The sequence below is a fragment of the Amycolatopsis pittospori genome, assembly GCF_013870525.1.
Lineage (GTDB): Bacteria > Actinomycetota > Actinomycetes > Mycobacteriales > Pseudonocardiaceae > Amycolatopsis > Amycolatopsis pittospori.
On record NZ_JACBXD010000039.1, the window covers coordinates 1 to 57,373 of the forward strand.

50 protein-coding genes and 1 pseudogene (1 of these 51 cut by a window edge) are annotated in these 57,373 nt (G+C 68.3%); 31 read left to right on the forward strand and 20 right to left on the reverse strand.

The annotated features are described in order from the left end of the window. From H5J31_RS21785 to H5J31_RS21850, 14 genes and pseudogenes are all read left to right on the forward strand, one after another. A pseudogene (locus tag H5J31_RS21785) lies at positions 1-351 on the forward strand (SCO3242 family prenyltransferase); the annotation flags it as partial. Further along, entirely contained in the window at positions 348-1,772 is a 1,425-nt protein-coding gene (locus tag H5J31_RS21790; RefSeq protein ID WP_181774473.1) for an EboA domain-containing protein, read from the forward strand. The pseudogene H5J31_RS21785 and the gene H5J31_RS21790, both read left to right, overlap by 4 nt. 4 nt (positions 1,773-1,776) lie before the next feature. After that, positions 1,777-2,640, forward strand: coding sequence for a TatD family hydrolase (locus H5J31_RS21795; protein ID WP_181774474.1), 864 nt, complete (start codon positions 1,777-1,779; stop codon positions 2,638-2,640). Beyond that, entirely contained in the window at positions 2,637-3,716 is a 1,080-nt protein-coding gene (eboE, locus tag H5J31_RS21800; RefSeq protein ID WP_181774475.1) for a metabolite traffic protein EboE, read from the forward strand. The genes H5J31_RS21795 and eboE overlap by 4 nt, the downstream gene beginning before the upstream one ends. After that, on the forward strand, positions 3,713-5,086 hold the full coding sequence (locus tag H5J31_RS21805) for an alkaline phosphatase family protein (RefSeq protein WP_181774476.1): 1,374 nt from the start codon (positions 3,713-3,715) through the stop codon (positions 5,084-5,086). Before eboE ends, H5J31_RS21805 begins: the two co-directional genes overlap by 4 nt. Before the next feature lie 319 nt (positions 5,087-5,405). Beyond that, positions 5,406-8,528 (forward strand): ThuA domain-containing protein, encoded by a 3,123-nt coding sequence (locus H5J31_RS21810; protein ID WP_181774531.1) that lies wholly within the window; start codon positions 5,406-5,408, stop codon positions 8,526-8,528. 146 nt (positions 8,529-8,674) lie between these two features. Further along, positions 8,675-9,679, forward strand: a complete 1,005-nt coding sequence (locus H5J31_RS21815; protein WP_181774477.1) for a sugar phosphate isomerase/epimerase family protein — start codon at positions 8,675-8,677, stop codon at positions 9,677-9,679. A gap of 10 nt (positions 9,680-9,689) precedes the next feature. Next, on the forward strand, positions 9,690-10,592 hold the full coding sequence (locus tag H5J31_RS21820) for a sugar phosphate isomerase/epimerase family protein (RefSeq protein ID WP_181774478.1): 903 nt from the start codon (positions 9,690-9,692) through the stop codon (positions 10,590-10,592). 14 nt (positions 10,593-10,606) lie between these two features. Further along, positions 10,607-11,626: a multicopper oxidase domain-containing protein gene (locus H5J31_RS21825; RefSeq protein WP_181774479.1), complete on the forward strand. Its 1,020-nt coding sequence runs from the start codon at positions 10,607-10,609 to the stop codon at positions 11,624-11,626. A gap of 19 nt (positions 11,627-11,645) precedes the next feature. Further along, positions 11,646-15,611: a ThuA domain-containing protein gene (locus H5J31_RS21830; protein ID WP_181774480.1), complete on the forward strand. Its 3,966-nt coding sequence runs from the start codon at positions 11,646-11,648 to the stop codon at positions 15,609-15,611. Between the two features lie 68 nt (positions 15,612-15,679). Beyond that, positions 15,680-17,563, forward strand: a complete 1,884-nt coding sequence (locus H5J31_RS21835) for an OmpL47-type beta-barrel domain-containing protein (protein ID WP_181774481.1) — start codon at positions 15,680-15,682, stop codon at positions 17,561-17,563. Positions 17,564-17,884: 321 nt separating this feature from the next. Beyond that, positions 17,885-18,772 (forward strand): sigma-70 family RNA polymerase sigma factor, encoded by an 888-nt coding sequence (locus tag H5J31_RS21840; RefSeq protein ID WP_181774482.1) that lies wholly within the window; start codon positions 17,885-17,887, stop codon positions 18,770-18,772. A 29-nt stretch (positions 18,773-18,801) separates the two neighbouring features. Further along, complete coding sequence (locus H5J31_RS21845) at positions 18,802-19,278, forward strand: carboxymuconolactone decarboxylase family protein (protein WP_181774483.1); 477 nt, start codon at positions 18,802-18,804, stop codon at positions 19,276-19,278. Then, positions 19,278-19,643: a DoxX family protein gene (locus tag H5J31_RS21850; RefSeq protein ID WP_181774484.1), complete on the forward strand. Its 366-nt coding sequence runs from the start codon at positions 19,278-19,280 to the stop codon at positions 19,641-19,643. Before H5J31_RS21845 ends, H5J31_RS21850 begins: the two co-directional genes overlap by 1 nt. 69 nt (positions 19,644-19,712) lie before the next feature. Here the strand turns inward: H5J31_RS21850 and H5J31_RS21855 are convergent, their stop codons facing one another. Together H5J31_RS21855 and H5J31_RS21860 are read right to left on the reverse strand one after the other, a co-directional pair. Next, a complete protein-coding gene (locus tag H5J31_RS21855; RefSeq protein ID WP_181774532.1) occupies positions 19,713-21,458 on the reverse strand; it encodes a BCCT family transporter in 1,746 nt (581 codons plus the stop codon). Between the two features lie 161 nt (positions 21,459-21,619). After that, the gene (locus H5J31_RS21860) at positions 21,620-21,853 is read right to left on the reverse strand and encodes a hypothetical protein (RefSeq protein WP_181774485.1); all 234 of its coding nucleotides are present in this window, start codon (positions 21,851-21,853) and stop codon (positions 21,620-21,622) included. Positions 21,854-21,939: 86 nt separating this feature from the next. Between H5J31_RS21860 and H5J31_RS21865 the strand changes: the two genes are divergently transcribed. Then, a complete protein-coding gene (locus H5J31_RS21865) occupies positions 21,940-22,902 on the forward strand; it encodes a GlxA family transcriptional regulator (RefSeq protein WP_181774486.1) in 963 nt (320 codons plus the stop codon). Here the strand turns inward: H5J31_RS21865 and H5J31_RS21870 are convergent. The 4 genes from H5J31_RS21870 to H5J31_RS21885 form a co-directional block, all read right to left on the reverse strand. After that, complete coding sequence (locus H5J31_RS21870) at positions 22,892-23,584, reverse strand: hypothetical protein (protein ID WP_181774487.1); 693 nt, start codon at positions 23,582-23,584, stop codon at positions 22,892-22,894. The two genes, H5J31_RS21865 and H5J31_RS21870, sit on opposite strands and share 11 nt — an antisense overlap. 58 nt (positions 23,585-23,642) lie before the next feature. After that, positions 23,643-24,128 carry a hypothetical protein gene (locus tag H5J31_RS21875; protein WP_181774488.1) on the reverse strand — a complete coding sequence of 162 codons (486 nt, stop codon included), beginning with the start codon at positions 24,126-24,128 and terminating at the stop codon, positions 23,643-23,645. 37 nt (positions 24,129-24,165) lie between these two features. Then, the gene (locus H5J31_RS21880) at positions 24,166-24,369 is read right to left on the reverse strand and encodes a hypothetical protein (RefSeq protein ID WP_181774489.1); all 204 of its coding nucleotides are present in this window, start codon (positions 24,367-24,369) and stop codon (positions 24,166-24,168) included. Positions 24,370-24,485: 116 nt separating this feature from the next. Next, a complete protein-coding gene (locus H5J31_RS21885) occupies positions 24,486-24,854 on the reverse strand; it encodes a hypothetical protein (protein ID WP_181774490.1) in 369 nt (122 codons plus the stop codon). Between the two features lie 393 nt (positions 24,855-25,247). On the opposite strand from H5J31_RS21885, the gene H5J31_RS21890 reads away from it, so the two are divergent. From H5J31_RS21890 to H5J31_RS21905, 4 genes are all read left to right on the forward strand, one after another. After that, entirely contained in the window at positions 25,248-25,826 is a 579-nt protein-coding gene (locus H5J31_RS21890; protein ID WP_181774491.1) for a TetR/AcrR family transcriptional regulator, read from the forward strand. After that, positions 25,823-27,019, forward strand: a complete 1,197-nt coding sequence (locus H5J31_RS21895) for an FAD-dependent oxidoreductase (protein ID WP_181774492.1) — start codon at positions 25,823-25,825, stop codon at positions 27,017-27,019. Before H5J31_RS21890 ends, H5J31_RS21895 begins: the two co-directional genes overlap by 4 nt. A gap of 244 nt (positions 27,020-27,263) precedes the next feature. After that, positions 27,264-28,556 carry an HNH endonuclease signature motif containing protein gene (locus tag H5J31_RS21900; RefSeq protein ID WP_181774493.1) on the forward strand — a complete coding sequence of 431 codons (1,293 nt, stop codon included), beginning with the start codon at positions 27,264-27,266 and terminating at the stop codon, positions 28,554-28,556. A gap of 287 nt (positions 28,557-28,843) precedes the next feature. After that, complete coding sequence (locus H5J31_RS21905; protein WP_181774494.1) at positions 28,844-29,176, forward strand: methyltransferase; 333 nt, start codon at positions 28,844-28,846, stop codon at positions 29,174-29,176. Here H5J31_RS21905 and H5J31_RS21910 read toward each other — a convergent pair. The 8 genes from H5J31_RS21910 to H5J31_RS21945 all read right to left on the reverse strand — a co-directional run bounded on the left by H5J31_RS21910 (position 29,166) and on the right by H5J31_RS21945 (position 37,166). Then, entirely contained in the window at positions 29,166-30,152 is a 987-nt protein-coding gene (locus H5J31_RS21910; RefSeq protein WP_181774495.1) for a 3-oxoacyl-ACP synthase III family protein, read from the reverse strand. The genes H5J31_RS21905 and H5J31_RS21910 overlap by 11 nt on opposite strands. Next, positions 30,149-31,954, reverse strand: coding sequence for a ThiF family adenylyltransferase (locus H5J31_RS21915; RefSeq protein WP_181774496.1), 1,806 nt, complete (start codon positions 31,952-31,954; stop codon positions 30,149-30,151). The genes H5J31_RS21910 and H5J31_RS21915 overlap by 4 nt, the downstream gene beginning before the upstream one ends. Positions 31,955-32,388: 434 nt before the next feature. Next, positions 32,389-33,141 carry an SDR family NAD(P)-dependent oxidoreductase gene (locus tag H5J31_RS21920; protein ID WP_181774497.1) on the reverse strand — a complete coding sequence of 251 codons (753 nt, stop codon included), beginning with the start codon at positions 33,139-33,141 and terminating at the stop codon, positions 32,389-32,391. A 10-nt stretch (positions 33,142-33,151) separates the two neighbouring features. Then, positions 33,152-34,198, reverse strand: a complete 1,047-nt coding sequence (locus H5J31_RS21925; protein ID WP_181774498.1) for an ABC-2 transporter permease — start codon at positions 34,196-34,198, stop codon at positions 33,152-33,154. Continuing rightward, positions 34,195-35,082, reverse strand: a complete 888-nt coding sequence (locus H5J31_RS21930) for an ABC transporter ATP-binding protein (RefSeq protein ID WP_181774499.1) — start codon at positions 35,080-35,082, stop codon at positions 34,195-34,197. Before H5J31_RS21930 ends, H5J31_RS21925 begins: the two co-directional genes overlap by 4 nt. Next, complete coding sequence (locus H5J31_RS21935) at positions 35,079-35,471, reverse strand: GntR family transcriptional regulator (protein WP_181774500.1); 393 nt, start codon at positions 35,469-35,471, stop codon at positions 35,079-35,081. Before H5J31_RS21935 ends, H5J31_RS21930 begins: the two co-directional genes overlap by 4 nt. 82 nt (positions 35,472-35,553) lie before the next feature. After that, complete coding sequence (locus H5J31_RS21940) at positions 35,554-36,753, reverse strand: glycosyltransferase 87 family protein (protein WP_181774501.1); 1,200 nt, start codon at positions 36,751-36,753, stop codon at positions 35,554-35,556. A 47-nt stretch (positions 36,754-36,800) separates the two neighbouring features. Beyond that, complete coding sequence (locus H5J31_RS21945) at positions 36,801-37,166, reverse strand: ArsR/SmtB family transcription factor (protein ID WP_181774502.1); 366 nt, start codon at positions 37,164-37,166, stop codon at positions 36,801-36,803. Between the two features lie 100 nt (positions 37,167-37,266). On the opposite strand from H5J31_RS21945, the gene H5J31_RS21950 reads away from it, so the two are divergent. Both H5J31_RS21950 and arsB read left to right on the forward strand, forming a co-directional pair. Then, positions 37,267-37,671 (forward strand): arsenate reductase ArsC, encoded by a 405-nt coding sequence (locus tag H5J31_RS21950; protein WP_181774503.1) that lies wholly within the window; start codon positions 37,267-37,269, stop codon positions 37,669-37,671. Then, entirely contained in the window at positions 37,664-38,779 is a 1,116-nt protein-coding gene (gene arsB / locus H5J31_RS21955; protein ID WP_181774504.1) for an ACR3 family arsenite efflux transporter, read from the forward strand. Before H5J31_RS21950 ends, arsB begins: the two co-directional genes overlap by 8 nt. On the opposite strand, the gene H5J31_RS21960 is transcribed toward arsB, so the two are convergent. Then, positions 38,683-40,014 carry an FAD-dependent oxidoreductase gene (locus H5J31_RS21960; RefSeq protein WP_181774505.1) on the reverse strand — a complete coding sequence of 444 codons (1,332 nt, stop codon included), beginning with the start codon at positions 40,012-40,014 and terminating at the stop codon, positions 38,683-38,685. The two genes, arsB and H5J31_RS21960, sit on opposite strands and share 97 nt — an antisense overlap. Before the next feature lie 103 nt (positions 40,015-40,117). Here H5J31_RS21960 and H5J31_RS21965 point away from each other — a divergent pair, with 103 nt between their 5' ends. The 5 genes from H5J31_RS21965 (at position 40,118) to H5J31_RS21985 (ending at position 45,737) form a co-directional block, all read left to right on the forward strand. Continuing rightward, complete coding sequence (locus tag H5J31_RS21965) at positions 40,118-40,963, forward strand: helix-turn-helix domain-containing GNAT family N-acetyltransferase (RefSeq protein WP_181774506.1); 846 nt, start codon at positions 40,118-40,120, stop codon at positions 40,961-40,963. 101 nt (positions 40,964-41,064) lie between these two features. Beyond that, the gene (locus H5J31_RS21970; protein WP_181774507.1) at positions 41,065-41,970 is read left to right on the forward strand and encodes a helix-turn-helix transcriptional regulator; all 906 of its coding nucleotides are present in this window, start codon (positions 41,065-41,067) and stop codon (positions 41,968-41,970) included. 78 nt (positions 41,971-42,048) lie between these two features. Then, positions 42,049-42,897, forward strand: a complete 849-nt coding sequence (locus H5J31_RS21975) for a dioxygenase family protein (protein ID WP_181774508.1) — start codon at positions 42,049-42,051, stop codon at positions 42,895-42,897. Between the two features lie 192 nt (positions 42,898-43,089). Next, a complete protein-coding gene (locus tag H5J31_RS21980) occupies positions 43,090-44,430 on the forward strand; it encodes an erythromycin esterase family protein (RefSeq protein ID WP_181774509.1) in 1,341 nt (446 codons plus the stop codon). A 329-nt stretch (positions 44,431-44,759) separates the two neighbouring features. After that, positions 44,760-45,737 carry a sporulation protein gene (locus H5J31_RS21985; RefSeq protein ID WP_181774510.1) on the forward strand — a complete coding sequence of 326 codons (978 nt, stop codon included), beginning with the start codon at positions 44,760-44,762 and terminating at the stop codon, positions 45,735-45,737. A gap of 111 nt (positions 45,738-45,848) precedes the next feature. On the opposite strand, the gene H5J31_RS21990 is transcribed toward H5J31_RS21985, so the two are convergent. Beyond that, the gene (locus H5J31_RS21990) at positions 45,849-47,054 is read right to left on the reverse strand and encodes an acyl-CoA dehydrogenase family protein (RefSeq protein WP_181774511.1); all 1,206 of its coding nucleotides are present in this window, start codon (positions 47,052-47,054) and stop codon (positions 45,849-45,851) included. A gap of 83 nt (positions 47,055-47,137) precedes the next feature. Then, positions 47,138-47,212 carry a putative leader peptide gene (locus H5J31_RS40570; RefSeq protein WP_364032489.1) on the reverse strand — a complete coding sequence of 25 codons (75 nt, stop codon included), beginning with the start codon at positions 47,210-47,212 and terminating at the stop codon, positions 47,138-47,140. Between the two features lie 74 nt (positions 47,213-47,286). Here H5J31_RS40570 and H5J31_RS21995 point away from each other — a divergent pair, with 74 nt between their 5' ends. Continuing rightward, complete coding sequence (locus H5J31_RS21995) at positions 47,287-47,778, forward strand: MarR family winged helix-turn-helix transcriptional regulator (RefSeq protein ID WP_181774512.1); 492 nt, start codon at positions 47,287-47,289, stop codon at positions 47,776-47,778. A gap of 380 nt (positions 47,779-48,158) precedes the next feature. Next, the gene (locus tag H5J31_RS22000) at positions 48,159-49,334 is read left to right on the forward strand and encodes an MFS transporter (protein WP_181774513.1); all 1,176 of its coding nucleotides are present in this window, start codon (positions 48,159-48,161) and stop codon (positions 49,332-49,334) included. Between the two features lie 4 nt (positions 49,335-49,338). On the opposite strand, the gene H5J31_RS22005 is transcribed toward H5J31_RS22000, so the two are convergent. The 3 genes from H5J31_RS22005 to H5J31_RS22015 are packed head-to-tail and all read right to left on the reverse strand — an operon-like array spanning position 49,339 to position 53,686. Then, positions 49,339-51,051, reverse strand: a complete 1,713-nt coding sequence (locus H5J31_RS22005; RefSeq protein ID WP_181774514.1) for an ABC transporter ATP-binding protein — start codon at positions 51,049-51,051, stop codon at positions 49,339-49,341. Next, complete coding sequence (locus H5J31_RS22010; RefSeq protein WP_181774515.1) at positions 51,048-52,790, reverse strand: ABC transporter ATP-binding protein; 1,743 nt, start codon at positions 52,788-52,790, stop codon at positions 51,048-51,050. The genes H5J31_RS22005 and H5J31_RS22010 overlap by 4 nt, the downstream gene beginning before the upstream one ends. Then, positions 52,787-53,686, reverse strand: coding sequence for an alpha/beta hydrolase (locus H5J31_RS22015; protein WP_181774516.1), 900 nt, complete (start codon positions 53,684-53,686; stop codon positions 52,787-52,789). The genes H5J31_RS22010 and H5J31_RS22015 overlap by 4 nt, the downstream gene beginning before the upstream one ends. Before the next feature lie 95 nt (positions 53,687-53,781). Between H5J31_RS22015 and H5J31_RS22020 the strand changes: the two genes are divergently transcribed. The 3 genes from H5J31_RS22020 to H5J31_RS39935 form a co-directional block, all read left to right on the forward strand. Beyond that, complete coding sequence (locus tag H5J31_RS22020) at positions 53,782-54,822, forward strand: helix-turn-helix domain-containing protein (protein WP_181774517.1); 1,041 nt, start codon at positions 53,782-53,784, stop codon at positions 54,820-54,822. A 258-nt stretch (positions 54,823-55,080) separates the two neighbouring features. Next, on the forward strand, positions 55,081-55,797 hold the full coding sequence (locus tag H5J31_RS22025; RefSeq protein WP_181774518.1) for a S1 family peptidase: 717 nt from the start codon (positions 55,081-55,083) through the stop codon (positions 55,795-55,797). Positions 55,798-55,991: 194 nt separating this feature from the next. Beyond that, a protein-coding gene (locus H5J31_RS39935) for a VMAP-C domain-containing protein (protein WP_181774519.1) crosses the window boundary here: on the forward strand, positions 55,992-57,373 show its 5' portion. Its footprint extends 430 nt past the window's final position; the window shows 1,382 of its 1,812 coding nt (coding positions 1-1,382); its start codon is at positions 55,992-55,994; the stop codon falls past the right edge of the window.

A 57,373-nucleotide genomic window follows, 5' to 3' on the forward strand; every position in this document is an offset into this window, starting at 1 on the left:
CTCTCGACCGGGGAAGTGCACGGCGCGAACCCGGGTACGGCGCGTGCCGCCCTCGCCACCAGCTGTGCGGCGACAACGTTGGCACTGACCGGTCCGGCCCGCGGTGGCTGGCACCGGATCGCCTCGATGGCCGCCGGTTCCGGATACGCGGGGATGGTCGGCCGGGCGCAGGCGGACGCCGTCCGCGACCCGTCGGCGAAGTCCGTCCGCACCGCCACCAAGACCGGCATCCACGGCATGGTGCCGCTGCAGGCGGCGGTCACGGCCAAGGGTTCGGTGCTCGGGGCCGCGCTGGTCGCCGCCGCGCTGCCGATCGCCCGCAAACTGTCGCGGAAGGTGAGCCCCACATGACGTTTTCCCTGGGATACGGCACCAACGGGTTCTCCAACCACCGCCTCGACGACGCGCTCGCGGTGATCGCCGACCTCGGTTACACCGGGGTGGCGCTGACCCTGGACCACGACCACCTCGACCCGTTCGCCGACGATCTGGCGCACCAGGTCGACCACGTGGCCTCGCGGCTTTCGGCGCTCGGCCTGAACCGCGTCGTGATCGAAACGGGTGCGCGCTACCTGCTCGACCCGTGGCGCAAGCACTCGCCGACACTGCTGTCCGACGATCCCGCGCCCCGGATCGACTTCCTGGCGCGGGCGCTGCGGATCGCGGGCGATCTCGGCGCGGATTGCGTGTCGTTCTGGTCCGGTGTGTCGACTCTTGACAGCACTGTGGACGACGACGTCGCGTGGACCCGGTTGCGCGAGGGCGTCGCGGCGGTCCTGGAACACGCGTCGCGGCTGAACGTCCGACTGGCCATGGAACCCGAACCCGGGCACCTCGTGCAGCATTTGAGCCAGGTCCTCGACCTGCGCAAGGAACTCGGCGAACCGGAACTGTTCGGTGTCACGCTCGACGTCGGGCACTGCGTCGCCGTCGAACCGGCCAACGCGGCCGACTGTGTCCGTCTCGCCGGGCCGCTGCTGTGGAACGTGCAACTGGACGACATGCTGCCGAGGGTCCACGAGCATCTGGAGTTCGGCGACGGGCATCTGGATCTGCCGGGGACGCTCGCCGCGCTGGCGGAGATCGGCTACACGGGACTGGCCGCGGTCGAACTGCCCCGGCACAGCCACGCCGCACCGGACACCGCCCGCCGTGCGTTCGAGGCGCTGACGGCCGCGATGCCGCAGACGTGGCTGAACAAGGCGGAGGGCCGGATCCGGGAGAAGCCGTCGATCGTCGGCGCGCTCTTCCCGGCCGTCGGCCGCGAGGTCGGCCGGGCGGCACTGCGGCCCGAGACCGATCCGCAGGGTCTGGTCCACGGCACTCTCGACGACCGGGCCCGGGTCCGGCTCGTCACCGTGCTGGCGGACGTCCTCGACTCCTCGGCGCTGGCCACGGAGCTGCGGGACCTCTACCGCTACGGGGACGACGCCGAGCGGCGCGGGGTACTGCGCGCGCTCAACTCGTTGGCGTCCCCGGACGGCGAAGTCGTCGACACCGGTGTCCGACTGGTCCAGGACGCGTTGCGGGCCAACGACATCCGCCTGGTCGCCGCCGCGATGGGGGCCTTCGCCCGGTTCCTGGACGACCACACCTGGCGCCACGGCGTCCTGAAATGCGTTTTCGTCGGCGTGCCGCTGGCCGCCGTCGCGGATCTCACTTCCCGCGCGGACGACGAGCTTCGGAGAATGCTCGCCGACTTCGCCGACGAACGCAGGGCGGCCGGACGTGACGTTCCCGCCGACGCCCTCGAACTCCTCAAGGAGAACTAGCACAGTGCGCATCTTCGATCCCCACATCCACATGTCCTCCCGGACCACCGACGACTACGAAGCCATGTACGCGTCCGGCGTCCGAGCTCTCGTCGAACCCGCCTTCTGGCTGGGTCAGCCGCGCACCAGTGTCGGCTCGTACACTGACTACTTCGACGCGCTCATCGGCTGGGAACGGTTCCGCGCCGCGCAGTTCGGCATCCGGCACCACTGCACGATCGCGCTGAACCCCAAGGAGGCCAACGACCCCCGCTGCCGCGAGGTGCTCGACGTGCTCCCGAGGTACCTGGCCAAGGACGGCGTCGTCGCGGTCGGTGAGGTCGGCTACGACTCCATGACCAAGGAAGAGGACGAGGTGTTCGCGCAGCAGCTCGCGCTCGCCCTCGAACACGACCTCCCGGTGCTGGTGCACACTCCGCACCGCGACAAGCTGGAAGGCACCAAGCGCACGCTGGACGTCGTCCGGGAGGCCGGGGTCGCGCCGGAGCGCGTGGTCGTCGACCACCTCAACGAGGTCACCGTCAAACTGGTCAAGGACTCCGGCGCGTGGATGGGTTTCTCCATCTACCCGGACACCAAGATGGACGAACACCGGATGGTCGAGATCCTGCGCCAGTACGGACTCGACAACATGATCGTCAACTCGGCCGCGGACTGGGGCCGCTCGGATCCCCTGAAGACCGCCAAAACCGGGCAGGCGATGCTCGACGGCGGCTTCACCGAGGCCGACGTCGACAAGGTGCTGTGGCAGAACCCCGTCGACTTCTACGGCCAAAGCGGACGGCTCACGCTCGACCCGCTGCCCGGTTTCACCGGCGAGGCCGCGACCTTCGAGGGCAACTCGGTGCTGCGAGGTGCCCGCAAATGATCTCCTACTGCACGAACGTCCACCCCGCCGAGGATGTCGCCGGCATCGTCGCGCAGCTGGAGCGGTACGCGCTCCCGGTGCGTGAGCGGCTGGGCGCCGACAAGCTCGGCGTCGGACTGTGGCTTTCCGCTCCGGTCGCGCGCGGACTCGCCGACGACGCCCAAGCACGCAAGGACTTCCGTGCCGAACTCGACGCGCGTGGGCTCAGCGTCTACACGCTGAACGCGTTCCCGTACGGCGGTTTCCACGACGAGGTCGTCAAGCACGCGGTCTACCGTCCTCTGTGGACGGAAAGCGAACGGGTCGCCTACACGATCGACTGCGTGACCGTGCTCGCGGACCTGCTCGCCGAAGACGCCACCTACGGCAGTATTTCAACTCTGCCGTTGGCTTGGCGTGAACCGTGGAACGACCAAGACGACCACGCCGCCGCGGCGGCCTTCGAACAGGTCGTCCGCGCGATCCGGGCGACCGGGGACCGGCCGATCCGGTTGGCCGTCGAGCCGGAGCCCGGCTGTGTGCTCGACACCGTGGCCGACGCGCTGGCGTGGCTGTCCGGCCGTGTCGACCCGGAGTACGTCGGGCTGTGCCTGGACACCTGTCACCTCGCGGTGTCGTTCGCCGACCCGGCGGAGACCCTGGCCGCGATCGCGGCGTCCGATGTGGACATCGTCAAGGTGCAGGCGTCGGCAGCTCTCCACGTCGAGAAGCCGGCCGAGGCGCGAGAGGCTCTGGCCGCTTTCGCCGAACCGCGCTATCTGCATCAGGTCCGCGAGTTTTCGGGTGGTGTCGTGCACAAGGCCGACGATCTGCCCGAGGCATGGACGGACTTGCCGGGGGAGGGGCCGTGGCGTGTGCATTTCCACATGCCGCTGCACCAGGCCCCGGCCGCGCCGCTGGCCACCACGACCGACGTCCTGCGCACGGTCGCCGCCGGGTTGCCCGGTGAACCGCATGTCGAGGTCGAGACCTACACCTGGAGCGTGCTCCCGGACGCGGGCGACCTCGTCGGCGGGATCGCCGCGGAACTCGAGTGGGCACAGCAGAACCTCGTCAAGGAAGGGGTTTCCGCGTGAAGCCGCTGGTCGTCATCGACGTCGTCGGGCTGACCCCGAAGGCGCTGCGGGACATGCCGAAACTGTCCGCCGTCGCCCGCGACGGCTGGCAGGCCGAACTGGGCACGGTACTGCCCGCCGTCACCTGCAGCGCGCAGTCGACGTTCCTCACCGGGCTCATGCCCGCGCAGCACGGGATCGTCGGCAACGGCTGGTACTTCCGCGAGCTCGGTGAGATCTTCCTGTGGCGCCAGCACAACCGGCTCGTCGGCGGCGAGAAGCTGTGGGAGACCGCGCGGGCGGCGCACCCCGGCTACACGTCGGCGAACGTGTGCTGGTGGTACGCGATGGGGATGAGCACCGACGTCACGGTGACCCCGCGGCCGATCTACCACGCCGACGGCCGCAAGTCCCCGGACGCCTACGTGCGCCCGCCGGAACTGCACGATCAGCTGACCGGGCAGCTGGGGGAGTTCCCGCTCTTCCAGTACTGGGGACCGACGGCGTCGATCAAGTCGAGCAAATGGGTGATCGGCGCGTCCCGGCAGATCCTGCGCGAGAAGCGCCCGGACCTGCTGCTGACCTACGTCCCGCATCTGGACTACGACCTGCAGCGTTTCGGTCCCGACGCGCCGCAGGCCCGGAGTGCGGCGCGGGAATTGGACAACGCGCTCGCGCCACTGCTCGACGACGCCCGCAACGCCGGGGCGACCGTGGTCGCGCTCAGCGAGTACGGGATCACGAACGTCAGCAGGCCGGTCGACATCAACCGGGCACTGCGTCGCGAGGGCCTGCTGGAGGTCTACACCCAGGCGGGCATGGAGTATCTCGACCCGTGGGCGTCGCGCGCGTTCGCCGTCGCCGACCACCAGGTCGCGCATGTCTACGTCCGCGACTCGTCCGATGTGGAGCGTGTCCGGTCGATCGTCGGCGAACTGACCGGTGTCGACGAGGTCCTCGACCGGGAAGCGCAGGCGAAGTACGGGATCGACCACGAACGCGCCGGCGAACTGGTCGCCGTCGCCGAACCGGATTCCTGGTTCACCTACTACTACTGGCTCGACGACGCGCGCAAGCCCGACTTCGCACGCGGCGTCGAGATCCATCGCAAGCCGGGCTACGACCCCGCCGAGCTGTTCTTCGACCCGGAGGACAAGTTCGCCAAGGCGCGGGCCGGGCTCAACCTGGCGAAGAAGTTCGCCGGGCTGCGGTACGCGATGGACGTCGTCCCGACCGACCCGCGTTGGGTACGCGGCTCGCACGGACGGCTTCCGGATTCCACTGAGGACGGTCCGGTGCTGCTCTGCTCCGACCCGGCCTTCCAGCCGTCCGGCCGCATCGGTGCCACCGACGTGCATCCGTTGCTCCTTTCCCTGCAAGGCCTGAAGTAGGAGGAAACATGCCGGTGCCGACGTTGCGAAAGCCACTTTCGCAACCCCCAACGTTGCGAAAGTGGCTTTCGCAACACCTCAAGTCAGCTCGGGCGTAACGACTACTTCGGTCCAGCGGGTCGTGAGTGGCGATTCGGGTTCTAACCCGAATCGCCACTCACGACCACCCCGACCCACCACCCACCCGCACCCTCCCTCCCTGCCACCACTTCACGAAAGGAAGCTCCACCCGCATTCCGTTCCTTGATCGCCGCCGCTCATCGAAAGGATCGCCACTGCTATGTCCTTGAAACGACGACTAGGCGTGCTCGTCACGTCGATGGTCACGGCTTTGACAGGCGTCGCGCTACCGGTGCAAAGCGCATCGGCGCACGAAGCGGCGACGGTGCTCGTGTTCTCCAAGACCGCGGGTTTCCGTCACGACTCGATCCCCGCCGGGATCCAGGCGATCAAGGAACTGGGTGCGCAGAAACACTTCGGGGTGGAAGCCACCGAGGACGCGGCGGCCTTCACCGACGCGAACCTCAAGCGGTTCAACGCCGTCATCTGGCTTTCCACCACCGGTGACGTGCTCAACGCGGAGCAGCAGGCCGCGTTCGAACGGTATGTGAAGGGAGGCGGCGGGTACGTCGGTGTGCACGCCGCCTCCGACACCGAATACGACTGGCCCTGGTACGGCCAGCTGGTCGGGGCGTACTTCAAGTCCCATCCGCAGATCCAGAAGGCGAACGTCAAGGTCGAGGACCACGACCACGTTTCCACCGCGGGACTTCCGGAAACCTGGCCGCGCACCGACGAGTGGTACAACTACCGCGAAAACCCGCGCAGCAACGTCCACGTGCTGGCGAGCCTCGACGAGAAGAGCTACCAGCCCGGTGACGGCGCGATGGGCGACCACCCGATCGCCTGGTGCCACGAGAACTCCGGCGGCCGCTCCTGGTACACCGGCGGCGGGCACACCAAGGAGTCCTACGCCGAACCGGCCTTCCGCGACCACCTCGCCGGTGGCATCGAGTACGCCACCAAACTGAGCGAGGCGGGCTGCGCCAAGGAGACCCAGGAAGACCCGGTCGACGCGGACTTCGACCAGATCACCCTGGCCAAGGGCGAAGAGAAGACCGGTGAGCCGATCGCGCTTTCCGTACTGCCCAACCGCGACGTCCTGCACACCTCGCGCGACGGGCGCGTCTGGTACACCAGCTCCAGCGCGACGACCAAACTGGCCGCGACGATCCCGGTCTACAACCACGACGAAGACGGCCTGCAGGGCGTCGCGATCGACCCGGACTTCGCGAAGAACCGCTGGGTTTACCTCTACTACGCGCCCAAGCTGAACACCCCGGCCGGTGACGCGCCGGAGAACGGCACTCCGGCCGACTTCGCGCCGTTCAAGGGTTACAACCAGCTCTCGCGGTTCAAGCTCAACGCCGAGAACAACCTGGACCTCGCGAGCGAGCAGGAGATCCTCCAGGTCCCGGCCGAACGCGGTATCTGCTGCCACGCCGGCGGCGAAATCGACTTCGACGCGAAGGGCAACCTGTATCTGTCCACAGGGGACGATTCCAACCCGTTCTCTTCCGACGGTTACACCCCGATCGACGAGCGCGCCGACCGCAACCCGGTCTATGACGCGCAGCGCAGCTCCGGCAACACCAACGACCTGCGCGGCAAGGTGCTGCGGATCAAGGTCGACGCCAAGGGCAAGTACACCGTGCCCCAGGGCAACCTCTTCCCCAAGGGCAAGGCCAAGACCAAGCCCGAGATCTACGCCATGGGCTTCCGGAACCCGTTCCGGTTCGCCGTCGACCGCAAGACCGGCTGGATCCACCTCGCCGACTACGGGCCCGACGCCGGCGCGGCCGACCCGAAGCGCGGTCCCGGTGGCACGGTCGAGTTCAACCTGATCAAGAAGCCGGGCAACTTCGGCTGGCCGTACTGCGTCGGTGACAACCAGCCGTTCATCGACTACGACTTCGCCACCAAGCAGTCCGGTGCGGCCTTCGACTGCGCCAAGCCGAAGAACACCAGTCCGCACAACACCGGGCTGACCGACCTTCCCCCGGTCGAGAAGGCGTGGATTCCTTACGACGGCGGTTCGGTGCCCGAGTTCGGGACCGGTCCGGAGTCCCCGATGGGCGGCCCGGTCTACCGGTTCGACGCGAAGAACCCGTCGCAGACGAAGTTCCCGGAGTACTTCAACGGCAAGACCTTCGCCTACGAATGGGAACGCGGCTGGATCAAGGAGATCACCGTCGGCCCGAACGGTGAGCGCGGCGCCATCAAACCGTTCTTCGACTCGATGGACCTGGTCCGCCCGATGAACGTCGAGTTCGGCCCGGACGGCGCGATGTACGTCCTCGACTACGGCACCGGCTATTTCGGTGGCTCCAAGGAATCCGCCGTCTACCGCATCGACTACACCAAGGGACGCCGGACGCCGGTGGCCCAGGTGGCTGCGGACAAGACGTCGGGCCAGGCGCCACTGACCGTCAAGTTCGACCCGGCCGGGACGAACGACCCCGACGGTGGTGCGCTCACCTACGCCTGGGACTTCGACGGGAACGGAACGACCGATTCCACCGAAGCGGGCCCGGTGACGCACACCTACAGCGCGAACGGCCAGTACACGGCGAAGCTTTCGGTCACCGACCCCACCGGGCTGACCGGGGCGGCGAGCACGGTGGTCACCGTCGGCAACACCGCGCCGGTGGTCACGTTGAAGACCCCGGTCAACGGCAGCGTGTTCAGCTTCGGTGACACGGTCCCGTTCAAGGTCGAGGTGACCGACGCCGAGGACAACCCGATCGACTGCTCGAAGGTGACCGTCGAATACATCCTCGGTCACGAGGGTCACGGGCATCCGCTCAGCCGCGCGACCGGCTGCGAGGGCACCATCGCCACCCCGGCGGACGAGGGCCACGGCGCCGACGCCAACGTGTTCGGTGTCATCAACGCCAGCTACACCGACAACGGCGGCAACGGCGTCCCGGCGCTGACCGGCGAAGCGGAATCCTTGCTGCAGCCCAAGTTGAAGCAGGCGGAGTTCTACACCCAGTCCAGCGGCATCGAGGTCGTCGGGCACGACGGCGCCAGTGGCGGCAAACGCGTCGGTCACATCGAAGCCGGTGACTGGATCAAATTCGACCCGGTGAACCTCGTGGGTGTCAGCGGCATCGGCTACCGGGTCTCCTCCGGTGGCGCCGGCGGCACGATCGAGGTCCGCTCGGGCGCGGTGGACGGCCCGCTGGTCCAGACGGTCACCGTCGCCAACACCGGCGGCTGGGACACGTATGCCGACATCCCGGCCGCCGCGATCACCGACCCCGGTGGGACCGGCCCGCTGTTCCTCGTGTTCAAGGGCGGTTCCGGCGGTCTGTTCGACGTAGACGCGATCACCTTCGAGCGCCCTGGGGGCGGAGCCGAGGTGAACCCGAAGAAGTGACCACATGCGTGAACCCGCCCAGCCGAAGGCTCCGCGATCGCGGTGGCAGGGCGCCCCGTTCACCCGTAGTGACGTGATTTCTCAAGCTGCGCCCTGCCGACGTCTATCGCGGCCGCGGGTTCACACAAGCCAAAGAAGGAGTCTTGATGAGCCGTCCGATCACCTTGTTCACCGGCCAGTGGGCGGATCTCCCGTTCACCGAGGTGTGCAGGCTGGCCAGCGAATGGGGCTACGACGGCCTCGAGATCGCGTGTTCCGGCGATCACTTCGAGGTGGACCGGGCACTGTCCGAAGAGGACTATGTGCCGGGACGGCTGAAGTTGCTCGCCGACCACGGCCTCAAGGTGTGGGCCATCTCCAACCACCTCGTCGGCCAGGCCATCTGTGACGACCCGATCGACGAACGCCACCAGGCCATCATCCCCTCCCGGGTGTGGGGGGACGGTGAGCCCGAGGGTGTCCGGCAGCGGGCCGCGAAGGAGATGGCCGACACCGCCCGCGCGGCGGCGAAACTCGGCGTGGACACGGTGATCGGTTTCACCGGCTCGAAGACCTGGAAGTACGTCGCGATGTTCCCGCCGGTCTCGCAGGCGGTCATCGACGACGGCTACTCCGACTTCGCGGACCGGTGGAACCCGATCCTCGACGTCTTCGACGAGGTGGGCGTGCGGTTCGCCCACGAGGTCCACCCGTCGGAGATCGCTTACGACTACTGGACCACGAAGCGTGCGCTCGAAGCCGTCGGCGACCGTCCGGCGTTCGGGCTGAATTGGGATCCTTCGCATTTCATCTGGCAGGACCTCGACCCGGTCGGCTTCATCCTCGATTTCGCCGACCGGATCTACCACGTGGACTGCAAGGACACCAGGAAGCGGTTCGACGGACGGAACGGAAGGCTCGGCTCGCATCTCCCCTGGGGAGATCCCCGACGCGGCTGGGACTTCGTTTCGACCGGGCACGGCGACGTGCCCTGGGAGGACTGTTTCCGGGCACTGAATTCGATCGGCTACGCCGGTCCGATCTCGGTGGAGTGGGAAGACGCCGGCATGGACCGGCTCCGGGGCGCGGCGGAAGCCGTGACCTATCTGCGGGGGCTCCTGTTCGACAAGCCGTCGGCGGCCTTCGACGCGGCTTTCAGCAACCAGAAGTGAGGGCGGTTTCATGTGCGGTGAAGAAGCTGAGCGGTTCCACTCTCGACGGTCGCTCCTCCGAGGTGCCGCGACGGCGGCGGCCGCGGTCGGTGCGGCGGTAGCCCTGCCGGGTCTCGCGAACGCGGCCCCGTCGGCCGAGAGCACGGCGGAGACCCAGGGACACGGCCATGGTCACGGGCACGGCCGGGTCCCGGTGGACAAGATCAGCATCCAGCTCTACTCCCTGCGCACCGCGCTGGAGGCCGATCTGCCGGGCACCCTGTCCGCGCTGGCCGACATCGGCTACCGGAAGGTCGAATTGGCCGGGACCTACGGCCGGACGGCGCAGGAGTTCCGCGGTCTGCTCGACAAGAACCGCATCCGGGCGACGTCGACGCACGTCGGCATCGACGGGGACATCGACAAGACGATCGCCGACGCGAAGGTCCTCGGGAACACCCGGGCCAACGTGCCGTTCGCGGCCTTCGACACCATCGACGGCTGGACGCAGTTCGCCGGACGGCTCGACGCGGCGGCGCGGAAGTTCCGCAAGGCCGGGATCCCGCTCGGCTACCACAACCACGCGCACGAGTTCGCGCCCATCGGCGGCGTGCGCCCGTACGACGTGCTCACCAGGAACACGAATCCGCGTTACGTGCACCTGGAGATCGACCTGTTCTGGGCGGTGGAGGGCGGCGTCGACCCGATTTCCCTTTATCGGCAGCACTTTCCGCGCGTCGTCCAGTACCACGTCAAGGACCGGACGGCGGACGGGAAGATGGTCGACCCCGGCAAGGGCGTCATCGACTTCCCCCGCATCTTCCGGAACACCCGCGCGAATCTGCACGAGTACATCGTCGAGCACGACAACCCCACGGATCCCCTGAGCACCGCCCAGACCGGATTCACCTATCTCCGTAACGTCCGCTTCTGACTGGGGACTCCACAATGGACAAGAACAAACGCGGGCTGTCCCGCAGATCGATGCTCGCGGGCACCGCGGCCGGGGTCATCGCCCCGGTCGTGGTGTCGGCCAGCGCCGGTTCGTCACCCGCGGCCGCGGCCGGGATGACCCGCAACATCACGGTGTACGCCGACTACGTTCCCGGTTCGACCCGGGTCGGTTACGGGCTGGAACCCGGTAAACCGACGATCCCCGGGCCGCTCCTGGAGTGCTACGAGGGCGACACGCTGGTGATCGAGCTGGTCAACAACACCGACGAGCGGTTGTCGATCCACCCGCACGGGGTCAACTACGACACCAAGTCGGACGGCTCTCCGTTCAACGACTCCTTCAACAAGCCGTACGAGACCAAGACCTACACCTGGAAGACGCGGACGGCTTACCAGGCGGCCAACGGTTTCTGGATGCCCGGCAGCGCGGGGTACTGGCACTACCACGACCACGCGTTCGACGGCGACCACGGCACCATCGGCCTGATGAAGGGCCTCTACGGCGGCCTGATCGTGCGCAAACGCGGGGATCTGCTGCCCAGCAAGCAGTTCACCGTGGTGTTCACCGAGATGTGGATCAACCACCAGGTCGCCCCGAACACCCCGATCTTCGAGGCGAACCTGGGTGAACGCGTCGAGTTCATCTGCATCGGGCACGGCAACCTGATGCACACCTTCCACCTGCACGCGCACCGCTGGGCGGACACCCGCACCGGCATGCTCACCAGCGCGACCGACAACGCCCCGATCCTCGACAACAAGACCCTGGACCCCGGTAACTCCTTCGGGTTCCAGGTGATCGCCGGTGACGGCGTCGGGCCGGGCGCGTGGATGTACCACTGCCATGTCCAGCAGCACTCGGACGACGGCATGTCCGGGGTGTTCCTGGTCCGCAACGCCGACGGCGGGATGCCCGCGGGCGCCCAGGAGGCGATCGACCGGTTCAAGGGTCATCAGCACCCCACGACGGCGACCCCGAACGCCACCGGCGCTTCGGCGCATTCCCACCACTAGACTTGAAAGGAGCGAGAACTTGAGACGAATCTTTTCGCAACGACGGCTCCGCAGACGGTCACTGGCCGCGCTGGCCGTCGGCGCCGTCGTCACCTCCGGGCTTCCCCTCGCCATCGCCCCGGTGACCGCCGAAGCCGCGACGAACGTCCCGGTGAACGTCCTGGTCTTCCACGGCACCGCCGCGGACCAGAAGGACCCCGTCCTGCGCGCCACGGACGCGATCGCGAGCCTGGGCCAGGCGAACGGGATCACCGTGTCGTCCTCTTCGGACCCCGCGGTGTTCACCGGCGCGAACCTCGCGAAGTATCGCGGCGTCGTCTTCCTTTCCGCGCAGGGCATCACGCTCAACCGCGACCAGGAAACCTCGCTGCAGAACTACATGAAGGCGGGCGGGGGCTTCCTCGGGCTGTCGGACGCCGCGCGGGCGCAGGACGGCTCGCAGTGGTTCTCCGGGCTGATCGGGGCGCGCCCGGTGGGTGCGCGTCCCACGCCGGAGGCCGTCGCCTCGGTCACCGCGAGTGCGGAGAACGCGCCCAACGAGGGCAAGGACAAGCTGGCCGACAACAACGAGAACACCAAGTGGCTGGCCTTCACGAACACCGCGTGGATCGCCTACAAGCTGGCCGCGCCGGTCGCGGTGAGCAGCTACGCGCTCGTCTCGGCGAACGACTTCGCCGGCCGTGACCCGAAGAGCTGGACCCTGCAGGGTTCGAACGACGGGACCGCGTGGACCGATCTGGACACCCGCACCAACGAGGTGTTCGCCGACCGGTTCCAGAGCCGTACCTTCACCTTCACCAACACCACGGCGTACTCGAACTACCGGCTGAACATCACCGCCAACGCCGGTGAATCGGCCACCCAGCTGGCCGACTTCAAACTGTTCAAGGACCAGTCGACCACCCCGCCGCCGCCCGAGCCCGACCCGGCGCAGGCCACGGTCGACGTCCTCGACAAGGCGAACCCGGCCACCGCGGGCCTGCCGCAGAAGTGGGTCCGCACGGACCGGTGGCTGAACTGGGAGGTCAACCCGGTCGGCACCGTCCACACCGTCGCGCAGGTCGAAGAAGCGGGCTACAAGCCGGGTGTCGGCGCCAACGGCGCGTTCCACCCGATCTCGTGGTGCCGTGACTACGACGGCGGCCGCTCCTTCTACACCGGTATGGGCCGGACCGAGGCGAGCTACGGCGAAGCCCAGTTCCGTACCCACATCCTCGGCGCGCTGAAATGGACCACCGGCATGGTGCGCGGGGACTGCAAGGCGGGCATCGCGGCCAACTACAAGGTCGAACGCCTGACCGCGAAGAACCAGCCGGGCCAGATGGACCAGATCGGCGAACCGCACGGCCTGACCATCGCGCCGAACGGCCGGGTCTTCTACATCGGCCGCGCGGCCTGCGCCGGCAACACGGTGCCCGCGCCGAACGACTGGACCAACCCGGAGATCGGCGCCGGCTGCGGCACGATCCACCAGTGGGACCCGGTCACCAAGAAGCCGAAGCTGCTCACCACGCTCAAGGTGATGGGCAACCGCGGCAGCGGCGACGAACTGGTCAAGAACGAGGAAGGCCTCCTCGGGCTCGAGCTGGACCCGAAGTTCAGCGAGAACGGCTTCATGTACGCCTACTGGATGCCGCACGCGTCGATCGACATCGACAAGCGGATCGGCAAGCGCACGGTCTCCCGGTTCACCTACGACCTGACCAAGCAGACGCTGGACCAGGCGACCCGCAAGGACCTGCTCTCGTGGGACGTCCAGATCCACAGCTGCTGCCACGCCGGTGGCGGCATGGCCTTCGACAAGGACGGGAACCTCTACATCGGTTCCGGTGACAGCAACTCGTCGCAGGGCTCCAACGGATACTCCGGCAACAACTGGACCCAGGACTACAAGGGCGTCTCGTTCCAGGACGCGCGCCGCACCGCCGGTAACACCAACGACCTCAACGGGAAGATCCTGCGGATCCACCCCGAGGCCGACGGCACCTACACCAACCCGGCGGGCAACCTGTTCCCCGAGGCCAACGACCCCGGGAACAAGACCAGGCCCGAGATCTACGTGATGGGCGTGCGGAACATCTCGCGTCTGCAGGTCGACAAGAAGACCAACTGGCTGACCGCCGCCTGGGTCGGTCCGGACGCGTCTTCGCCGAGTCCGGAACTCGGCCCGGCCAAGTACGAGACCGCCACGATCATCACCGAGGCGGGCAACCACGGCTGGCCGTACTGCATGGGCAACAAGCAGCCCTACCGTGACCGCAGCAGCACCGACGCCGCGGTCCTCACCGGCTGGTACGACTGCGACAACCCGGTCAACACCTCGCCGCGCAACACCGGCCTGGTGAACCTGCCGCCGGTCAAGAAGAACATGATCTGGTACTCGCCGGACGGCGGCGGGCCGGTGTTCCCCAACCGTCCCAACAGTTCCGTCCCGACGTACAACGCGGCCGAGGCCACCTACACGCAGCCCTACCTCAAGGGCGGCGGCCAGGCGGTCATGACCGGGCCGACGTACCACCGTGACCTGGTCAACACCACCAGCGGTGTCGCGTGGCCGTCGTACTGGAACGACAAGTGGTTCATCGGCGACCAGAGCAACGGGCAGAACCGGATCGCGGTCACCGTCGACGCGAACGGCGTTCCGAAGCAGGATCCGCCGGTGTTCGCCGAAACGGTGCGGCAGATCATCCCGTCCGGTGGCGGCGACACGAAGCTGCAGAGCTGGATGGACGCCGAGTTCGGTCCGGACGGGGCGCTGTACGCGCTCGACTACGGCAGCGGCTTCTTCACCCTGCAGGACAACCAGAAGCTGGTGAAGATCAGCTACATCGGCGGCGAGGCCACCCCGTCCGCCGCGGCGGCGTCGACCATGGTGCAGAACAAGCCGCTCACCGCGGCCTTCACCGGGTCGAAGTCCGGCGGCGTCTCCTACAAGTGGGAGTTCGGCGACGGCACGATCTCGACGCAGGCCGACCCGCGGCACACCTACCCGCGCACCGGGCTCTACACCGCCAAGCTGACCGTGACCTACGCGGACGGCGAGACGGTGACCACGCGGAACTCGGTGAGCGTGGGGTGCTTCGTGGCGGATTCCAGTGCCACGGTGAGCATCGGTGACACCGATACCGGGGTGACCAACCGGAACGCCGGCGGTGGCTGCACGGTCGACGACATGATCGACGACGAGAGCACGTGGACCTCCCACGCCGGGTTCGTCAACCACGTCACGCAGGCCGTGGACCGGCTCGGTGACCTCGGGGTGCTGAACGCGGCCGAGGCGGACAAGATCAACGCCGCGGCCGCCGCGTCGCCCATCGGCAACAAGGGCGTCACCGGCTACGACGCGATCTACGACGGCACGGCGGAATCGTTCCGTAACTGGTCGCAGGCGCCGTCCGGACAGTTCGCCATCCAGCCGGACGGGTCACTGCGACCGTCCGGTGGGCTGGGGATGCTGTGGTACTCGGCACGGCAGTTCGGCAACTTCTCGGTGAAGCTGCAGTTCAAGGACATCGCCCCCACCGGCAGCGCGAACAGCGGTGTGTTCGTCCGGTTCCCGGACCCGCGCACCCCGCTGGAGCAGCGTCCGCCGGGCAGCTGCGGCACCGTCGGGTCGGCGAAGACGTCGCAGGCCTGGGTCGCGATCTACTGTGGACACGAGGTCCAGCTGTACGACGGGGCCACCGGTGAACCGCAGAAGACCGGGTCGATCTACAACTTCGACCCGCGGCCGCTGGACCAGGCGGGCGTGAAGCCGAAGGGGACCTGGAACGAGTACGAGGTCAAGGTCGTCGGCCAGAAGTACACGATCATCCGCAACGGCGTCGTGATCAACGAGTTCGAGAACGCGCCGGGGATCCAGTCGTCGCGGGCGGGCGATCCGTCGACCGACTTCCGGCAGTTCGTCAGCGGGTTCATCGGTCTGCAGAACCACGGTGACAACGACCTGATGGAGTTCCGCAACATCCGGGTGCGGCAGCTGTAGCGAAGGCCCGGCCGGGCGCGGCCTCCCTCGCGCCCGGCCGGTCTCCCTGTACGGAAGGTTTTCCCGTGATGTCCCCAAGAAACCTCGCTGTGGCCGTGCTGGTCGCGGCGTTCGCCATACTGGGCCTGGCCTTGCCCGGCTCTTCCGCGCCTGCCTCCGCCGCCCCGGTCCAGACCCTGGAATGGACCGCCGGCGACAGCACCGACCACTACCTCAGCGCGCCCACCACCGCGGTGGCCGGTGAGACCAAGATCCTCTTCAAGAACACCGAAGCACTCGGTTCGACGATGTCGCACTCGCTGACGTTCGACACGACGACCGCGGGCTACAACCACGACGTCAACCTCAACATCCTCGCGAACCCGTTCGACGAGCAGAACGGCGAGCACGAAGCGACCGTGACGCTGACGCCCGGGAAGTACCGGTTCTACTGCACGGTGCAGGGGCACAGCAAAATGGTCGGCGAGCTCGTCGTCACCGACGGCGGCGGCGCCGACACCACACCGCCGACCGTGACCGCCAACGTCACCGGCACCAAGGACACCGCCGGGAACTACGTCGGTTCCGCGACGGTGAATCTGGCCGCGACGGACAGCCAGTCCGGTGTGGACAAGGTCGAGTACCAGCTCGACGGCGGAGCGTGGACCGCGTACTCGGCGCCCGTGGTGGTCTCCGCGGTCGGCTCCCACATGGTCCACTACAAGGCCACCGACAAGGCCGGGAACGTTTCCCCGGAGGGGATGTCGTCGTTCAGCGTCGTCACCGGGCAGCCCGGCGACACGACTCCGCCGACGGTGACCTCCGAAGTGACCGGGACCAAGGACGGCGAGGGCAACTACCTCGACACCGCCACCGTGAAGCTCACCGCCACCGATGCCGGCTCCGGCGTCGACAAGGTCGAGTACAAAGTGGACGAAGGCGCGTGGACCGCGTACACGGCTCCGGTCGCGGTGACCGCGCCGGGTATGCACATGGTCCACTACCGCGCTTCGGACAAGGCGGGCAACGTCTCCCCGGAGGGCATGGCGCATTTCACGGTGGTCAGCGGTGACACCACCGCGCCCACCGTGACCTCCGCGGTGACCGGCAACAAGGACGCCGACGGCAACTACATCGGCAAGGCGACGGTGACCCTGACGGCCACCGACGCCGGGTCCGGTGTGGACAAGGTCGAGTACAAACTGGACGGCGGCCCGTGGCTGGCGTACTCGGCGCCGCTCGCGCTGACCGTCGTCGGCGCGCACACGGTGAACTACCGCGCGACCGACAAGGCCGGCAACGCCTCGCCGGAAGGCACGGCCACGTTCACCATCGTCGAAGGCGACGACAGCACCGCGCCGGTCGTCTCCGTGGTGGTGAGCGGTGACCTGGACGGAAGCTGGTCCTACATCCAGGACGCGACCATCAACCTGACCGCGACCGACACCGGCTCCGGCGTCGACAAGATCGAGTACCAGCTGGACGGCGGGGCGTGGGCGGTCTACACCGCGCCGGTCAAGGTGACCGCGCTCGGCACGCACACGCTGACCTACCGGGCGTCCGACAAGGCGGGCAACGTCTCGGCGGAACAGGGCGGCGCGTTCACCATCGTCGCCGCACCGCCGGGTCCGGACGCCTGCCCGGACTCCGACGTCCGGGACACCGTGATCCTCGGCTCGGCGGACAGCCAGGTCGAGAACCGCGACACCGGCAACGGCTGCACGATCAACGACGTGATCGACGACGAGTCCGACTACTCGTCGAACGACCAGTTCGTCGTCTACGTGCGGGCGGTCACCCAGGAACTCCTCGACGGCGAGGTCCTCTCGTCCGATGAGCGGAACCTGATCGTGACGGCGGCCATCGAGTCCGGCATCGGCGGCTCGACCGCGGAACCGGAACCGCAGAAACGGCCGGAGTCGAAGAACCCCGGCATGAAGAAGGTCGTGAAGACGCCCATCCGCGACGTCTGAGCGAGCCGGTAGCGCGTGAAGGCCCTCTTCCCTCGGTTCAGCCGGGGGAAGAGGGCCTTCACACGTCTGCGGTCCGCGACTCGCCGGAGCACTTCGCCGGGTGGTGGGCGAAGACGTGACTCGCGTGTCTGGATGCCGCACTCGCGTGTGCGGTCTCCAAGCACGTGAGATCCGTCTCCGAACACGTGAGATCCGGGCTTGAGCACGCGAGCGCGGGGCCGCCGCACCCCGGGCACCATAGGTTCGAAGGGCGGCCGGTTACCTTTCCGGTGCCGCACTCGTCATGTCCATGACGGATTCGGCGCGAGAAAGGTAACGGACATGACCGGAGCAGGTCCCGGCGATGCCCTGGCGGGCGCTTTCGAGGAGCAGCGCGGCCGCCTGGTGGCGGTCGCCCACCGGATGCTCGGTTCCCGCGCCGACGCCGAAGACGCGGTCCAGGAGGCCTGGCTGCGGCTCGCGCGCCAGGACACGGACACCATCGACAACCTGTCCGGCTGGCTGACCACCGTCGTCGGCCGCGTCTGCATCGACGTCCTGCGGTCCCGCAAGGCCCGGCCCGAGGCGACCTACGACGACGAACCGCCCGAGCTGATGGTCATCGAGGACGCCGACGCGGCCCCCGAGGAAGACGCCCTGCTCGCCGAATCGGTCGGGCTGGCGCTGCTGGTGGTGCTCGACACCCTCGGCCCCTCCGAACGGCTCGCGTTCGTGCTGCACGACCTGTTCGCGGTGCCGTTCGCCGAGGTCGGGGAGATCCTCGGTAAATCCGCGGACGCCGCCAAGATGCTCGCCAGCCGGGCCCGCCGGAAGGTGCAGGGACGGCGTCCGGCCGACGAACCGCAGCAGCGCGCGGTGGTCGAGGCGTTCCTCGCGGCCGCGCGCGAAGGTGACTTCGACGGGCTGATCCAGATGCTCGACCCCGACGTCACCTGGCGTTCGGAGACCGCGCGAGGCGTGGTCGTCCGGCTGGGCGCGGCCGAGGTGGCGACCCGGGTGCAGCAGGGCGCCCGTGCCGTGGTGACCTCGCGTCCCGCACTGGTCAACGGCAAGCCCGGCATCGTGACCTGGAAGAAGAACGGGAAGCTCGCCGGGGTGATGGCGTGCACCATCGCCGACGGCCGCATCGTCGCGATCGACTCCGTGAGTGATCCACGTCGCCTCGCGGCCATGGGTGTTACCTCTCCGGAGGCCCCCTCGTCCAAGTAAGTGAACAACGGACGAGAAGGAGAAATCCCATGCAGGCAAGGCTCGAACTCTTCAAGACCGCTCTCGCGCCGAAGCTGGTCAAGCACCTCGTCTCGGCGGCGAAGGTCATCGAGGCCACGGAACTTCCCGCGGCGACAAGGGAACTGGTGAACATCCGCGCCAGCCAGATCAACGGCTGCTCGGGTTGCCTCGACATGCACACCAAGGACGCGGCCGAGGCGGGGGAGACGTCGGTCCGGCTGAACCTGGTCGCGGCGTGGCGGGAGGCGACGGTCTACACCGAGGCCGAACGCGCCGCACTGGAACTCACCGAGCAGGGCTGCCGCCTCGCCGACGGCACCGGCGTCACCGACGAGGCGTGGGAAGCCGCCGCCAAGCACTACGACGACGAGCAGCTGCTGGCGCTGGTGACGCAGATCGCCCTCATCAACGCCTTCAACCGGCTGAACGTCATCACCCGGCAGCCGGCGGGCGACTACCGGCCCGGCCAGATTCCGGGGCACTGATGGACACCGCACTGTGGATCGTCGCCGGTTTGCTGGCGGTCATCTATCTCGTCTCCGGCGTCGGGAAACTGTTCATCCCGCGGGAAAAGATCGCCGGTGTGGGGTCCGCGGCGGGCTGGGTGCTGGATTTCAGCCCTGGCACGCTGAAGGCCATCGGGGCGATCGAGCTCGTGGGTGCCGTGGGCCTGATCCTGCCCGCGCTGCTCGACCTCGCCCCGGTACTGGTGCCGCTGGCCGCGCTCGGGCTGGCGCTGGTCATGGCCGGCGCCGTGGTCCTGCGGATCCGCCGTCACGAACCCAAGGTCGCGCTGCTGGATCTGGGCTACCTCGCGCTGTGCGCCTTCGTGGCCATCGGCCGTGCGTGACCCCGGAAGTACGTGAAGGCCCCCTTCACTGCGCCTAGCGCAATGAAGGGGGCCTTCACGTACTTCAGATCAGGACTTCTGCTTGGACCGTCCGAGGATGCGACGGCGGCCGTGGCCGTTCGTGCGTTCCTCGTGCAGTTCCTTCAGCGACAGCATCATCGCGTCTTCCTGCTTCATCAGCGGGTCGTTGCGCAGGTCCTTCCAGACCGACGCGCACAAGCCGACCATCACGAACACGAACGGCACCGCGATCAGGATGGTGAGATTCTGCAGACCGGTCAGCGCCTTGTCCCCGCCGACCAGCAGCATCACCGCCGCGACGGCGCCCATCAGCACGCCCCAGAAGATGACCACGTTCTTCCTCGGATGCACGCTTCCGCGCTGGGACAACGTGCCCATCACCACCGACGCCGCGTCCGCACCGGAGACGAAGAAGATGGACACCAGGATCATCACCAGGATCGCGATCGGGATGAACCACGGCAGGGTTTCGAGCAGTTCGAACGTCGCCGACTGCGCACTGCCCGCGCCCGCGATGTCCGTCCCCGCCCGCTGCCTGCTGATCGCCGCGCCACCGAAGATCGCGAACCAGATCAGGCTCACGACGCTCGGGATCGCGATGACACCGAAGATGAACTGGCGGATCGTGCGGCCGCGCGAGATCCGCGCGATGAACATGCCGACGAAGGGCGTCCACGAGATCCACCACGCCCAGTAGAAGACCGTCCAGCCGCCGAGCCAGGTCTGCATCTCGTCGCCACCGGTCATCCCGGTGCGGCCCGACATCTCCGCCAGTTCGCGGAAGTAGTCGCCGATCGCACCCGGCACGATGTTGAGGATCAGCACGGTCGGCCCGACCACCAGGACGAACACCGCGAGGACCGCGGCGAGCACCATGTTGATGTTGGACAGCCACTGGATGCCCTTGGCCACACCGGACACCGCCGAAGCGATGAACGCGATGGTCAGGATCGCGATGATCGCGACCAGCAGGCCCTTGCCCGGGTCGTCGATCCAGCCGACGGCGCCCATACCGCCACCCACCTGCAGGGCGCCGAGGCCCAGTGAAGCGGCGGAACCGAACAGCGTGGCGAAGATCGCCATGATGTCGATCGCCTTGCCCAGCGGGCCTTCCGTGCGCCGCTTGCCGATCAGCGGTGCGAACACCGAACTGATCAGCTGCGAGCGGCCCTTGCGGAAGGTGCTGTAGGCGATCGCGAGACCGACCACGGCGTAGATCGCCCACGGGTGCACGGTCCAGTGGAACAACGTCGTCGCCATCGCGGTGTGGACGGCTTCGTCGGAGTTCGGGGCCGCGGTGCCCGGGGGAGGGCTCGCGAGGTGGGAAACCGGTTCGTAGACACCGAAGAACATCAGGCCGATGCCCATTCCGGCACTGAACATCATCGCGATCCACGACGAGGTCCGGAATTCGGGCAGTTCCTTGTCCCCGCCCAGCGGGATCCGGCCGTAGCGGCTGATGGCGAGACAGACCGCGAAGATCACGAATCCGCTCGCGGTGAGGACGAAAGCCCAGCCACCGTAAGGAATCACGGCGTCGTTGAGGAGGGTCGACGCGACATTCGCGAGGCTCTCCGGCGCGAGGACGCCCCAGACGATGATCGCGAGCGCGAGGGCCGCCGCCACACCGAAGACGGTGCGGTCGGTTTCGGCGGGCCGTTCGGCGGCGAGGTCGAGCGGGACGTGCTCATCAGGCGTGTGCCCCGGACCTGTCGTATCCGGTGCGTGTGCGAGGTCTGTCGCGGCTTCGGCCACGACCTCTTCTTCCGCTTGTTTACCGTCCTGCGCACTCATGTTTTCAGCCACGCGCCGATGACAGCGCGATCTCCTTCCGCCCGAGTTAACCCATTTGCACTACTGCACCCTAGTCACAAACCGGGTGCACGGCAGAACGGCGGGACGGAGCGGCCGACGCTCTCGTGAGAGCGTGGCTGAACCGGTCGTCCTTTCCGACCTTACTTGCCACCGGCGATCGCCGCGACTCGAGTGATCCGGCCGGTGTTCTTCTCGGCGGGTAAGGAAAAACGCGTAAATGTCCTTTGTGGACTTGAGTTCAGGGCGAAGGCGCGGTCCCGGTCGTCGGCGTGGACGAGGCCGGCGACTCGCGGGTTTCCCTGCCGCGCGTGGTTGCGCTGCAGGCCGTAGGTGACGAGGGCGATGAAGGCGACTGTGACGATGATTGCGGTCATGGCAGTAAGTTTGCGCCACTCGACATCCTGCCAAAAGTGGCAGTTCTGTCGTTGTGCGTCAAAATCCTGCCAGCTATGCTTCGGTCATGCTGAAGAGCGTCGCCGTAGTGCTGATAGACGACTTCGCCGCCTTCGAGTTCGGCGTCGTCTGCGAGGTGTTCGGTGAGGACCGCACCGATGACGGAGTGCCACTACTCGATTTCCGTGTGTGCGGGGAGAAGGCGGGAGAACCACTGAGCCTCGGTCACGGCGTCAAGGTGACCCCGGAATACGGGCTCGAAGCGACCGAAGACGCGGACCTCGTCGTGATGTCGGCTTGTGACGTTCGCGACGAGTACCCGCCTGCGGTGCTTGAAGCACTTCGCGCGGCTTCGGCCCGGGGAGCCACGCTGCTCTCGGTCTGCACGGGCGCGTTCGTGCTGGGGGCCGCCGGCCTGCTCGACGGACGGCGGTGCACGAACCACTGGCGGCACAGCACCAGGTTCCGCAAACGCTTCCCGCTGGCCGAACTGGACCCCGACGTCCTCTTCGTCGACGACGGCGACATCATCACCAGCGCGGGCACCGCCGCCGGCATCGACGCCTGCCTGCACCTGGTGCGGCGCGAACTCGGCTCCGCCGTGGCCACCGCGATCGCCCGGCGCATGGTGGTGCCACCGCAGCGCGAGGGCGGGCAGCGGCAGTTCGTCGAGACGCCGATCCCGGAGTGCACGAGCGACAGCCTGCAGCCGGTGCTCACCTGGATGCTCGACACCATCGACCGCGAACACCCCGTCGCGGACCTCGCGCGCCACGCCCGGATGTCCGAGCGCACCTTCGCCCGCAAGTTCGTCGCCGAGACCGGCACGACGCCGCACCGCTGGCTTTCCACCCAGCGGGTGCTGCACGCCAGGTCGCTGCTGGAGCGGACGACGCTGGGCATCGACGAGGTCGCGCGCCGCTGCGGTTTCGGCTCGGGTGCCCTGCTGCGCCACCATTTCCACAAGGTCGTCGGGGTTTCCCCGCAGGACTACCGGAAGACCTTCTCGCCCCAGTCGGTCAGAGGCTGAAGACGGTCACGTACTCCGCGTCCCGCACCACGTAGCCGAAGCGTGCGCGGAGCTCGCGGACGACGGCGCGCATGTGTTCGGCGCCGTAGACGACGGCGATCGGCCCGGGCTCGTGATGCCTCCGCTCGTGCAGTTCGGCCAGCGCGTCCACGAGCAGTTTGTCGCGGCTGCCGCCGAGCAGGTCGTCGAATTCGGGGATGACCTCGGCGGTTTCGGTCCAGGAGTCGTCTTCGTCGTCGACGGTCAGGAAACGCGCCAACATCCCACGGGTGCCGAAGCCGCGGAGGAAGACGCCCAGTGCGGGCGCCAAGAGGGAGAGCATCAGCCGGTCACCGAGCGGGACCCGGCGCCAGCCCTCGGTGAACGCCGGGCCGTCGAGGTCCGGGCGGACGGTCGGCGCGGTGAAGGTGTCGGCCTTCAGGTCCTGTACTACCAGGCCCAGCCGCTTGTTCCGGGCAGCCAACCGGTACGCCGCCGTCAGCCGGGTCGCCGCTTTCGCGTCCCCGACGCCTTCGGCCACCACGACGTCGCACGCGTTCGCCTGCCGCCGCACGGCGTCGAAATAGGACCGGGTCCCGAGATGGATCATCGGGAACAGGCGGAAAGTGAGCCCCGATCCCTTGGCCCGCAGCGTCAGTATGACGGCGCGTACTTCGAGTTCGTTCGCGACGATGATCTCCATGGCCACCCCTCCCCGTGTCCGGAGAACGCGCGTCAGGGTCGAAGGGTTGCCCTGGGACTCAGCGTCGGGTGGCTTCGAAGACGTTGTACATCAGCACAGCCGCGCCTTCGGTGTATCCGTTGATGAGCACCTTGCGGCCGTCGGCGAGTTCGACCAGACAGCCGACGTCGCCCCCGAAGGTCCTGGCGAGGATGTTGTTCTTGCTCTGGTCGGTGACCGTGGCGATCGTGGTCCACGGCACCACCGTGGTCGTCTTGCCCCAGGTGTGCACGAACCCGGCTTCGTAGAGGGTGAACACCTCGCCCCGCCGCCTGACGGACTGCCAAGCGAGCGAGATGCCCAGCAGTGCCAAGCCCAGCCCACAGCCGATGATGACGCCGGGGATGGCCTGGTTGGCGCCGCCTCTGCCCTGCTCGCCGACCCAGAACAAGAAAGCCCCGAGAGCGGCGAAGGGCAGCCCGAGCACCATCGCGACCACGGCCATCAGAGCGCGTCGCCGATTGTTCGTTTCGTAACGCTCGACGTAGGCACCCAGTTCGGTCATGGGGCAGCACGCTAACGACGAGCGCGGGGACCGGTCCCTACTCTTTGGGGGCTTTGTCCTTGGTGGACTTGGTGAAGAGACCGAGGGACTGCGCGACGGCCGCGCCGCCGACCATCACGGCGATCGGCAGGCTCTTGATCCAGAAGGCGCCCGCGTCGAGAGAGATCAGTAACGCGATCGTTCCGCCCGCCAACACGAGCAGGACGAACATGCCGATCGTGACGCGAAGCTTCGAGACCATGTGCTCTCCCAGGGTGTCAGGTGGAAGGCAAGCTTGGCGAGAGCTTCGAGGCCGGGTGAGGTCAATTTTGCCGGTGGTCCGGAACCCTGTCCGGGTTCCGGGCCACCGGCATCCGCTCAACGGCAGCGCGAGCCGCCGTCCACGGAGGTCCAGATCGGGTGCGGCGCGATCTTGGCGACATTCAGCTTCACGCACTTTCCCTTGCTCTTGGCCACTTTCGCGGTCACGACGACGACCGCGAACCCCGCCGCGCACGCACCGTTACCCGGTGTGGGAATGGCGGCGCACAGGCCGGCCGCGGCGAGACCGTCGCTGGCGATGGTGTTCGTGGCCTTCTTGGTGAAGACGTAGCTGCAGCTCGCGATCCCGCAATCGAACTGCCCCTCGGCCGTTGTCTCGGCGGCGTTCGCCGGTGTCGCCGAGACGAGCACGGTGGCGCCGATCGTGAGCGCGGAGAGCAGACCGAGCTTCCTGGTGGTGTTCATGTCGACCGTCCTTTGTGGTCATTTATGGGACGTGATCGACGCTAGGAACGGGTGCTGGGCGGGCGCTAAGGATCCCGCGGGGAGCGGCTTAGTTCGTCGCTCGGGCGGGTGATCATCACGGGATTCGATCACTCGGTCGCGTGAATGGTGTCGGGGCGGCGACTTTCCGGCGATTCGACGACCCGGGCGGGGCCGTTCTCGGCGAGGTCAACGTGCCCGCGGCGATGCCCGAGCGCAGAGGGTCACGGTCGCCGTCTGGTCCGCGCCGTGCCGGCTCGACGACAGGGGCGCGTGCGTGCTCGGGCGACCCTGTGACCACCGAGTTTGTCGGCTGCTCGAAGTCGGGCGTACGATCAGGGCATTCGTACAGGACGAACGCCCTAGGAGGCGGATGTGGCAGTCTCACCGGCCGCGGCGCGAGGCCAGGCCGTACGGGGGCGGTTGCTGGAGGCCGCGGTCGCGCTGGTGCCCGAACTGGGCTGGTCCGCGGTGAGTACCCGGATCCTGGCTGAACGCGCCGGGGTCACGCCGAGCGTCGTGCACTACCACTTCCCGTCACTGCAAGCGCTGCTGATCGAGGGCGTGCTGGGTGCGATGCGCGAGGTCGCCGGCGTCTTCGAGCCGATGCTGGAAACCGTCGAGACGCCCGAGGAGATGGTGGACGCGGTGCTGGCGTCGATCGGCGGATACACCGGCACCGACCCGATGTCGCTGCTGTTCGCCGAGGCGTACCTGGCCGCGACGCGTGACGACGACGTGCGGCGGGAGATCCGAGACCTCCTCGCCGGGCTGCGGACGACGGTCGGTGCCTGGCTGGCGGAGCGCGGAGTGGCCGACGCCGACGGCACGGCCGCGGTGCTCTTCGCGACGGTCGACGGTCTTCTGCTGCACCGCGCGCTCGAACCGGAAACCGACCCCGGCGTCATCGCCGGTGTCCTGCGCAGGCTGGTCCGAAAGGGAGGAACCCGATGAGGGTGGCGATCTGCGGTGCCGGGATCACCGGGCTGGCGCTGGCGCACCGGCTCGCGGCGCGGGATGTCGAGGTCGTAGTGCTGGAACGGGCCCCGGGCCCGCGCGACCAGGGCTACATGATCGACTTCTTCGGCCCGGGTTACGACGCCGTCGAGGAAATGGGCCTGCTGCCGCAGGTCAAGGACGTCGCGTACCAGGTGGACGAAGCAAGCTTGCTGGACGAGCACGGACGTCGCCGGGCGGGGATCGACTACGTCCGGTTCGCCAAGTCGGTGGGTGGCAGGCTGTGCAGCATCATGCGTCCCGATCTGGAGCGCGTGCTGCGTTCGGAACTTCCGTCCACAGTGGACGTACGCTTCGGTGCCAGGGTCACCGACGTGGAGGACTTGGGCGACCGGGTGCGGATCACCGTCGTGGACGGCGAGGTGATCGAGGCCGATCTGCTGGTGGGTGCGGACGGAATCCACTCGACCGTACGGAGACTGGTCTTCGGAGACGAGCGACGATTCCTGCGATATCTCGGTTTTCATACCGCGGCGTTCGTCTTCGAGGACGCGACGATCCGCGAGGAGGTGGGGGAGCGGTTCTGCCTGACCGACACCATCGGGGCGCAGATGGGCTTCTACGGTCTCCGCGACGGCAGGCTCGCCGCGTTCGCCGTACATCGCGCGACGGACCCGGCCCTGCCGAGCGATCCGCGAGCGGCCCTCCGCGCGGCCTACGGTTCTCTCGGCTGGGCCGTGCCTCGGGCGCTTGAACTCTGCCCACCTCCCGGCGAGGTCTACTACGACCAGGTCGCGCAGATCGACATGCCGTCCTGGAGCCGCGGACGGGTCGTTCTCGTCGGCGACGCTTGCTACGCCGTCTCACTGCTCGCCGGGCAGGGCGCCTCCCTGGGAATCGCCGGCGCGTTCGTGCTGGCCGAGCAGCTCGCACGGACGTCCTCGATCCCGGCGGCTCTCGCGGAGTACGAGCGGTTGGTCCGGCCGGTGGTGACCGAGAAGCAACAGGTCGCTCGTCGTGGCGCACGGTGGTTCTTGCCTGCGAATCGGTTCCTGCTTCAGGCACGTCGGGTCTTTCTTCGTGTGGCAAGGCTTCCGGGGCTCGAACGGCCGCTTGCCGCTGCTGTCACGGGGAAGTCGACGGCGTTGGTCACGAACCTGCGGCGGGGGAGCGAGCTTCGGAGCCGGTGAGGGCTGTGGCCGGTGGGGCGGTGGGTCGGTGCTGTCGCGGGCGGAACGGGTCGGTCACCTCCGCCTGGTGATTCGTAGCGTTTAGTCCTCTGAATGCGGTTGAAGGCGGGGGAACCTTTGGCGGGAACGTCACACCATGTCTCTCGATAAGAGGCGGATTTCTGTCCGTGGTCGGCCGGTTATGGCAAAGTCACCCTTCCGGGTTATTTGGACCACTTTAAATGTTGCCTAAGATTACGAACACATGTTCGACAGGGTTTGGTATTCTTGGGGTGTGTCCGAGACGACGTTCGTTCCCGAGTTGCCGCAGGAGCTGTGGCGCGCAGGCAAGCTGGAGCTTGCTCATGGCGTGCAGCAGTTCCTGCAGCTGATGCGGGTCGCGTCGGCTGGTCTGGGCCGGTATTTGGCGGAGATCGAGTCTCGTGGTTCCAAGGATTTGTATGGGTATGGGACGACGTTGGCGTGGTTCGCCGATGTCGCCGGTTTGTCTCAGGCTGAGGCGCGTCCGTATGTGAATCAGGCGATCGATCTGAATCCCACGCGTGCCTTGGATGGTCGTGAGATTCCCGCGTTCGCGCCCGCGACGGCTGCTGCGGCGGCGGACGGTGCGATCGGGCAGGAGCGGATCAAGCAGATCTTGGGGATCTTGAAGGAGATTCCGGCTGAGGTGTCTGTCGAAGCTCGGGAGCGTACGGAGAAGACCCTCGTCGACCTGGCTCGGGATGCGGGTCCCAGTGAAGTTTCGGAACTGGGGAGCACCCTGCTGGGCTTGCTGGATCCTGACGGCACGGAGCCGAAGGATCCCGAACCCTCTCAGCCGCGTCGTGAACTGACCGTGGAACGCCGTAAGGACGGGTTCTGGAAGATCAAGGGCCTTCTTGATGATGAGTTGGGTGCCCGGACCGCGGCAGCGCTTGAGGCTTATGCGAAGCCTCGCCCGGCCGATGAGTTCGGTCAGGCCGACTTCCGCACCAAAACAGAACGCCAAGGCGACGCGTGGGCCGAACTCCTGGACCTCGCGATCGCGTGCCCGGATCAGCCCGGCACCAACGGCTACCGGACCCTGATCCACGTGACCGTCGGTCTCGATGAGCTGAAGACCGGGATCGGCAAGGCCTGCCTGGACTACGTCGGGGAGATGACCGCCCGCGAAGCCCGCATGGCCGCCTGCGACTGCCTCATGTTGCCGGTGGTGCTCAACGCCGCTGGTGAGCCCCTCGATGTGGGGCGGCTGAGGCGGTTCGTCACACCCGGCCAGCGACGGGCGTTGAACATCCGCGACGGCGGCTGCGCGTTCCCGGGCTGCCATCGGCGACCGAAGAATTGTCACGCACACCATATTCATCACTGGGCAGACGGCGGACGGACCGACCTCCGGAACCTCGTGTTGCTCTGTGGCTTCCACCACCGGCTGATCCATCACGGTGAGTGGGAAGTGCGGATGGCCGCCGACGGGTTACCGGAGTTCATCCCACCCCAATACCGCGACCCACTTCGAAGTCCCCGGCGCAACACCCTCCACCGCGCCGCCGCTTGACCGCAGGAACCGAAGAGCCCGCCACCGAACCGGCGACGGGCCCTTCGGCACGCCCACGCCCCGGCGCTGACCACTCGTCGGACCGGAACCAGGGCCGCGCTCGAACCTCGGACAGCACTGGGGCAAGCGCGTCGTGAGTGGTAAGGGTCGTTCTAACCCTCCTTATCACTCACGACCCACCGGCCCGCGTAGCTCTTGCGTGGCCTCGCCGCGTTCGAGCTCTACGCCGCCCGGGACGACGGCGCGTACGAACTCGCCCCGCTCGGTGTGGCGCGGCGTGGACGGGGATGGCGGACACCGTGCGCACCGGCACGCTTCTCGCCCGGTTGCTGGGTGAGCACGCCGACGCCGAAGGGGTGCTGCTCGACAGCCAGAAGGTCGCCGCGACCGCGAGCGCGCGGATGCACCGCGCCGGGCCGGCGCAGCGCTGCACCACGATCGGCGGCGACTTCTTCGGCGAGGTTCCCGGGGGTGGCGATCTCTATGTGCTGCGCCAGATCCTGCACGACTGGGACGACGAATGCTTCGGCGACCTGCTCGACAAAGCGGGCTTCACGGTCCGGCGGGTCCACCGGCTGCCGACGGCGGTGGCGGTCATCGAAGCGGTGCCTATGCCCTGAAGCACAAGGTTCCCCACTGGAATCCCGCGCCGATCGCCGAGACCACGAAGGTGTCACCCGGTCGTACAGAGCCCTCCTCGAAGCCCTTGTGGAGCACGGTGAACACACCCGCCGAACCGGTGTTCCCGAGCTTGTCGACGGTGATCGGCGCGCGGTCGCGCGGGACCCCGAGTTTGTCCATCGCCGCCTGGACGATGTTCAGATTGGCCTGGTGGAGGAAGAAGTGGGTCACTTCGTCCACCGGCAGCCCGGCGCGGTCCGTGGCGTTCAGGACGCTGTCGGGCAGGCACCGGGTCGCGGTGTCCCAGACGGTCCGGCCGTTCATCTTGAGATAGTGCCGTCGGTCGGTGAACGTCGTCGCCCCGGCGGGCTGCCGCGAGCCGCCTGCCGGGATCTCGACGTCGTACGACAGTTCCGCGCCGAAGTCCCAGCCGAGCAGGCCCGTTCCGGGCGTCGTCGCCCGGGTCACGACGGCGGCGCCCGCGGCGTCTCCGAAGAACACGCGCGTGGTGCGGTCCTCCGGGTCCGTCACGCGGGACGCGCTGTCGGCCGCGACCACCAGGACCCGTTCCGCGGCACCGGTTTCCACCAGCAGCGACGCGAGGAACAGCGCCTGGACGCCGTTCGCGCAGGCGGCCTGCGTGATGTCGAAGGTGAGCGCCCGGTACGCGCCGAGCGCCTCCTTGACGATCAACGCCGTCGAGGGCAGTGGCTGATCGTAGGTGTAGGTCGCGACGATGATCGCGTCGACGTCCCTCGCGGTGCATCCGGCCGTCGCGAGCGCGGGCCGCGCGGCCGCCACACACATGTCCGAGGTGGCGAGATCCGGTGCGAGCCAACGGCGTTCGCGGATCCCGGTGCGGTTGACGATCCACTCGTCGGAGGTGTCGAGGGTTTCAGAGAGCCGCCGGTTGGTGACGATGTCCGGCGGCAGGTGCACGCCGGTGCCGGCGATCCGGACGGGGAGCGGGCTCATGTGACCGTGCTCCGTTCGGGGCTGAGCTGACGGTCGAGGTCGGTGTAGAACCGGCCGGAAGCGCAAGGCAAGCCGAGCAGGATGCGTCGCGCGGCCTCGCCGCAGAGCGCGCCACCGAGGGCCACGCCGGAGGCCAGTTGCGGCCAGCTGCTCAGCGTGCGGCCCAGTTCACCGAAGGACGCGGCCAGTTCCGGGCTGATCCGGTCGGCGTCGACCATGGCCAGGATGAGCTCCACCTTCTCCTGGGGGGTCAGGTCGGCGACGTCCACGGATTTGATGTCGCCGAGCAGGCCGTGCAGCAGTGGCCGGTCCGGTTCGAGGTCGAAGCGTTCGACGTCGAGCATGCCGCGGTCGTTGCAGTCCATGACGACGGGGAGGCGCAGGTCGCGTGCGTACTCACGGGCGGCGACCTTGACCCATGGCGTGTCGCATTCCTCGATGAGCAGGTCGATCGAGCCCTGTCCGCCGACGAAGAACGCCTCGATGTTGTCCTCGGTCAGCCCGCCCCGGTGGATCTCGATGTCGAGGTACGGGTCGATCTCGAACATCTGGCGTGCGGACAGGACCGCCTTGTTGACACCGAGTTCGTGGATGCCCGCGCGCAGCCGGTTCAGGTTCGAGAGGCTGAAGTCGTCGAAGTCGGCGAGTTTGTAGGCGCCGCCGATACCTTCGAGCGCGAAGGTGAGCGCCGCGCTGTTGCCGACCGAGAGCCCGATGATCCCGATCCGCTTGCCCAGCAGACGGCGCTGTTCGGGACGGTCGACCTTGCCGCGGTTGCGATCGGTGCGGACGAGGCGGTACTCGTCGCGTGGCAGTACGTGCACGAGCCGCTGCGACCACGGGTACCAGACCCAGCTGCCGTACTCCCACATCGTCAGCCCGGCGAGCTGTTCCCGTTTCCTGGCCTCGATTTCGGTCGAGTCGCGGCACGACGGTTCACGGCTGCGGATCAGCTCCGAGAGCTGTTCGTCGATGGTGTCGTGGACTTCGCGGACCTCGCCGGAGGCCAGTAACGCCGTCAGGGCTTGGAAATCAGTGGGGTCGCGGGGCGCGAGCAGCGTCGGCTGCCACACGTCGCGATCGGGTCCGGAGACGCCGGCCAGCGCGGTGGGCGCGAGCCGTCCGGACGGCTCTTCGGAGAGCAGCGGCGAGGGCCCGGCGGCGGCCATCGCCGGGAATTCGTCGCGCAACCGGCTGACGAGATCGTGGTGCCGTCCGGCGCCCTCGGCGACGCGGTGGAACATGATCACGACGTCTTCGGTGTACTGCTCGACATAGCGGCGAGTGCCCGGCATGGAACGGAAACCGAACTGCTCGTGGAAGCGGTCCTGGCCGTCCTTCGTACCCGACGTCCCGATCATCGCGTGGGCGCCGAGGTGGTGCGCCGCGCCGATCGCGAGCGCGTTGAGGTACTGCCCGAGTCCGAGTTTCCGGGACCGGTGCTCGACGACGAGCCTGCTGTGTTCGAACGTGTCCGCCACGTCGATGCCTTGTGTGGCAAGCAGTTCCTCGTAGCGTTCAGTGCCGAGGTAGGCCCGTGACTGGAAACGGTCGCCGGTGGTGGGGGTGGAGAGCCGGATGTAGCCGAGCGGCGGGCCGTCCGGATGCTGGCGGGCGATGAAATGCCAGGCCCCGAAGTCGAGATCCTGGTCGTCGGCATGGGAACCGTCCGCTCGGCGGAAGGCCGGACGGCGGCCGCGGTCGAACAGGATCCGCGCCCGGAGTTCGCGCACGGAATCGAGCAGGCAGGCGTCGGCCCCGAGGAACGCGGTCACGATCCACGGGTTGGTCAAATCCGTCAAGTGATGCCTTTTCTGAAGATTGCGCCGGGAATCGGCGAGATAAACGTGGGAATAGTCCGGAAAATCGGCGAAATGCGAACCGTGCCGGACGAGACGGGACTGTAGCAGTCTGACCACGGAGAGTCGTCGGATGTGCGCGGCGGCCAGGGAAGCGCACCGGGCATGCAGAAAACGATTACCGTTCTCATTATCGACGCTGAGTCACGAGGAGGGTCATCAGACTTGATGAAGCCCGCCGGAATTCCCACCCGATGGTGTTGAGGGTGGTTTCGCAGAGGAAGCGCAGTGCTTCGCAGCGTGTGGTAGAGGTCACAGAGGGTGGGTGATGTTCAGGCGGTTCCAGGGCGCCGTCGGTGACGACGTGGCGAAGCCGGCCACAACCGTGCGTGACGCTCCGCTCAGGAATGGTTCGCCGCTGAAAGGGCGAACCGTGATCACCAGGTGGGGCGGGCGGATATGCCTCCGTCCACGGTCAGGTCCTGGCCGGTGATCCACGCCGCGAGTGGCGAGGCGAGGAACAGGCACGCGTTCGCGACGTCGCCAGGGGTGCCGAGCCTGCCCAGCGGCGCGGCGTCGTGCCAGCGGCGGACGCCGTCCGGCCACGCTTCGCCGAGTCCGGGCCGGTCGATGAGGCCGGGGGAGACGGAGTTGACGCGGATGCCCCGTGGCCCGTACTCGAGCGCGGCGGCGCGGGCGTGCATGACCAGCGCGGCCTTGGCGCTGCTGTAATGCGCGTGCCCCGGCGCCGGATGGGCCGCCTCGATGGAGGCGATGTGGACGACGCTGCCGCCGCCGGTCATCACCTCGGCCGCGGCCTGGGTGCACGAGAACGCGCTGGTGAGGTTCGTGTCGATCACCGCGCGCCAGCTCGCGGCCGACATCCCCGGCAGCGGTTCGATCGGTTGTACTCCGGCGTTGTTGACCAGGGTGTCCAGCCGTCCGGTCCACGCCGTGGCGGCGGCCACGAGCCGGCGGCACTCGTCGTCGTCGGACAGGTCGGCGGCGAACGCCTTGGCCTTGCCGCCGGCCTTCTCGACGCGTTCGACGAGCGCGAGCGCCGATCCCTCGTCGCGGTGGTAGTGCACGGCGACGGCGCTGCCCGCCTCGGCGAACCGCCGGGCGATTCCCCCGCCGATCCCGCCGCTGGCCCCGGTGACGAGGGTCGTGGTGCCGGTCAGTTCGAGCATCGCTGTCCTTTCAGGCGAGACGACGGCGGATCCACCAGAAGCAGAACCCGGCGAGACCGAAGGCGAGGGCGAGATAGATCGCGCTTTCGATCCATTGGAAGGGCCAGAACCGGGTGGGTGCGTGGTAGACGAGTTCCTGCCGGTAGCCGAGGCGGTTGATCTCCTTCAGGCACAACGTCATCGGATCGGTCGCACTGCCCGGGGCCCCGGCGCCGGAAGACGGGGCGCAGGGGCCGGACGACGTCGATGTGGTGACGCTTTCGACCGTGTTCCCGGAGGCGTCGACGGTCCGGCCGGACAGCAGCCAGCCGCCCGGATCCGGTGCCTGGGGTTCGAACCGCATCTCGCCGGTATGGGGGTTCCGGCTGATCCCGTCCACGGTGGACGGTGTGATTTCGACGGTCGCCACGGTCGCCGGAAGCAGATAGGGCCGGACCACGACGGGCATCGCGATCTGGATCGCGGCGAAGGCGGCGAGTGTGATGGCCATCGCGGGCAGGCTACGGCGCACCAGCATCCCGATGGTCACACCGAGCGCGAAGGCGAAGGCCGAATACGCGATGGGGACGACACCGCGTGCGTCGAAGACCATCGCCGAGAGCCGGGGGAAGTCCTCGATCGCGGCCTGGTCGAAGGTGCTCGCCCACCAGGTGACCGCCAGGCTGCCCAGTCCGCCGGCGAGCATCGCGGCCAGTCCGGTGATCCCGAGTTTGACGGCCAGCCAGCGTGTCCTGGTGACGCTCTGGTTCCAGATCAGCCGGTGCGTGCCGGTTTCGAGTTCGCGGGTGAACAGCGGCGCGCCCCAGAAGAGTCCGATGAGCGCTGGCAGGAGGAGGACGATCGCGGTGACGGCGAGGAAGGTGCCTTGATGGTCGTTGAAGAAGCGATCGACGAAATCCCGGCAAGCGCCGGAATCGCCCGCGCAGGAAGCGATTCCGGAGGCGTAGTCGTCGGCGATCCCGGGGCCGGTGACGGCCAGGAGGGCCGCGAACGCGGCGAGCACACCGAAGACCGCGAAGGCCGGAGCCCGGAATTGGCGCCAGGTCAGCCAGATCATCTCCGCACCTCCAGGGTCTGCCGGCGCGGGGCGGCGGACTTCGTCAGATAGGCCAGGACAAGGTCTTCGAGACTCAGCCTGCTCACCGTCCAGACGGGGTCGTGGATGGGCTCGCCGGTGCGGACGACGAACGTGCTTTGGACGTCCGTATGGCTTTCCGACACGACGTGCTGGCTCGACGGGAGCCGGGCGGCGTCGCGGCGCGGGCCGGTGAGGCGGTGGTGGGTGGCGAGCAGGTCCTCCACCTCACCGGACACCTGGACGTGCGAGTCGATGAGCACGATCAGGTAGTCGCAGGCACGTTCCAGATCTGAGACGAGGTGGGACGACAGCACCACGTTCAGTTCCTGCTCGACGGTGGCTTCCAGCAGACCCTGCAGGAATTCCCGGCGCGCCAAGGGATCGAGCGCGGCGACGGGTTCGTCGAGGATCAGCAGTTCGGGTCGTTTCGCGACGCCGAGGGTGAGGGCGAGCTGGGCGCGCTGACCACCGGAGAGCTTCCCGGCCTTCCGCGCGGGGTCGAGGCCGAGCCTCTCGATCCGCTCCTTGGCGAGTGCGCCGTCCCAGCCGGGGTTGAGCCGCGCGCCGAGCTCCAGATGGTTCGCGACCGAGAGACCGGCGTAGGTCGGGGTGTCCTGCGCGACGAAGCCGACCTTGGCGAGCTGCGCCGGGCCGGCCCCGGGACTCCCGCCCAGTACGGTGACCCGGCCGGTGGTCGGCGGCAGCTGACCCGCGGCCATGTTCAGCAGCGTGGTCTTACCCGCTCCGTTGGGGCCGACCAGCCCCACCACGTGTCCGGCCGGGATGTCCAGCGTGCAGTCGGAAAGCGCCCAGATCTTGCCGTATCTCTTGCCGAGACCCTCGGTCTGCAGGACGGCGGTCATGCTATTTCCTCTCCAGCGGCGGTCCGAAAGGTCGTCATGAACAGCGCCTCGATGCTCTCCTCGTCGAGTCCGGCCTTCCGGGCCTTGCCCAGCCAACGCTGGAGTTCCATCCGTAGCGGGCCGTGCGCGGCGAGCGAGCCGTCGGTGAGGGTGGCGGTCACGAAGGTGCCGACTCCCGGCCTGGCGGCGACGAGGCCTTCGTGCTCCAGCTCGCGATAGGCCTTGAGCACGGTGTTGGGGTTGATCGCCAGCCGGGCCACCACCTCTTTGACCGTCGGCAGCTGGTCGCCCTCGCGGAGCAGGCCGAGGCGCGAGGCCTGTCGCACCTGACGGACGATCTGCAGGTACGGCGACAGGCCGGAGTGGTCCTCCAGGTGGAACTCGATCATCGTGACTCCATTTATCTAGTTAACTAGTACTATAGGAGTCTAGGCAGATGTGATGTCAAGGTTTCGCTGGGAAGACGGTGTGCTAGTTCGTTGAAGTGACGCGGTTCCGCAGCGCGATCACGCCCGAAACGACGATGAAGAGCAGCCCCGCGAGTACGTAGCAATTACCCAGCCACTGCTGGGCGGTCGTCCAGGTCTGGCCCGGCCGGTCGAACGCGGGGAAGTAGCGGAAGGGCGCGGCCACGAAGACCGTGGCGCCGACGCCGGTGACGGCGATCCAGGCCAGTGCCTTGCGGTGATCCCGGCGGCGCAGAACGGCGCAGGCCGCGGTGGTGAACAGCGCCGGGGCGACCCACACCCAGTGGTGCGACCAAGACGTCGGCGAGATGAGGAGGGCGAAGGCGGCGTTCAGCAGGAGTGCCGGCACCAGCGCCGAGCGGTACATCGTCACCGTGACCAGCGCCAGGAGTGCGAGGGTGAGGACGATCCACAACGGCTTCGCGGCGGCCTGCTCGATTCCGAAGCGTGCGAGGACGGCCTGCAGGGTCTGGTTGGTGTGGAACGTGGTCCCGCTGATGCCCGACGCCCCGGCCAGCCCGCCGAACCAGTAGCGCGCCGACGCCTCCGGGGCGACCAGGAACGCGACGGCGGACGCGGCGGCGAAGGTGCCCAGCGCGGTCAGTGCGCCGCGGAAGTCCTTGCGCACCAAGAAGAAGAGCAGGAACGCCATCGGGGTCAGCTTGACCGCCGCGGCGAGGCCGACACCGATTCCCCGGTAGCGGCCGCGCGCCAGCAGGCAATCGGCCGCGACCATCCCCATCAGCAGCAGGTTGATCTGGCCGAAGCCGAGCGTCTGGCGGACCGGTTCCAGGAAGAGCGCCGGCGTGATCGCCAGCGAGGCGACGAGCAGCGCCTTCCGCCGGTCACCGGAGGGCCACAGCGCGCGCGTGATGCCGTAGAAGGTGATGCCGAGTGCGGCCAGGCTGAGCAGGAACAGCACGATGACCGAGTAGGTCCACGGCACCAGGGCCAGCGGAGTGAGCAGCAGCGCGGCGAACGGCGGATAGATGAACAGCAGCGGGATGCCGGCGTCCGAAAGCGGCAAGGCCCCGTAGAGGTCGTCGCCGTTCCAGAGCGCGTCGACGCCGAAGCGGTAGATCTCGAGGTCGCTGTGGGAGGTGCCTGCCGTCAGCATGGCCACGACGCACGCCGTCGCCAGCGCGGCGAGTACGCCGAGCGACCACCAGGCCGGCCCGCGCGACCGCGACAAGGCCGGGAACATCGCGTGAGTGACCCTTCAACGAGCGGTGAGGTGATCGACTGTACCGGTCAGGACCACTGTGCTCGCCGGTCGGCCAGCGGCCCGCCCGGGCGCAGCAGGGTCTCCAGGCCGGCCAACGGTTCGGGAACGACGCTGTACCAGCTCCAGGTGCCCCGGCGTTCCCGCGCGAGGATGCCGGCGGAGACCAGGACGCGCAGGTGGTGGCTCAGCGACGGCTGCGGCATGTCGAACTCCTCGGCCAGGTCGCAGAAGCAGGCTTCGCCCTCCGGTGACTGGCGCACGAGGGACAGCAGCCGGATCCGAACCGGATCGGCGAGCGCCTTGAACAGCTTCGCGGCCGTTTCGGCGTCGGCGGGGTCGACGACGGCGGCGGGTTCGGCCATCAGCAGGGTCACCGGGACCGGCTTCGTCATGTCGTCCTCCGTTCCTGGACGAGACTATACCGGCTTGGATTGACAAATATCGATCCAAGCCGGTTCACTTGGATCGGCAAAATTCGATGCAGGAGGCAGTGTGACTCGCACACCCGAGGTGTTGTTCGTCTGTGTGCACAACGCGGGCCGGTCGCAGATGGCGGCGGCTTTGCTGCGGCATTACGCACTGGGCCGGATCGCCGTGCGTTCGGCCGGTTCGGCACCCGCGGGGACGGTGAACCCGGTGGCCGCGCGGGCACTGGCCGAATGGGGACTGGACATCACCGGCGAGGTGCCGAGCAAGCTGTCCACGGAGGACGTCGAGGACTCCGACGTGGTGATCACGATGGGCTGCGGCGACGCCTGCCCGGTGTTCCCCGGCAAGCGGTATCTCGACTGGCAGCTGGACGACCCGGCCGGACGGGACCTGGAGACCGTCCGGCCGATCCGGGACGAGATCGACCGCCGTGTCCGCGCGCTCGTGGGCGAGCTCCTCGATGCCTGAGGCCCCCGAAGACACTGACGTTCTGCGTGGACTGTCCTTTCTGGACCGATTCCTGCCCGTCTGGATCATCGCCGCGATGGCGGCGGGACTGGTGCTGGGCAGTGTCCTGCCCGGGTTCCAGGGGGTCTTGGACGCGGTGAAGATCGGTCAGGTGTCCCTGCCGATCGCGCTCGGGCTGCTGCTGATGATGTACCCGGTGCTGGCCAAGGTCCGCTACGACCGGCTCGGCACGGTGACCCGTGACCGGCGCACGATGGTGCTTTCCCTGGTCCTCAACTGGGTCGTGGGGCCGGCGCTGATGTTCGCGCTCGCCTGGCTCATGCTCCCGGACCTGCCGGAATACCGGACGGGGCTGATCATCGTCGGCCTAGCCCGCTGCATCGCGATGGTGATCATCTGGAACGACCTGGCCTGCGGGGACCGCGAGGCCGCGGCGGTGCTCGTCGCGCTGAACTCGGTCTTCCAGGTGGTGATGTTCGGGGTGCTCGGCTGGTTCTACCTCGACCTGCTGCCCGGCCTGCTCGGCCTCGACACGGCCACCCTCGACTTCTCGCCGTGGGAAATCGCGTTCAGCGTCGTCGTCTTCCTCGGTGTCCCGCTCGCCGCCGGCTACCTCTCGCGGCGGATCGGCGAGCGCCGCAAGGGACGCGACTGGTACGAACGCCGGTTCCTCCCGAAGATCGGCCCGATCGCCTTGTACGGCCTGCTCTTCACGATCGTCGTGCTGTTCGCGTTGCAGGGGGAGACCATCACGGCCCGCCCGTTCGACGTCGCCCGGATCGCCCTGCCGCTGCTCGTGTACTTCGCGCTGATGTGGGGCGGCGGCTATCTGCTCGGCAAGGCGGCGGGGCTCTCGTACTCGCGGACCACGACACTGGCGTTCACCGCCGCGGGCAACAACTTCGAACTCGCGATCGCCGTGGCGATCGGCGTGTTCGGGGTCGCTTCCGGGCAGGCGCTCGCCGGTGTCGTCGGTCCGCTGATCGAAGTCCCGGTCCTGGTCGGCCTGGTCTACGTCAGCCTCTGGCTGCGCGGCCGCTGGGACGGTGCGGAAAGGGTCAGGACTTCGGGTTCCGGTGTCGCGCAGCAACCGCCCGCCGACGGCTGATCCGGTTCGTCGAACAGGCCCGATCCGCCGCATACGCCGGTTTCGGCCAGGTGCAGCTCGACCCGCTCGGCCGCCTCGTGGTCCCCCGCCAGCCGGGCGGCGATACTGCGCACCTGCTCGTAGCCGGTCGCGGCCAGGAACGTCGGCGCCCGGCCGTAACTCTTCATCCCGGCCAGGTAGAAGTCCTGCTCCGGATGTGCGAGTTCCTTGGCGCCGTGCGGGTAGACCGTGCCGCACGAATGCACGTTCGGGTCGATCAGCGGGGCCAGCGCCGTCGGCGCCTGCAAGGTCGCGTCCAAGCCGAGCCGGATCTCCGAAAGCCAGCTCAGGTCGGGCCGGAACCCGGTCAGCGCGACGACCTCGTCGACCTCCTCGATCCGGTGCCCGGCCGAGGAGACCAGGGTCAGGCCGGGTTCGACGGACTCGGTCCGGAAGCCCCGGACGACGGTGATCCGGCCGGACTCCACGGCTTCCTTCGCGCGGGAGCCGAGTGCGCCGCGCGCCGGCAGCTCGTCGGCGTCGCCGCCGCCGAACGCGTTGCCGACCGAACCGCGACGCAGGACCCAGCTGATCCGGGTACCGGGCAGCGTGGACAAGGCGACCAGGGCGGTGAGCGCGGAGTGCCCGCTGCCCGCGACCACGACGTGCCCGCCCGTGTAGCGCGCGCGGACCGCGTCGTCGCCGAGATCCGGTACGCGGTAGGTGATCCGGTCCGCCGCGGCCTGCTCTCCGATGGCCGGAAGTCCCTCGCCGCCGAGAGGATTCGGCGTAGTCCAGGTACCGGAGGCGTCGATCACCGCCCGCGCCGCGATCCGTTCCTCGGCGCCGCCGGGGGTGCGGACGTGCACGGTGAACGGCTCGCCGTCGCGGCCGCTGTCGACGACGCGATCCCGGCCGCGGCGGGCCACCCCGATCACCTCGGCGTCGAGACGTACGCGTTCGTTCAACGCTTCGGCCAGTGGCCGGAGGTACGACCCGGCCCATTCCTCGCCGGTCGGGTACGACCCGCCGTCCGGGCGGCTCCAGCCCAGGGTTTCGAGCAGCCGCCCGGCCGCCGGGTCGACGAGTTCGGACCACGGGGAGAACAGCCGCACGTGACGCCACCTCGCGACCGCGGCCCCCGCTCGCGGACCGCGTTCGAGGACCAGGGGGTCGAGTCCGCGTTCGGCCAGATGCGCGGCCGCGGCCAGGCCCACCGGCCCGGCGCCGATCACCACTACGGGCAGCTCGGTCATTTCCGGACACCTTTCATCGATGAACTTCGATCGAGTAGTCGTCCGGACTGTATCGACGGCGATCGATTGACGCAACCATCGATCCTGGTCGATACTGGGGGACATGACCAGCGTCGCCCCCGTGTCCGCCGCCGGGCTCCTGCCCGATCGTGAAGCCGCGACCTACGCCGAATGGTTCGCCTGCCTGGCCGAGCCGATGCGCGTCAAACTGCTGCACGCGGTCGCGACGGCGTCGCGAGGGCTCACCGTGGGCGCGCTCACCGAGATCCTCGGGACGAGCCAGTCCACCTGCTCCCATCACGTGCGCAAACTGGCCGAGGTCGGCTTCCTGCACTTGCGCAAGGAGGGCACGGCCACGGTCGTGACGATCAACCAAGCGTGCTGCAGCGGGCTTCCGCACGCGGCCGACGCGGTGATGGGCCTGCTCGCCCCGCGCCCCTGCTGTCCCGGCGACCTGCCCGCCGACGTCACCGTCCGCGCCGCCGTCGAGGACGACTGGGTCGCGGTGCGCCGGATCTACGGCGAGGCGATCGCCACCGGGTCCGCGACCTTCGAAACCGAGGTGCCCGCGAAGCGAGCCCTCGACCGGAATTGGCTGCCGGAACACCGCTGGGTGGCCGAACTCGACGGCGAGGTCGTCGGCTGGGCGGCCGCGACCCCGGTCTCGGATCGGGAAGGCGACGAGGGTGTCGCTGAAACGTCCGTCCAGGTCGCCGAAGGGCACCGGGGCCGCGGCGTCGGCAAAGCCTTGATGTACAAGCAGGTCACCGAAGCCGACGCCGCCGGTCTCTGGACCTTGCAGGCATCGGTGTTCACGGAGAACCGGGCCGGGATCGCCCTGCATCACAGTGCCGGCTACCGGACGGTCGGCGTCCGCGAACGTGTCGGCCAACGCGAAGGCGTCTGGCATGACACCGTTTTCCTCGAACGCCGGAGCGCGGCCGTCTAGAAACGCCGGAAATACCTCGGTCAAGCAACTTCCGTCGGCAGCGACGGCACCACGTATTGGTCTAGACTTTTTATCCCCAGTGTGGTGAAAGGGACCGGTCCATGCGTGGAACAACGGTGTTGCCGAGGACGCCTTGCCTGCAGCCGAAGGCGGGGGAATTGCCATTGCACCGGCTGGAGGTCCGCGCACCGGACGCCCTGCCGTTCACGGTCGGTACGTTCGACACGATCGGGCCGATGTCGCGGGCCGCTTTCCCGCATCGGCACACTTTCTACGAAATCGTCCACATCACCGGCGGTTCCGGTGACCATGTCGTCGACTTCACGCGCTGGGAATTGGGGCCGCCTCAACTCGCGGTCATAGCACCGGGGCAGGTACATCATTGGGATGCCCGTGATCTCAGCGGATTCGTCGTCCTTTTCACCGACGACTTCCTGCTCGAACATCCGGCGGACCGCGAAACGCTGCGGCGATTGAGTCAGCAGCCGTGGCGGCTCGACGAACGCGCGGCCGAAGAGACGACGCGGCTGATCGCCGAATTGGACGAGGAGTTCCGCTGTGGCGGGCAGGGTACCGATTCGGTGCTGCGCGCCCTGATGCACGTTCTCATCGTCCGCGCCGGACGGCTTCCCGGCCTGGCGGATCCGCGTCCGCCGGCGCGGGCACAAGCGGTGGGAACGGAATTCGCCCGGCTGCTCGGCAGGCCCGACCTCGGTCTTTGGTCGGTGGGGGCGCTCGCGGAACGCATCGGCGTCACCCCGGGATATCTGACGGACGCGGTGAAAACGGCGACCGGGCGCACGGCGGCGCAGTTGATGCGCGAGGCGCGGACGCGGGAGGCGAAACGGTTTCTGCTCGGCACGGACCTCACCGTGCGGCAGGTCGCCAGCCGGGTCGGATTCGCGGATCCCGCGTATTTCTGCCGGTTCTTCCGGCGGGAAACGGGGTTGAGCCCCGGAGATTACCGGCGGACCGGCGACGCCGCCCCGGAGATTCACCACGACTGACCGAGTCAGTCCATCGTCCGCAGCTGATCTTCTCCATACCGTCGAGGGTGATTCCCGAAGCCCCCACGAGGAGCAGGTATGGACGAAGAAAAGAAGCTCAGCCGCAAGACTGTGCTGAAGGTGGCCCTCGCCGCGGGTGTCGCGGCCCCCGTCGCCCTGATCGGCGGCCCCGCCCTCGCGCGCACCACCGTCGCGAGCGGCCGGACGCCCGAGCTGACCCCGGCCTGTGACGACGGGGACGACCCGACCCCGGCGCAGACCGAAGGTCCTTACTTCAAGCCGAATTCCCCGCAGCGCACGTCGCTGGTCACGCCGAACACGCAGGGCACGAGGCTCACCGTCTCGGGCTACGTCTTCGGTCTCGGCTGCCTGCCGATCGCGCGGGCACTGCTGGACTTCTGGCAGGCGGACGTCAACGGCGCCTATGACAACGTGGGGTACACCTTCCGCGGTCACCAGTTCACCAACGACCAGGGCGCGTTCACGCTGAGCACGATCGTGCCCGGCCTGTATCCCGGCCGTACGCGGCACATCCACGTCAAGGTCCAGGCCCCCGGCAGGCCGGTGCTGACCACGCAGCTCTACTTCCCCAACGAGCCGCGCAACAACACCGACACGATCTTCGACCCGCGGCTGCTGATGACCGTGCGGGACGTGCCTCCCGGCAGGCAGGCCGCGTTCGACTTCGTGCTCAACGTGCCGCAGACGTCGACCACGCGGCCGACCAGTACCACCCCGACCACGTCGAACCCGCCCACCACTTCGACCTCCAACCCGCCCGGCGGGACGACCTGGGCGGCGGGAACCGGCTATTCCGCGGGCGCCCGGGTCACCTACAGCGGTCGCGGTTACGTGTGCTTGCAGGGGCACACCGCCCAGCCCGGCTGGGAGCCGCCGTCCACGCCCGCGTTGTGGCGCGCGGAGTGACGAGCAGCCGCTGCGGAGGGAGATAAACGCGGGTGGATCCCGTTCGCCGGAACCCACACTCCGGCGGCGGGGTCCACCCGCCCCTCGTTCGGTGGGGTTTTCCCCCATGCCAAGTCGGAGCCCTGCTACAGCGCGCCACCGCCGATGCGCGGGCGATGATCGCCTTCGACATCGAGTGAAGGGGCGAACGGCATGGCGGACAAGAGGAAACACTGGGGAAGACGGGGACTGCTGACGGCCGCGATGGCCGCTGTGGTCGTGACGGGAGCGGTCGTCGCGCCCGTGGCGAGCGCGAGCACGGCCGGGCGTGATCCGGTGCGGTCGCTGGACCGGGCGGCGCATCCGCTGCGGTCGACCGAACCCGGCCGGAACACCGCGGATCTGCGGGCGCTGGGCGCGATGATCGGCGACACGAAGGTGGTCGGTCTCGGGGAGGCCACGCACGGCTCCCACGAGTTCTTCACGCTGAAGGAGCGGGTCTTCCGCTACCTCGTCGAGGAGAAGGGCTTCCGCGCCTTCGCACTGGAACTGAGCTGGTCCGCCGGACTGGAGATCGACGAGTTCGTCCAGACCGGCAAGGGTGACGTCCGCGAACTCGCCAAGCGGACGCTGGCCGGTTCTCCGTGGGACCGCGAGGAGTTCGTGAGCCTGATCCGCTGGATGCGCGACTACAACCGCGCTCACCCGGGCCGCACCGTGCACTTCGTCGGGGACGACCTCGGCGCGCCGAGCTTGAACGAGAAGTTCTTCGCGCGGATCACCGACTACGTGCGCCAACATCACCCGAAGGCGTTGCCGCGGCTCAACGAGCTGTACACCGGACTGCGCCCGATCGACGACATCTTCGCCTACCTGGGCAAGCCGCGTGAGGAACGTCTTCGGCTCGCGGCCAAGGCGGAGCAGGCGTTGCAGCTGATCAGGAGTCTGAAGGGCGCGGGCTCGGACGCCTTCGACTTCGCCGAGCAGAACGCGTTGTCGGTCGCGCAGACGACGAAGTTCGCCACGGTGGACCCCAAGGATCCGAAGTCGCTGGGGGAGGCGCAGATCCTCCGCGACGGGGCGATGGCGCAGAACGTCGCCTGGTGGCAGCGCCGGACCGGGCACAAGATCCTGCTCTCGGCGCACAACAGCCACGTCGCCTATCTCTCGGGCGATCCGGTGATGTACCCGAAGGCGCAGGGCGCGTTCCTGCGCGAAACGCTGGGCGCGGGTTACGTGACGATCGGCTTCACCTTCGACAGGGGTTCGTTCCTGTCCAAGGACGCGGCGCTCGTCGGCGACTGGAAGCGGTTCTCCGTTCCCGCCGCGGCGCGGGGTTCGAACGAGGACACCCTCGACAAGGTCCGCTACCAGGACTTCTACCTCGACATGCGCACCGCGCCGCCGGCCGCGAAGGCCTGGCTCGGCACCGCCCGGCCCACCCGCAGCATCGGGACGCAGTTCCCGGTCGAGCCGCAGGACATCTCGCTCGCGCGGTCCTTCGACGTTCTCGTCCACCTGCACGACGTCCGTCAGGCCGATCTGAGAAAGTAGGGGCGCCGCGCCCGTTTAGGGGTGGCGCTACACGCGATTTCGTGTGCTTGGAGACGGATCTCGCGTGCACAGAGACCGCACAACCGAGTGCGGCATCCAGGCACGCGAGTCACGTGCCTGAGCACGCGAGTCGCGTCTTCGCCGCAGTAGACGCGGCAAAGGGAACCTGCACGACGTCCGTCAGGCCGATCTGAGAAAGTAGGGGCGCCGCGCCCGTTTAGGGGTTTTTAACCCGGTTTGCCTGGCGTGCCGCGGCGGATCTCGGTAGTAGTCGAAGTGTTCGCTCTCGCGGCACCCCTTGTTCCAGTACCCAGCGGAGGAAATCCCTGATGTTCAAACGGATGCTCAGCGCCTTCGGGGTCGGCGGCCCGTCCGTCGACACCGTGCTCGACTCGCCGCACGCCACACCCGGCGAGGTGATCACCGGCCAGGTCCGCATCCAGGGCGGTTCGAGCGACGCCCAGATCGAGGAGATCCTGCTCTCGCTGGTGACCCGGGTCGAGGTCGAGCACGGCGACCACGAGCGCGCCGGGACCGCGGAGTTCCTGCGGGTCAGCGCCGGGCGCAAGGTGAAGGTCACCGCGGGGCAGCCGACCACGGTCCCGTTCCAGATCGCGCTGCCGTGGGAGACGCCGATCAGTGCCGTCGGCGGGCGTGAGCTGCCGGGCGTGGTGGTCGGTGTGCGGACCGAACTCGTCATCGCCGGCGCGCCGGACAAGGGCGACCTCGACCCGGTGCTGGTCGGGCCGCTGGAGTCGCAGGACCGGGTGCTGGAGGCGTTCGGCGAGCTGGGCTTCCAGTTCCGCAGCGCCGACGTCGAAGCCGGGCGCCTGCACGGTGTCCGGCAGGAACTCGGCTTCTATCAGGAGATCGAGTTCTTCCCGCCGTCGCGTTACGCCGGCCGCGTCAGCCAGGTGGAGCTGACCTTCGTCGCGAGCCCGGACGATCTGGTGGTGGTGCTGGAGGCCGACAAACGCGGCGGCATGTTCCGCTCCGGCGGCGACTCCTTCGGCCGCTTCCACGTCTCGCACGAGGAGGCCCTGCGCACCGACTGGGCCGCGGCCATCGACGGCTGGCTGGCCAAGGTCGCGGAATCCGGCGGCGGGCACGCGATGTTCGGCGGCCACGGTGGACACGGTGATCACCACGATTACGACCACCACGGTCACCATGGTGGGCACGGCAGGCGTGGTCCTGGGATGGGCGGCGTCGTCGCCGGTGCCGCGGCCGGAGTGGTCGGCGGCATGATCCTCGGCGAGGTCATGGAAGACGTCTTCGACGGCGGCGACGAGGGTTTCGAAGAGTGATCCTCGCTCAGTAGCGGGAAAGCGGTAAGCCGAAGGTATCCGCTCGGTGCCGTGGGTCGTGAGTGGTAGGTGTCGTCAGAACGTCACTTACCACTCACGACCGGCCGGGGATCAGGTGTACCAGGTGGGTTCCGGGAGTTCGTTCAGGAGCGCGTAGGCGCCGACCTCGCGGCGCTTGTACGCGACGGGGTCGTGGAGCGAGTGCGTCCGCAGATTGCGCCAGAAGCGGTCCAGGCCGTACTTCGTCGCGCTAGCGCGGGCGCCGGTCAGCTCGAAGACCTTCGTGCCGATTTCGAGTCCGGTGTCGATCGCGCGCTGCTTGGCGGCGGCGATGAGGACCGCGACGTCGCCGCGTGCCTCAGGCGTGAGTTCTTCTCGCGGCGCGTGCAGTACGGCCGAGATCGCGGCGCCCGCCTTGTCCGCCAGTGCTTCGGCGGCCCACAGTTTCGCCTGCAGATCGCCGTAGCTGTCGAGGATGTACCACTCCTCGCCCGCCGACGCCTTGTTGTCGCCGCCGTACGGCCAGGCGCGGGTGTGCTCGCGCGTGTACTCCAGCGCGGTTTCCAGCGCGCCCTGGGCGATACCGAGGTAGAAGTTGGTGAACACCAGCTGGATCGCCGGGACGTTGAGCGTGTTGTAGGTCAGCGGGTGGAACTTCTTGTCGACGTAGCCGGCGGCACTCGCCCACGGGACGCGGACGTCGGTGATGGTCACGCTGCCCGATTCGGTGAGCCGTTGGCCGATGTTGTCCCAGTCGTCGTGGAAGACGATACCGTCCTGTTCGGACGGAACGATCGCGAAGATGTGGTCCTCGGTGCCTTCGAGGATCCCTTCGAGCACGGTCAGGTCGGAGACCTTGCTGCCGGTGGAGAACGACTTGTGTCCGTTGTAGACGATCTCGTCGCCGTCCTCGGTGATCTTCAGATCGGAGTCGCGGGGATTGACCGCGCCACCGAAGAAGAAGTTGTTCTTCGTGTACAGCTCTTCGACGGCGGCGACCTGATCGTCGGTCGCGACCAGTCGTGCGGCCCAGGCCCAGAGATAGTGGTAGCCGAGCAACTGCCCGATCGAGCCGTCACCGCGGGCGACCTCGCGGATCACCTGATAGGCGGTCTCCCAGCTCTGCCCGCCACCACCGTGCTCGACCGGGCCGAGCAGGGTCACCAGGCCGGAATCCTTCAACCGCTGGACTTCCGTGTACGGCGTTTCGTTCTTCCGGTCGCGTTCCGCCGCGTCCACCGCGAGTTCGGCGGCGACGTCCTTCGCGGTGGCCAGCCATTCCGTGGCGGACCGTACCGGGTTCTCGGTCGTGGTCATGCTGAATTCCGTTCTGTACGAGGGTGAACGGGTATTTCGGGCAGGGCGAAGCGCCCGGGATACCCGGGAAGGCGAAGGCTGTTTCAGGCAGTACAGAAGCAACCCGCGACGCGGACCAGGTCCACGTGGCGGCGACGGGTCAAGCGGATGCCGTCCATGCGTCCGAGTAGAGCAGTGGGACTACAGGGTGTCAACGAACGTCCGCGCTCTGAGACCGGGGTAATCTCCGGGAGTGCCGGACCACGTTGATCACATTCTGAGCCAGTGGGCGGAAGCCCGCCCCGACCTGGACGTCTCCCCGATGGGGGTGATCGGGCGGCTGAGCAGGCTCGCCCGGGTTTTGGACGGCGAACTGCGCAAGACGTTCGCCCGGCACGACCTCGACCGGTCCTCCTTCGACGTGCTCGCCACCCTGCGCCGGGCCGGCACGCTCACCCCGGCCGACCTGATGCACTCCGCGATGATCACCTCCGGCGCCGTCACCCAGCGCCTGGACAGGCTTGAGGAACGCGGCCTGGTGGTCCGCGCGCCGGACGAGACGAACGGCCGCCGGGTGCTCGTCGACCTCACCGAAAAGGGTCTCGAGCTCATCGACCGGGCGCTGCCCGACCACGTCGAGACCGAGCACCGCCTGCTGAGCGCGATCAGCGTGGGAGAACGCGACGAACTCGCCGCCCTGCTGCGGAATCTGTTGAGTTCGTTGGGAGACGTCGCCGAAGAGTGAGGTACCGGGGTCGTGAGTGGTAAGTCGCGTCATTGAGGGGTAAGTCAAAGGTGGCGTGGATGGCGGGGTGTTGCGAAAGCCACTTTCGCAACGTTGAAGGTTGCGAAAGTGGCTTTCGCAACACTCGAGGGGCAGGTAGGTGAAGGGACGGGCGGGCCCGTTCACCCGGGGTGACAGTGGGCGCGAGTGCGCCGCCCAGGTCGCCGCCGCTCCTCCGCTCATCATTTGACTTAGCGCTAAGACGTCCGATACCTTAGCGCTAAGAGGTTCACGGGGCTGTCCCGTGAACCGGCAGACTTCGCGGACCGACACGCCCCGCCGCCGGATCTCCCGGCGCCGCAGGGGTTTCCTCGTCATGCCCGCGGATCGAGAGAGAAGAAATGGTCACTCGAACCGAAAAAGCGCCTTCGACCTTGAGGGGCTGGGCGGGCGTGGCGGCGATCACCGCCAGCCTGTTCGTCTTCCTCACCACCGAACTGATGCCGGTCGGCCTGCTCACGCCGGTGAGTTCCAGTCTGGGCATCTCCGTCGGCGTCGCCGGGCTGATGGTCACCCTGTACGGCGTCTCGGCCGGGCTGGGCGTCCCGTTCATCGTCGCGTGGACCCGGCGGATCAACCGGCGCGTCCTGCTTTCGACGATGCTCGGGATCCTGGCCGTGGGCAACCTGATCACCGCGCTCGCGCCCAGTTATCCGCTGGTGCTGGCGACCCGGCTCGTCATGGGGTTCGCCAACGGCGCCTTCTGGGCGATCGGCGTCGGGATGGCGATGCGCCTCGTCCCGGAACGGCACGCGAACCGGGCGGCCGCGGTGGTGATGTCCGGGATCTCGATCGCCACCGTGCTGGGTATGCCGCTGGGCACCGTCCTCGAAAGCCTGACGAGCTGGCAGACCACGTTCCTGATCTGGAGCGGCCTCAGCGTCCTCGTCTTCCTCGCCGTCGTCGCCCTGGTCCCGTCGCTGCCGTCACAGAACGCGGTCTCGGTCCGGGAGGTCTTCGGTCTGCCGCGCGAGAACGTGCGCCTGCGGTCGGTGCTGGTCACCGTGGTCTTGTTCGTGCTCGGTCACTTCGGGGTCTACACCTTCATCCGTCCTTTCCTGGAAGGGAATTCTTCCGCGTCGTCCGGCTTCATCACGGTATGCCTGATCGTCTTCGGCATCGGGGGAGCGGCCGGGAACTTCGTCGCCGGGTACTTCGTGACCAAGAACGTGCGGACGAGTTTCCTCGTGGGCGCCACCTCCCTCGTGGCGTCGTTGTTGCTGCTGCTCGCGATCGGCCACGGTCAGGCGGGCGCGATGATCGCGCTGGCGCTCTGGGGTGTTTCCTACGGCGTCGTGCAACTGAGTCAGCTCACGATGACGCAGAACGCCGCACCGGAGACCTTCGAGGCCGCCATGTCGCTGAACACGCTGGCGTACAACACCTCCATCGCTCTCGGAGCGTTGTTCGCCGGCCTCTTCGCCGACAACGCCGGCATCACCAGTGTCGTGTGGTTCGGCGTGGTGCTGACGGCCGCTTCCTTGCTGTTCACCGCCGGCACCCGCCGAACCGCTTAGGTTTTCACGCTGGGGGTTTCGCCAAGGACAGGTCCCAGAATTCGGCGTACCGGCCGCCACGATGGAGCAATTCGTCGTGGCGGCCTTCTTCCACGATCCGGCCACCGTCGAGGAAGACCACCTTGTCGGCACGCTGGACGGTCCGCAGCCGGTGCGCCACCATCACGACGGTCCGGCCCGCCATCAGCCGCTCGATTCCTTCGTGGACAGCGGTTTCGTTGACCGGATCCAGTGCCGAGGTCACCTCGTCGAGCAGCACGATGGGCGCGTTCTTCAGCAGCGCCCGCGCGATCGAGACCCGCTGACGTTCCCCGCCGGACAGCGAAGTGCCGCCCTCGCCGACGTTCGCCGACCATCCGCCGGGCAGCCGCTCGATGACCTCGTCCAGCCGTGCCGCCGTCGCCGCCGCACGCACTTCGGCGTCGTCGGCGTCCGGACGGCCGAGCCGGATGTTCTCCTCGATCGTGCCGTCGAAGAGGTAGACGTCCTGGAAGACGATGGCGATCCGCGCCATCAGGTCCTCGGTGCTGATCGCGCGGACGTCCACCCCGCCGACGCGCACCGCACCGGAGTCCACGTCGTGGAACCGGGCGAGCATCTGGAGGATCGTGCTCTTGCCCGCGCCCGACGGGCCGACGACGGCGAGTCGTCGACCTTCTTCCACGGTAAGGGAGACGTCGTCGAGCACCGTGCGGTCGCCGTGCCGGAAGGTGACGGATGCGAACTCCAGGTCGTGGTGTTCGGGCCGGACCGGGTCGAGAGGCTCCGGAAGCGGTTCGGTCCGCAGGACGGTGTCGAGCCTCGCCAGTACCGAACGCGCGCCGCGGAGTTTGCCGCCGATGTCCGACAGCGACAGCAGCGGATCCGCGCAGCGGGCGGCCAGGACGAGGATCGTCAGCACCTCGGCCGCCCCGACCTTCCCGCCGAGCGCGAGGAAAGCGCCCAGTACCAGCAGAACGGTGAACATCGCCTGCACCGTGAACGTCAGTCCCACGACGCCGGGCAACGCCGAAAGCGTGGAGCGGCGGGAGGCGCGCCGCAGATCGCGCAGTGAGTCGTCGAGCAGGCCGAACCGTTCGGCGGTGCGGCCGCCGGCCCGGAGCACCGGCTGGGCCTGCAGGTACTCGATGACGCGTCCGGTGGCTTCGTGATCGCGTTCGGCGCCTTCCCGGTCGGCGGCCGCCATCGAGCGGCCCGCGCGGACCTGGATCACCGCGACGAGCGGGACGGCGATCAGCGCGGCCAGCCCCAGTCGCCAGTTGAACGCGAGCATCACGAGCACGATCGTCAGGGGAGTGGCGCAGGCGGAGATGAACGGTGCGAGCAGATGCGCGATCACGCTCATCGCCCGCAGGACACCGGGTCCGGCCAGCACCGACACCTCGCCGACCCGGCCGGAGCCGAACCAGCCGATCGGCAGCCGTGCCAGATGATCGCCGAGCCGGTGGTACATCCCGCGCAGCAACGTCGTTCCGACCCGGAAACCGGAGAGATCGCTGCGGTAGCGCAGGATCGCGAACACCGCGACCGCCGCGCCGAACGCGATCAGCCACGGCCGGGCGGCACCGGGAGTGCTCCCGAAGAGCGCCTGTAGCAAAGGGACAAGCAGAGCGTAGGACAGGCCCTCGGCGATCGCGGTCGTCGTCATCAGGGCCACGGTGCGGCGCACCGGCCGGGCGTATTCCGGCCCCAGCACACGCAGCAACATCCGGATCATCGGGACTCCCCAGGGTCTTCGGTATGGGCATGCCAGAACTCGGCGAACTTTCCGTTCCGTGCCAGCAGATCCGCGGGCTTGCCACGTTCGGCGATCGTCCCGTTCTCCAGCATCACGACGACGTCGGCGTCGACGATCGTCTCCAGGCGGTGGGCGATGACCAGGGTGGTGCGATCGCCTTGTGACGCCGCCAGCGCCCGGCGCACGGCCGATTCGGTCTGCGGGTCGGCGAAGGCGGTGGCCTCGTCGAGCACCAGGACCGGAGCGTCGGCGAGCAGCGCGCGGGCCAGCGAGATCCGCTGTGCCTCGCCACCCGACAGCCCGGTTTCGTCCTCGAGCACCGTCTCGTAGCCGCGTGGCAGTTCGAGGATCCGTTCGTGGATGTTCGCCTGCTTGGCCGCGCGGACCACGTCGTCATGGCTCGCGCGCGGGACGGCGAGCGCGATGTTGTCCGCGACCGACGCACGCAGCAGCCGGACGTCCTGGAATACGAAGGAGACCGTCCGGTAGAGCTCCCGGCTGCCGACTTCGCGCAGATCGACGCCACCCAGCAGGACCGAACCGCTCGCCGGGTCGAAGAACCGCGGCAGCAAGTGGACCAGAGTGGACTTTCCGCTGCCCGAAGGCCCGACGATCGCGGTGACCGTCCCAGGCTCCAGGACCAGGTCGATTCCTCGCAGGACTTCGTGATCGTCTTCGTAGCCGAAGCGCACGTCCCGCAGTTCGACGCGGTGCCCTTGGGGCGCGACGGGATTCGCGGGTTCCGGGAGTGGCGGCACCGCGAGGACGTCCCGGATCCGGCCGACCGCGCGACGGGCGGCCTGCAGCTCGTCGAACCCGTGCCCGAGCGCCGCCACCGGAGCGGTCAGACCGAGGCCGAGGACCAGGAACGGCAGGAGATCGGCCGGGGCCAGCTCGCCGCCGGTGATCAGGATCGTGCCGCCGATCAGCACCACCACCAGCACGAACGGCGGGGACAACGCCAGCTGCATCCCGGCCGCGGGCCCGGCCATCCCCCGTACCCAGCGGGTGAAGGTGCCGACGAAGGCGTCCGCGGCGGTGAGGAACCGGCGGTGGGCGCGGCCGGTGCCGCCGAACGCCTTGACCACGGCGATGCCCTGGACGAATTCGACGACCGCGCTCGAAATCCCCGCCATACCCCGGTCGAACTCCTCCTGTTCGCGAAGGCGCGACGGCGTCATCATCAGCGGGACCTGGAGGATCGCGAGCAGGACCGGGATCAGCGTGATCAGGGTGAGCCGCCAGTCGATGGTGAGCAGGTACACCAGCGACACCAGCGGGACGACGAAGGCGGAGACGAGCTCGCCGGGGGTGTGCGCGATGAACGGGTGCACGGCGCTGACGTCCTCGCCCACCACCTTGGCCAGCTCACCGGTCCGGCGCCGCGAGAACCAGCCGATCGGTACACGCCCCAGGCGTTCGGCCAGCAGCCGCCGGAACGCCAGCTGGACCCGGCCGTCGAGCAGATGCCCGATCCCGGCCGACGCGGCCGTGAGCGCCAGCCGGACGAACAACCCGGCCGCGCCCACGGCGACCGCGGTCCAGACCCGGCCGTCGTCGACCGGGCCGGGCGCCAGCAGCGCCCGGCCCAGTTCGACGACCGCCAGCAGCGGCGCCAACCCCGAGACGGCGCCGATGACCTGAAGTACGACGACGGCCGCGAAACTCCCTGTGTAGGGGCGCAGCAGCCGCGCCAGAGTCGGAGCCGCGGTCGTCATTCGGCCAGCGCGCGGCGCAGGGCCCCGCCCAGTTCGGCGATCTGCCGGTGCGAGACCTCGGCGGACAGGATCGCCTGCGAACCGTGGAAGGTACCTGGCCACTGGTGCAGTTCGACCGAGACACCCGCCTGCATGAGGCGGACCGCGTAGTCGATGTTCTCGTCGCGGTTGGGGCAGAACTCCGCGGAGGCCACGTAGGCGGGCGGTAGCCCGGACAGATCGGCGGCCCGCGCGGCGGCGGCGTAGGGGGAAGGAGCAGGCCGTCCTTCCAGGTAGTGCCGCCACATCGCGGCGATCTTGTCGCGGTTCACCCAAGGGGTGTCGGTGAAGTTCCGGGCCGACCACGTCTCCTGCCGGTCGTCGAGGCTCGGCTGGTTGAGCAGCTGGAACCGGATCGCCGGGCCTTGTTCGTCGCGCGCTCGCAGCGCCGCGGTCGCCGCCAGCCCGCCGCCGGCGCTGTGCCCGCCGATCGCGATCCGGTCCGGGGTGACGCCGAGTTCGGCCGCGTGTCCGGCGGTCCAGTTCAGCACGGCGTAGACGTCGTCGAGCGCGGCCGGGAACGGATTTTCGGGCGCCAGGCGGTACTTCACCGAGATCACCACCGCGCCGGAACCCTCGGCGAGACGGGCGGCCCACGGGTGTTCCGTGTCCAGATCGCCCATCACGTAGCCGCCGCCGTGCAGCCAGACGATGGCGCCCTGGGCGTCGCGGGGACGATAGACGCGGATCGCCACGTCCGGGTCGCCGGGCACGATCCGGTCTTCGACGTCCATGGCCGAGGTGTCCGGCTGCGGCACCGAGGTCGCCAGCTTGGTGAAGTTCTCGCGCTCGGTGGCCGGGTCGTCGAGGGTGGCCGGCGGGAACAGGGCGATGAAGGCTTCCAATTCGGGATCCATGACGCCATGCTCCCGGCACCGGGCCGGGAGGTCGCCCGCCACTCGTCGCGCGTTCCGGGCTTCTCGCGCGACGATCGCCGCGTACCCTCGCCGTCATGGAGGCACTGGCCGCTCGGTTGTCGCATCTGGATCCGGACGTCGAAGGCGTCATCCGCGTCGTGATGTTCTACGACACCCTGATGCGGCGGCGCGTCGATCTCCCCGTGCTCGCCCGCGCGTCGGCGGGGCTGGCGGAATGCGTGGCCGGGATCCGGCTCCACGGCACGGGACGGACGATCCGCATGGCGCCCGACGGCCGGGAGGTGGCCGCCCCGCTCGAACCCGCTTCCGTCTCGACGTCGGTGGCGGTCACCCTCGACGAGGAGGAGATCGGCACCGTCTGGCTGGAACGCGACGGCGGCCCCGCCTCGCTCGACGAAGCGCTGCTGGACAGGCTCGCCATCGCCGCCGCCACGGTCGTCGAGCGGTACGGCCCGGCCCGCACCACCATGGCCGACCCGGCGCTCGTGGAACTCGTGATCAGCTCCACCAGCGACGACGCCGCCCGGAACCGGGCGCTGCGGCTGCTCGGATTCGCCGCCGAACCTCCGATCCACGTCGTCGCGGTCCGGTCGGGGATCCCGCTCGAGAAGCTCGGCGGCCTGGTCTGCCCGGGCCGCCCGGTCAGGGCCGCCCCACTCGGCGACGTCGGCATCATCCTGGCGACCGCGGTGGATCCGGCCCGGCTGCCGGACGGTGTGCGCGCGGGGATCGGTGCCGCCGGCTGTCCGCACCGGTCCTGGCTGGACGCCCGGACCGCGCTCCGGTTCACCACCGAGCGCCTTCCGGTCATCCATCACGACGACCTCGGTGCGTTGGCGCTGCTCGCACGGGTCCCCGAGGAAGACGTGCGCGGCAACGCCGACGTCGTCGCGATCGCGGGCCTGGCAGCGGATCCGGAAGACCTGCGCACCCTGGACGCCTACTGCGTCACGGGTTCCGTCCGGCAGGCCGCCGATTTCCTGCACCTGCACCACAGCAGCGTCGCGCGCCGGCTCACGCTGATCGGGAAGACCCTGGGTATCGAGCTGAACGACCCCGCCGGGCTGACCCGGGCCCGGCTCGCCCTCACCGCGTGGCGGCTCCTCGACGATTGAGGAATGTCCTCCGGGAATGCGCGATCGATCGAAATCCCTACTTTTGTCGGATTTCCGTTTCCGTTCCGTGTGTTAAGTGATCACGCCCCGCTGATCGATACGCATATACGCAGACAATGTCCGGCGAGTGTCATGGGGAAATAAATAGGTAGTCCGCGCGACTTTCGTCGGTTTCCGGATTCCCTTGTCGCGACACAGAATCAGCGCGTTCGTCCCCACTGAAGCGGCCGGTGCCCGGCCGCAGAAATGAGTCGGAACATGCGACTGCGCTCCCTCGTCCTGCTCGCCGGTACCGCCTTCATGGCGCTGCTCGGCTCGACCGCCCCCGCCGCGACCGCCGCAGAACCCTCCGGTGTGCAGCCGATGATCATCGGTGGCCAGTACGCGCAGAGCGGCCCGTGGGCGGCCCGGTTGTTCGTCAACGGCCAGCAGAACTGCAGCGCGACGATCATCGCGCCGCAGTACATCCTCACCGCCAAGCACTGTGTCGCCAGCAGCGGCAGCTACACCTTCCGCATCGGCAGCCTCGACCAGCAGAGCGGCGGCACGATGGCCACCGCGTCGACCATCACCCGCCACTCCGGCGCGGACCTGGCCATCGTCAAGCTGACCAGCTCGGTCAACGCCACCTACGCGCCGCTCGGCACCACGAGCAACGTCGCGGTCGGCCAGAACGTGCAGGTCTACGGCTGGGGCGCGACCAGCCAGTGCGGTTCCGAGATCAACTGCCAGTCCCGCTACCTGAAGGTCGCCACCGTCCGGGTGAACTCGGTCAACTGCAGCGACTACAACGGCGGCGTCGCGGTCTGCGCGAACCGCGTCGACGGCATCACCGCCGGCGGTGACTCGGGCGGCCCGATGTTCTCCGGTGGCCGCCAGGTCGGTGTCGCCTCGACCAGCGACCGGTCGAACAACACCGCGTACACCAACATCACCCGGTACCGCAGCTGGATCCAGCAGGTCGCCGGCGTCTGACCCCCGGTGAAAGAGGAGCCCTCCCCGGCGCGGTCGGGGAGGGCTCCTTGCCGTTCGGCGCCGTTCGGGTGAACGCGGCAGCACAGATGCGCGGAGATGAATTTGTCATCTGAACACCGATCCCTGGGCCGATCGGCGCGATAATGTGGCGTTCAGCGCCGATGAGACGGCGCCTGGACCTTGGGAGGGGGCCAGTGGCGCAACCGACGCAGGCTCTCGACCGCACGATCGTCGTCGTGGACGTCGCGGGATTCACCTCTCCCGAGCGGAATCCGCTCGACAGGCTCGCCGTGCGCCAGGGCATGTACGAGGTGCTCAAAACCGCTTTCGCGGAAAGCGACGTCGACTTCGATTCCTGCGCACGCGAGGATCGCGGTGACGGCGCGCTGATCCTGTTGCCGCCTGGCACCACGAAGAGCCTGGTCGCCGATCGCTTACCGGATCGCATCGCGGTCGCTCTCCGCCGGTACAACTGGACAAGGACTTCGCAGGCGCAGATCCGCTTGCGGGTGAGCCTGAACTCCGGCGAGGTGCTGAACGACGGGAACGGGTGGGTCGGCGAAGCGGTCGACACTGCCTTTCGCATTCTGGACGCTCAACTGGCGAAAGAGGCGTTCGCGGAATCCGATCGGATGATCGCCTTCATCTCTTCCGAGCGGTTCTTCTCCGACGTCATCGCGCCGGATCCGGGACTGCTGCCCGAGTTGTACGACCCGATACCGGTTTCGGTGAAGACCTTCACCGGAATGGCTTATCTGCGACTACACGGCGAACTCACCGCCGCGGCGGCGAAAGCACCCGCCGTCGAGCCGGCGCGGCTCGACGACCGGCCTCTTCCCGAACTGGCCAGCGACGTCCTGGAGTTGATACCCCGCAAGGATCTCGCGGGCCTGCACCGCCATCTGACCCGGATGGAGGTACCGCATCTCGGCGTGATGATGAGCCGCGCGCTCGGCCCGGCGATCCCGCTGCCGCGGCTGGACGGCGTCACCGACGCGTGGAGTGCCTTCCACCTGCTCACGGATTTCAACGCGGGCCCGGACGGGATCCCGCCCGCCGTCACGTTTCTGCGGCTGCTGGCGGAACACGCCGGCGGCGAGGCGGGCGCCATGATCGCCGGCTGGATCGGTGACCAGGCGCGTTCGCTGCGACTCGGCCCCGCGCTCGGACATCAGCGGCAGAGCAGGCCGCCGATTCCTGAACGTCCGCATTTGCATTTGACGATCATGCTCGAACCGGTTTCCGCCGACCCGACGCGATGCACTCTCGCATTCTGGCGCCAAGATGACCCGGAAGTGTGGCCTCCCGCGCTGGGTGGTGTGCGGGAAATCGGAATAGACGAGGTCGAGTTCAGGGTCGACGACGTCATCCTGGAGACTGAGGGAGTCTGGTCCGGCCAGAGCATGTCCGCGTCGGTGGAATTCCTGCTGCCGAGGACGTTGATCAATTTGCCCGTGCAGCGATGGGCCAAGGAACATGGGACGGGCCAGCCTCAGCCGTTGAGGTACGGGTACCGGCTCGGGATAAGATCACTGGAGAGGATGCGGGCGAGGCATTGGCATCGCGCATGGCACGT

What these genes read in the sequence shown, in the direction of transcription:
- H5J31_RS21790 (WP_181774473.1), top strand. Translation starts at nt 348, where the DNA reads ATGACGTTTTCCCTGGGATACGGCACCAACGGGTTCTCCAACCACCGC.
- H5J31_RS21845 (WP_181774483.1), top strand. Translation starts at nt 18,802, where the DNA reads ATGCAGGCAAGGCTCGAACTCTTCAAGACCGCTCTCGCGCCGAAGCTG.
- H5J31_RS21970 (WP_181774507.1), top strand. Translation starts at nt 41,065, where the DNA reads ATGCGTGGAACAACGGTGTTGCCGAGGACGCCTTGCCTGCAGCCGAAG.
- H5J31_RS22015 (WP_181774516.1), bottom strand. Translation starts at nt 53,686, where the DNA reads ATGGATCCCGAATTGGAAGCCTTCATCGCCCTGTTCCCGCCGGCCACC.
- H5J31_RS21905 (WP_181774494.1), top strand. Translation starts at nt 28,844, where the DNA reads ATGGCGGACACCGTGCGCACCGGCACGCTTCTCGCCCGGTTGCTGGGT.
- H5J31_RS21875 (WP_181774488.1), bottom strand. Translation starts at nt 24,128, where the DNA reads ATGACCGAACTGGGTGCCTACGTCGAGCGTTACGAAACGAACAATCGG.
- H5J31_RS21895 (WP_181774492.1), top strand. Translation starts at nt 25,823, where the DNA reads ATGAGGGTGGCGATCTGCGGTGCCGGGATCACCGGGCTGGCGCTGGCG.
- H5J31_RS21945 (WP_181774502.1), bottom strand. Translation starts at nt 37,166, where the DNA reads ATGACGAAGCCGGTCCCGGTGACCCTGCTGATGGCCGAACCCGCCGCC.
- H5J31_RS21815 (WP_181774477.1), top strand. Translation starts at nt 8,675, where the DNA reads ATGAGCCGTCCGATCACCTTGTTCACCGGCCAGTGGGCGGATCTCCCG.
- H5J31_RS21840 (WP_181774482.1), top strand. Translation starts at nt 17,885, where the DNA reads ATGACCGGAGCAGGTCCCGGCGATGCCCTGGCGGGCGCTTTCGAGGAG.
- H5J31_RS21885 (WP_181774490.1), bottom strand. Translation starts at nt 24,854, where the DNA reads ATGAACACCACCAGGAAGCTCGGTCTGCTCTCCGCGCTCACGATCGGC.
- H5J31_RS21990 (WP_181774511.1), bottom strand. Translation starts at nt 47,054, where the DNA reads ATGACCACGACCGAGAACCCGGTACGGTCCGCCACGGAATGGCTGGCC.
- H5J31_RS21940 (WP_181774501.1), bottom strand. Translation starts at nt 36,753, where the DNA reads ATGTTCCCGGCCTTGTCGCGGTCGCGCGGGCCGGCCTGGTGGTCGCTC.
- arsB (WP_181774504.1), top strand. Translation starts at nt 37,664, where the DNA reads ATGCCTGAGGCCCCCGAAGACACTGACGTTCTGCGTGGACTGTCCTTT.
- H5J31_RS21820 (WP_181774478.1), top strand. Translation starts at nt 9,690, where the DNA reads ATGTGCGGTGAAGAAGCTGAGCGGTTCCACTCTCGACGGTCGCTCCTC.
- H5J31_RS21825 (WP_181774479.1), top strand. Translation starts at nt 10,607, where the DNA reads ATGGACAAGAACAAACGCGGGCTGTCCCGCAGATCGATGCTCGCGGGC.
- H5J31_RS21925 (WP_181774498.1), bottom strand. Translation starts at nt 34,198, where the DNA reads ATGATCTGGCTGACCTGGCGCCAATTCCGGGCTCCGGCCTTCGCGGTC.
- H5J31_RS21965 (WP_181774506.1), top strand. Translation starts at nt 40,118, where the DNA reads ATGACCAGCGTCGCCCCCGTGTCCGCCGCCGGGCTCCTGCCCGATCGT.
- H5J31_RS21900 (WP_181774493.1), top strand. Translation starts at nt 27,264, where the DNA reads ATGTTCGACAGGGTTTGGTATTCTTGGGGTGTGTCCGAGACGACGTTC.
- H5J31_RS21975 (WP_181774508.1), top strand. Translation starts at nt 42,049, where the DNA reads ATGGACGAAGAAAAGAAGCTCAGCCGCAAGACTGTGCTGAAGGTGGCC.
- H5J31_RS21855 (WP_181774532.1), bottom strand. Translation starts at nt 21,458, where the DNA reads ATGAGTGCGCAGGACGGTAAACAAGCGGAAGAAGAGGTCGTGGCCGAA.
- H5J31_RS21960 (WP_181774505.1), bottom strand. Translation starts at nt 40,014, where the DNA reads ATGACCGAGCTGCCCGTAGTGGTGATCGGCGCCGGGCCGGTGGGCCTG.
- H5J31_RS21865 (WP_181774486.1), top strand. Translation starts at nt 21,940, where the DNA reads ATGCTGAAGAGCGTCGCCGTAGTGCTGATAGACGACTTCGCCGCCTTC.
- H5J31_RS21810 (WP_181774531.1), top strand. Translation starts at nt 5,406, where the DNA reads ATGGTCACGGCTTTGACAGGCGTCGCGCTACCGGTGCAAAGCGCATCG.
- eboE (WP_181774475.1), top strand. Translation starts at nt 2,637, where the DNA reads ATGATCTCCTACTGCACGAACGTCCACCCCGCCGAGGATGTCGCCGGC.
- H5J31_RS21880 (WP_181774489.1), bottom strand. Translation starts at nt 24,369, where the DNA reads ATGGTCTCGAAGCTTCGCGTCACGATCGGCATGTTCGTCCTGCTCGTG.
- H5J31_RS21910 (WP_181774495.1), bottom strand. Translation starts at nt 30,152, where the DNA reads ATGAGCCCGCTCCCCGTCCGGATCGCCGGCACCGGCGTGCACCTGCCG.
- H5J31_RS21980 (WP_181774509.1), top strand. Translation starts at nt 43,090, where the DNA reads ATGGCGGACAAGAGGAAACACTGGGGAAGACGGGGACTGCTGACGGCC.
- H5J31_RS21835 (WP_181774481.1), top strand. Translation starts at nt 15,680, where the DNA reads ATGTCCCCAAGAAACCTCGCTGTGGCCGTGCTGGTCGCGGCGTTCGCC.
- H5J31_RS21935 (WP_181774500.1), bottom strand. Translation starts at nt 35,471, where the DNA reads ATGATCGAGTTCCACCTGGAGGACCACTCCGGCCTGTCGCCGTACCTG.
- H5J31_RS21850 (WP_181774484.1), top strand. Translation starts at nt 19,278, where the DNA reads ATGGACACCGCACTGTGGATCGTCGCCGGTTTGCTGGCGGTCATCTAT.
- H5J31_RS21920 (WP_181774497.1), bottom strand. Translation starts at nt 33,141, where the DNA reads ATGCTCGAACTGACCGGCACCACGACCCTCGTCACCGGGGCCAGCGGC.
- H5J31_RS21860 (WP_181774485.1), bottom strand. Translation starts at nt 21,853, where the DNA reads ATGACCGCAATCATCGTCACAGTCGCCTTCATCGCCCTCGTCACCTAC.
- H5J31_RS22005 (WP_181774514.1), bottom strand. Translation starts at nt 51,051, where the DNA reads ATGATCCGGATGTTGCTGCGTGTGCTGGGGCCGGAATACGCCCGGCCG.
- H5J31_RS22000 (WP_181774513.1), top strand. Translation starts at nt 48,159, where the DNA reads ATGGTCACTCGAACCGAAAAAGCGCCTTCGACCTTGAGGGGCTGGGCG.
- H5J31_RS22010 (WP_181774515.1), bottom strand. Translation starts at nt 52,790, where the DNA reads ATGACGACCGCGGCTCCGACTCTGGCGCGGCTGCTGCGCCCCTACACA.
- H5J31_RS21930 (WP_181774499.1), bottom strand. Translation starts at nt 35,082, where the DNA reads ATGACCGCCGTCCTGCAGACCGAGGGTCTCGGCAAGAGATACGGCAAG.
- H5J31_RS22020 (WP_181774517.1), top strand. Translation starts at nt 53,782, where the DNA reads ATGGAGGCACTGGCCGCTCGGTTGTCGCATCTGGATCCGGACGTCGAA.
- H5J31_RS22025 (WP_181774518.1), top strand. Translation starts at nt 55,081, where the DNA reads ATGCGACTGCGCTCCCTCGTCCTGCTCGCCGGTACCGCCTTCATGGCG.
- H5J31_RS21870 (WP_181774487.1), bottom strand. Translation starts at nt 23,584, where the DNA reads ATGGAGATCATCGTCGCGAACGAACTCGAAGTACGCGCCGTCATACTG.
- H5J31_RS21985 (WP_181774510.1), top strand. Translation starts at nt 44,760, where the DNA reads ATGTTCAAACGGATGCTCAGCGCCTTCGGGGTCGGCGGCCCGTCCGTC.